At 68.1% G+C, this 55297-nt stretch carries 51 protein-coding genes and 1 tRNA gene (2 of these 52 cut by a window edge); 16 read left to right on the top strand and 36 right to left on the bottom strand.

The window, feature by feature from the left end; translation table 11 throughout:
• From ftsY to AC3QLZ_RS12055, 4 genes are all read left to right on the top strand, one after another.
• Positions 1-237, top strand: partial view of a signal recognition particle-docking protein FtsY gene (gene ftsY / locus AC3QLZ_RS12070; RefSeq protein WP_014236128.1) — the 3' end only. Its footprint begins 768 nt before the window's first position; 237 of the gene's 1005 nt are visible here — the last part of the coding sequence; the start codon falls outside the window, past its left edge; it ends in the stop codon at positions 235-237.
• Between the two features lie 13 nt (positions 238-250).
• Positions 251-931, top strand: coding sequence for a cell division ATP-binding protein FtsE (locus AC3QLZ_RS12065; RefSeq protein WP_014236127.1), 681 nt, complete (start codon positions 251-253; stop codon positions 929-931).
• Positions 928-1833, top strand: a complete 906-nt coding sequence (gene ftsX / locus AC3QLZ_RS12060; RefSeq protein WP_014236126.1) for a permease-like cell division protein FtsX — start codon at positions 928-930, stop codon at positions 1831-1833. Before AC3QLZ_RS12065 ends, ftsX begins: the two co-directional genes overlap by 4 nt.
• Before the next feature lie 208 nt (positions 1834-2041).
• Complete coding sequence (locus tag AC3QLZ_RS12055) at positions 2042-3376, top strand: FAD-dependent oxidoreductase (protein ID WP_014236125.1); 1335 nt, start codon at positions 2042-2044, stop codon at positions 3374-3376.
• Positions 3377-3475: 99 nt separating this feature from the next.
• On the opposite strand, the gene AC3QLZ_RS12050 is transcribed toward AC3QLZ_RS12055, so the two are convergent.
• The gene (locus AC3QLZ_RS12050) at positions 3476-3748 is read right to left on the bottom strand and encodes a hypothetical protein (protein WP_043797780.1); all 273 of its coding nucleotides are present in this window, start codon (positions 3746-3748) and stop codon (positions 3476-3478) included.
• 319 nt (positions 3749-4067) lie between these two features.
• Here AC3QLZ_RS12050 and AC3QLZ_RS12045 point away from each other — a divergent pair, with 319 nt between their 5' ends.
• Positions 4068-4973 (top strand): IS110 family transposase, encoded by a 906-nt coding sequence (locus tag AC3QLZ_RS12045; protein WP_238526334.1) that lies wholly within the window; start codon positions 4068-4070, stop codon positions 4971-4973.
• On the opposite strand, the gene AC3QLZ_RS12040 is transcribed toward AC3QLZ_RS12045, so the two are convergent.
• The 8 genes from AC3QLZ_RS12040 to thiS all read right to left on the bottom strand — a co-directional run bounded on the left by AC3QLZ_RS12040 (position 4944) and on the right by thiS (position 10367).
• On the bottom strand, positions 4944-5162 hold the full coding sequence (locus tag AC3QLZ_RS12040) for an SMI1/KNR4 family protein (protein WP_014236123.1): 219 nt from the start codon (positions 5160-5162) through the stop codon (positions 4944-4946). The genes AC3QLZ_RS12045 and AC3QLZ_RS12040 overlap by 30 nt on opposite strands.
• Positions 5163-5300: 138 nt before the next feature.
• Positions 5301-5591, bottom strand: coding sequence for an SAM domain-containing protein (locus AC3QLZ_RS12035; RefSeq protein ID WP_287874444.1), 291 nt, complete (start codon positions 5589-5591; stop codon positions 5301-5303).
• Positions 5592-5750: 159 nt separating this feature from the next.
• The gene (locus AC3QLZ_RS12030) at positions 5751-6158 is read right to left on the bottom strand and encodes a hypothetical protein (RefSeq protein WP_014236122.1); all 408 of its coding nucleotides are present in this window, start codon (positions 6156-6158) and stop codon (positions 5751-5753) included.
• 1 nt (position 6159) lies between these two features.
• Positions 6160-6792 (bottom strand): hypothetical protein, encoded by a 633-nt coding sequence (locus tag AC3QLZ_RS12025; RefSeq protein ID WP_157870581.1) that lies wholly within the window; start codon positions 6790-6792, stop codon positions 6160-6162.
• A gap of 487 nt (positions 6793-7279) precedes the next feature.
• Entirely contained in the window at positions 7280-8035 is a 756-nt protein-coding gene (gene trmB / locus AC3QLZ_RS12020; RefSeq protein ID WP_014236121.1) for a tRNA (guanosine(46)-N7)-methyltransferase TrmB, read from the bottom strand.
• A gap of 17 nt (positions 8036-8052) precedes the next feature.
• Positions 8053-9300 carry a hypothetical protein gene (locus tag AC3QLZ_RS12015; RefSeq protein ID WP_014236120.1) on the bottom strand — a complete coding sequence of 416 codons (1248 nt, stop codon included), beginning with the start codon at positions 9298-9300 and terminating at the stop codon, positions 8053-8055.
• Positions 9301-9302: 2 nt separating this feature from the next.
• Positions 9303-10088, bottom strand: a complete 786-nt coding sequence (locus tag AC3QLZ_RS12010) for a thiazole synthase (protein ID WP_014236119.1) — start codon at positions 10086-10088, stop codon at positions 9303-9305.
• A 69-nt stretch (positions 10089-10157) separates the two neighbouring features.
• Positions 10158-10367, bottom strand: coding sequence for a sulfur carrier protein ThiS (gene thiS, locus AC3QLZ_RS12005; RefSeq protein ID WP_014236118.1), 210 nt, complete (start codon positions 10365-10367; stop codon positions 10158-10160).
• Between the two features lie 87 nt (positions 10368-10454).
• Between thiS and AC3QLZ_RS12000 the strand changes: the two genes are divergently transcribed.
• Together AC3QLZ_RS12000 and AC3QLZ_RS11995 are read left to right on the top strand one after the other, a co-directional pair.
• Positions 10455-11624, top strand: a complete 1170-nt coding sequence (locus AC3QLZ_RS12000) for an ABC transporter substrate-binding protein (RefSeq protein ID WP_043798796.1) — start codon at positions 10455-10457, stop codon at positions 11622-11624.
• A gap of 135 nt (positions 11625-11759) precedes the next feature.
• Entirely contained in the window at positions 11760-15140 is a 3381-nt protein-coding gene (locus AC3QLZ_RS11995; RefSeq protein WP_014236116.1) for a bifunctional diguanylate cyclase/phosphodiesterase, read from the top strand.
• Between the two features lie 6 nt (positions 15141-15146).
• On the opposite strand, the gene AC3QLZ_RS11990 is transcribed toward AC3QLZ_RS11995, so the two are convergent.
• Positions 15147-16250, bottom strand: a complete 1104-nt coding sequence (locus tag AC3QLZ_RS11990) for an ABC transporter substrate-binding protein (protein WP_014236115.1) — start codon at positions 16248-16250, stop codon at positions 15147-15149.
• A gap of 141 nt (positions 16251-16391) precedes the next feature.
• Here AC3QLZ_RS11990 and AC3QLZ_RS11985 point away from each other — a divergent pair, with 141 nt between their 5' ends.
• The gene (locus AC3QLZ_RS11985) at positions 16392-20237 is read left to right on the top strand and encodes a PAS domain S-box protein (protein WP_014236114.1); all 3846 of its coding nucleotides are present in this window, start codon (positions 16392-16394) and stop codon (positions 20235-20237) included.
• Between the two features lie 121 nt (positions 20238-20358).
• Positions 20359-20886 carry a DUF2242 domain-containing protein gene (locus AC3QLZ_RS11980; protein ID WP_014236113.1) on the top strand — a complete coding sequence of 176 codons (528 nt, stop codon included), beginning with the start codon at positions 20359-20361 and terminating at the stop codon, positions 20884-20886.
• Positions 20887-20949: 63 nt separating this feature from the next.
• On the opposite strand, the gene AC3QLZ_RS11975 is transcribed toward AC3QLZ_RS11980, so the two are convergent.
• Entirely contained in the window at positions 20950-22164 is a 1215-nt protein-coding gene (locus AC3QLZ_RS11975; RefSeq protein WP_014236112.1) for an MFS transporter, read from the bottom strand.
• Between the two features lie 113 nt (positions 22165-22277).
• Here AC3QLZ_RS11975 and AC3QLZ_RS11970 point away from each other — a divergent pair, with 113 nt between their 5' ends.
• The gene (locus AC3QLZ_RS11970) at positions 22278-23198 is read left to right on the top strand and encodes a LysR family transcriptional regulator (protein ID WP_014236111.1); all 921 of its coding nucleotides are present in this window, start codon (positions 22278-22280) and stop codon (positions 23196-23198) included.
• Between the two features lie 40 nt (positions 23199-23238).
• Here AC3QLZ_RS11970 and AC3QLZ_RS11965 read toward each other — a convergent pair.
• Together AC3QLZ_RS11965 and AC3QLZ_RS11960 are read right to left on the bottom strand one after the other, a co-directional pair.
• Positions 23239-23312, bottom strand: a tRNA-Gly gene (locus AC3QLZ_RS11965).
• A gap of 88 nt (positions 23313-23400) precedes the next feature.
• The gene (locus AC3QLZ_RS11960; protein ID WP_014236110.1) at positions 23401-23952 is read right to left on the bottom strand and encodes a flavin reductase family protein; all 552 of its coding nucleotides are present in this window, start codon (positions 23950-23952) and stop codon (positions 23401-23403) included.
• A gap of 113 nt (positions 23953-24065) precedes the next feature.
• On the opposite strand from AC3QLZ_RS11960, the gene purT reads away from it, so the two are divergent.
• Both purT and AC3QLZ_RS11950 read left to right on the top strand, forming a co-directional pair.
• Positions 24066-25298, top strand: coding sequence for a formate-dependent phosphoribosylglycinamide formyltransferase (gene purT / locus AC3QLZ_RS11955; RefSeq protein WP_014236109.1), 1233 nt, complete (start codon positions 24066-24068; stop codon positions 25296-25298).
• A 15-nt stretch (positions 25299-25313) separates the two neighbouring features.
• A complete protein-coding gene (locus AC3QLZ_RS11950; RefSeq protein WP_014236108.1) occupies positions 25314-26228 on the top strand; it encodes an alpha/beta hydrolase in 915 nt (304 codons plus the stop codon).
• Here the strand turns inward: AC3QLZ_RS11950 and AC3QLZ_RS11945 are convergent.
• The 3 genes from AC3QLZ_RS11945 to AC3QLZ_RS11935 are packed head-to-tail and all read right to left on the bottom strand — an operon-like array spanning position 26225 to position 29825.
• Entirely contained in the window at positions 26225-27595 is a 1371-nt protein-coding gene (locus AC3QLZ_RS11945; protein ID WP_014236107.1) for a DUF4129 domain-containing protein, read from the bottom strand. The two genes, AC3QLZ_RS11950 and AC3QLZ_RS11945, sit on opposite strands and share 4 nt — an antisense overlap.
• Positions 27592-28905 carry a DUF58 domain-containing protein gene (locus AC3QLZ_RS11940; RefSeq protein WP_014236106.1) on the bottom strand — a complete coding sequence of 438 codons (1314 nt, stop codon included), beginning with the start codon at positions 28903-28905 and terminating at the stop codon, positions 27592-27594. Before AC3QLZ_RS11940 ends, AC3QLZ_RS11945 begins: the two co-directional genes overlap by 4 nt.
• Positions 28902-29825, bottom strand: a complete 924-nt coding sequence (locus tag AC3QLZ_RS11935; RefSeq protein ID WP_014236105.1) for an AAA family ATPase — start codon at positions 29823-29825, stop codon at positions 28902-28904. The genes AC3QLZ_RS11940 and AC3QLZ_RS11935 overlap by 4 nt, the downstream gene beginning before the upstream one ends.
• A gap of 125 nt (positions 29826-29950) precedes the next feature.
• On the opposite strand from AC3QLZ_RS11935, the gene mutY reads away from it, so the two are divergent.
• The 3 genes from mutY to AC3QLZ_RS11920 all read left to right on the top strand — a co-directional run bounded on the left by mutY (position 29951) and on the right by AC3QLZ_RS11920 (position 34288).
• Positions 29951-31012, top strand: coding sequence for an A/G-specific adenine glycosylase (gene mutY / locus AC3QLZ_RS11930; RefSeq protein ID WP_014236104.1), 1062 nt, complete (start codon positions 29951-29953; stop codon positions 31010-31012).
• A gap of 174 nt (positions 31013-31186) precedes the next feature.
• Positions 31187-33214, top strand: coding sequence for a methyl-accepting chemotaxis protein (locus tag AC3QLZ_RS11925; RefSeq protein WP_014236103.1), 2028 nt, complete (start codon positions 31187-31189; stop codon positions 33212-33214).
• A gap of 366 nt (positions 33215-33580) precedes the next feature.
• Positions 33581-34288, top strand: coding sequence for a transglycosylase SLT domain-containing protein (locus AC3QLZ_RS11920; RefSeq protein WP_014236102.1), 708 nt, complete (start codon positions 33581-33583; stop codon positions 34286-34288).
• Positions 34289-34363: 75 nt separating this feature from the next.
• Here AC3QLZ_RS11920 and AC3QLZ_RS11915 read toward each other — a convergent pair whose 3' ends face one another.
• From AC3QLZ_RS11915 to rapZ, 6 genes are read right to left on the bottom strand one after another with little or no spacing between them, the layout of a single operon-like run.
• On the bottom strand, positions 34364-35584 hold the full coding sequence (locus tag AC3QLZ_RS11915; RefSeq protein ID WP_014236101.1) for an MFS transporter: 1221 nt from the start codon (positions 35582-35584) through the stop codon (positions 34364-34366).
• Positions 35585-35602: 18 nt separating this feature from the next.
• Positions 35603-36244, bottom strand: coding sequence for an LON peptidase substrate-binding domain-containing protein (locus AC3QLZ_RS11910; RefSeq protein WP_014236100.1), 642 nt, complete (start codon positions 36242-36244; stop codon positions 35603-35605).
• The gene (locus tag AC3QLZ_RS11905; RefSeq protein ID WP_014236099.1) at positions 36244-36861 is read right to left on the bottom strand and encodes a flavin prenyltransferase UbiX; all 618 of its coding nucleotides are present in this window, start codon (positions 36859-36861) and stop codon (positions 36244-36246) included. The genes AC3QLZ_RS11910 and AC3QLZ_RS11905 overlap by 1 nt, the downstream gene beginning before the upstream one ends.
• Positions 36854-37429 (bottom strand): Gx transporter family protein, encoded by a 576-nt coding sequence (locus AC3QLZ_RS11900; RefSeq protein ID WP_014236098.1) that lies wholly within the window; start codon positions 37427-37429, stop codon positions 36854-36856. Before AC3QLZ_RS11900 ends, AC3QLZ_RS11905 begins: the two co-directional genes overlap by 8 nt.
• Positions 37410-37838 (bottom strand): NusG domain II-containing protein, encoded by a 429-nt coding sequence (locus AC3QLZ_RS11895; RefSeq protein ID WP_014236097.1) that lies wholly within the window; start codon positions 37836-37838, stop codon positions 37410-37412. Before AC3QLZ_RS11895 ends, AC3QLZ_RS11900 begins: the two co-directional genes overlap by 20 nt.
• Positions 37825-38697 (bottom strand): RNase adapter RapZ, encoded by an 873-nt coding sequence (gene rapZ / locus AC3QLZ_RS11890; RefSeq protein ID WP_014236096.1) that lies wholly within the window; start codon positions 38695-38697, stop codon positions 37825-37827. Before rapZ ends, AC3QLZ_RS11895 begins: the two co-directional genes overlap by 14 nt.
• A 156-nt stretch (positions 38698-38853) precedes the next feature.
• Between rapZ and AC3QLZ_RS11885 the strand changes: the two genes are divergently transcribed.
• Entirely contained in the window at positions 38854-40017 is a 1164-nt protein-coding gene (locus AC3QLZ_RS11885) for a M20 aminoacylase family protein (protein ID WP_014236095.1), read from the top strand.
• Here the strand turns inward: AC3QLZ_RS11885 and AC3QLZ_RS11880 are convergent.
• The 14 genes from AC3QLZ_RS11880 to AC3QLZ_RS11815 form a co-directional block, all read right to left on the bottom strand.
• Positions 40014-40862 (bottom strand): hypothetical protein, encoded by an 849-nt coding sequence (locus AC3QLZ_RS11880; RefSeq protein WP_014236094.1) that lies wholly within the window; start codon positions 40860-40862, stop codon positions 40014-40016. The two genes, AC3QLZ_RS11885 and AC3QLZ_RS11880, sit on opposite strands and share 4 nt — an antisense overlap.
• Positions 40863-40953: 91 nt before the next feature.
• The gene (locus AC3QLZ_RS11875; protein ID WP_014236093.1) at positions 40954-41889 is read right to left on the bottom strand and encodes an MBL fold metallo-hydrolase; all 936 of its coding nucleotides are present in this window, start codon (positions 41887-41889) and stop codon (positions 40954-40956) included.
• The gene (locus AC3QLZ_RS11870) at positions 41889-42083 is read right to left on the bottom strand and encodes a DUF1289 domain-containing protein (protein ID WP_014236092.1); all 195 of its coding nucleotides are present in this window, start codon (positions 42081-42083) and stop codon (positions 41889-41891) included. The genes AC3QLZ_RS11875 and AC3QLZ_RS11870 overlap by 1 nt, the downstream gene beginning before the upstream one ends.
• On the bottom strand, positions 42080-42295 hold the full coding sequence (locus AC3QLZ_RS11865; RefSeq protein ID WP_014236091.1) for a DUF1289 domain-containing protein: 216 nt from the start codon (positions 42293-42295) through the stop codon (positions 42080-42082). The genes AC3QLZ_RS11870 and AC3QLZ_RS11865 overlap by 4 nt, the downstream gene beginning before the upstream one ends.
• A 62-nt stretch (positions 42296-42357) precedes the next feature.
• On the bottom strand, positions 42358-43266 hold the full coding sequence (locus AC3QLZ_RS11860; protein WP_014236090.1) for a hydroxymethylglutaryl-CoA lyase: 909 nt from the start codon (positions 43264-43266) through the stop codon (positions 42358-42360).
• An 18-nt stretch (positions 43267-43284) separates the two neighbouring features.
• Positions 43285-45585: a putative bifunctional diguanylate cyclase/phosphodiesterase gene (locus tag AC3QLZ_RS11855; protein ID WP_014236089.1), complete on the bottom strand. Its 2301-nt coding sequence runs from the start codon at positions 45583-45585 to the stop codon at positions 43285-43287.
• Positions 45586-45773: 188 nt separating this feature from the next.
• Positions 45774-47777, bottom strand: coding sequence for an acetyl/propionyl/methylcrotonyl-CoA carboxylase subunit alpha (locus tag AC3QLZ_RS11850; protein ID WP_014236088.1), 2004 nt, complete (start codon positions 47775-47777; stop codon positions 45774-45776).
• A gap of 63 nt (positions 47778-47840) precedes the next feature.
• On the bottom strand, positions 47841-48632 hold the full coding sequence (locus tag AC3QLZ_RS11845; protein ID WP_014236087.1) for an enoyl-CoA hydratase/isomerase family protein: 792 nt from the start codon (positions 48630-48632) through the stop codon (positions 47841-47843).
• 20 nt (positions 48633-48652) lie between these two features.
• Entirely contained in the window at positions 48653-50260 is a 1608-nt protein-coding gene (locus AC3QLZ_RS11840; RefSeq protein ID WP_014236086.1) for a carboxyl transferase domain-containing protein, read from the bottom strand.
• 132 nt (positions 50261-50392) lie between these two features.
• Positions 50393-50977: an LOG family protein gene (locus AC3QLZ_RS11835; RefSeq protein WP_014236085.1), complete on the bottom strand. Its 585-nt coding sequence runs from the start codon at positions 50975-50977 to the stop codon at positions 50393-50395.
• A gap of 116 nt (positions 50978-51093) precedes the next feature.
• Complete coding sequence (locus AC3QLZ_RS11830) at positions 51094-51696, bottom strand: 2-hydroxychromene-2-carboxylate isomerase (RefSeq protein ID WP_014236084.1); 603 nt, start codon at positions 51694-51696, stop codon at positions 51094-51096.
• Between the two features lie 87 nt (positions 51697-51783).
• Positions 51784-52920 carry an acyl-CoA dehydrogenase gene (locus AC3QLZ_RS11825; protein ID WP_014236083.1) on the bottom strand — a complete coding sequence of 379 codons (1137 nt, stop codon included), beginning with the start codon at positions 52918-52920 and terminating at the stop codon, positions 51784-51786.
• Between the two features lie 85 nt (positions 52921-53005).
• Positions 53006-54187, bottom strand: a complete 1182-nt coding sequence (locus tag AC3QLZ_RS11820; RefSeq protein ID WP_014236082.1) for an acetyl-CoA C-acetyltransferase — start codon at positions 54185-54187, stop codon at positions 53006-53008.
• A gap of 70 nt (positions 54188-54257) precedes the next feature.
• Positions 54258-55297 carry the 3' portion of an isovaleryl-CoA dehydrogenase gene (locus tag AC3QLZ_RS11815; protein WP_014236081.1) on the bottom strand. Its footprint extends 133 nt past the window's final position, so 1040 of the gene's 1173 nt are visible here — the last part of the coding sequence; its start codon lies beyond the right edge, outside the window — the gene reads right to left on this strand; the stop codon is at positions 54258-54260.

Genomic DNA, 55297 nt, shown 5'->3' with positions numbered 1-55297 from the left:
GTGCTGGATGCCAACATCGGCCAGAACGCCCTGGCCCAGGTGAAGGCCTTCGACAAGTCCATCAACGTCACCGGCCTGGTGCTGACCAAACTGGACGGCACCGCCAAGGGCGGCGTCATCGCCGCCATCGCCCGCCAGTGTCCCAAGCCGGTGCGCTTCATCGGCGTCGGCGAAGGCATCGACGACCTGCGCCCCTTCGTCGCCCGGGACTTCGTGGACGCCCTCTTCGGCGAGTAAGCTCAGGACCGTCATGATCTCCTTCTCCGCGGTACACAAGCGCTACCCCACCGGCTACGAAGCCCTGCGGGGCGTGAGTTTCGACATCGAGGCGGGGGAGCTGGTGTTCATCACCGGCCACTCCGGCGCCGGCAAGACCACCCTGTGCAAGCTGGCCGCCGCCATCGAGCGCCCCACCTCGGGCAGCGTGGTGGTGAACGGGCAGAACCTGGCAGCCCTGCGCAAGAGCGCCATTCCCTACGTGCGGCGCAATTTCGGCCTGGTCTTCCAGGACCAGAAGCTGCTCTTCGACCGCACCGTGCTCGACAACGTGCTGCTGCCCCTGGCCATCGTCGGCCTCTCCCCCAAGGAAGCCGGCAAGCGGGCCCGGGCGGCCCTGGACAAGGTGGGTCTGCTGGAACGGGAGAAGGCCAACCCCATCGCCCTCTCCGGCGGCGAACAGCAACGCCTGGCCATCGCCCGGGCAGTGGTGAACCGGCCCGCCATCCTCCTCGCCGACGAGCCCACGGCCAACCTGGACACGGATTCCGCCGGCGAAGTGATGGAGCTGTTCAAGGCCTTCCACCAGGTCGGCGTCACCGTCATCCTCGCCACCCACGACACCCAGTGGGTGCGCCACCTGAATCCCCGGGTCCTGTGGGTCGAACACGGCCAGGTGCGGGCCCCCGGCGAACGCCCGGAAGGACAAGCATGAACGCCTGGCTCACCCAACACCTGTCGGCCCTCCAGGGCGCCTGGCAGCGGCTTGCCGCCTCGCCCCTCAACACCGTGCTGTCCCTGCTGGTGATCGGCATCGCCCTGACCCTGCCCGCCGCCGGCGTGGTGGTCCTGGACAACCTGCGCCAGGCCGCCGCCGGCGTCGCCAGCACCCAGCAGATCAGCGTCTTCCTCAGCCCCGAGGCCAGCCGCAAGGAGGCCACGGAGATGGAATCCCGCCTGCGCCAGGAGGTCTCCGGCAGCATCGTCTTCGTGCCCCGGGAAGACGCCCTGAAGCGCCTCCAGGGCACCGCCGGCATGGCCGAACTGGTGGCCAGCCTGCCGCGCAACCCCCTGCCCGACGCCTTCATCGTGGAACCGCGCAACGCCGCACCGGAACAGCTGGAAGCCCTGGCCAAGACCCTCTCGGCCTGGCCCAAGGTGGCCCATGTGCAGCTGGATTCGGCCTGGATCAAGCGTTTCGACGCCTTCCTGCGCCTCGGCCGGCTGGCCGTGCTGCTGCTGGCCGCCGCCTTCGCCGCTGCCCTGGTGGCCGTCACCTTCAACACCATCCGCCTGCAGATCCTGGCCCAGGCCGACGAAATCGAAGTGGCCAAGCTGATCGGCGCCACCGACGGTTTCATCCGCCGCCCCTACTACTACTTCGGTGCCCTCCAGGGCATCCTCGGCGGTCTCATCGCCATGCTCCTGGTCAGCGCCGCCGTGGCCGTCCTCTCCGGGCCGGTCAGCCAGCTGGCCAGCCTCTACGCCACCGCCTTCCGCCTGCACGGCCTGGGCCTCGACCACTCCCTGCTGCTGCTCGGCGTCGGCGCCCTCCTCGGCTGGCTCGGCGCCCAGCTCTCGGTAGGCCTCTACCTGCGGCAGATCGAACCGAAGTAAGAGGCGGGAGGGCACCGGCCACCGGCCGCCCTCCCCGCTTCGACCGCCGTCGGGCCAGCCCGTTTTCCCCTCCCCATTGCGACGCCGCCTCCCCGAGGCTATCCTCCGCCCCGGCGGTCGGTGTACCGCCACCATTTTTCAGCGGCCAGGCCGCTTTCAAGCTGCGGTGCCATCCCCATCGCGGCGGCTTTGTTTTGGGGAGTCTGTCATGTCCTTTTCCCGTCGTAACTTCCTGGCGACTGCCGGTGCCCTGGGCGCAGGTGTCGTCTCCCGGGCCCATGCCGGCAACCTGGTGTTGCCCTCCCTCGGCGCCGAACTGCTGCCGCCGCCCAAGGGCAAGCGCGTCGTCGTCTGCGGCGGCGGCTGGGGTGGCCTCACCGTGGCCCGCTACCTGCGCAAGCTGGACCCGTCCGTCGAAGTGGTGCTGATCGAACGCAACCCGGTGTTCTGGTCCTGTCCCATGAGCAACAAGTGGCTGGTGGACATCGTCGGCACCGACCTGCTGGTGCACGACTACCTGACCGTGGCGAAGAAATTCGGCTACCAGTTCCTGCAGTCCGAGATCGTCGGCATCGAGCGGGACAGGAAGAAGGTCATCACCGGCCAGGGCGCCATCGGCTACGACTACCTGGTGCTGGCCCCCGGCATCCGCTACCAGTACGAAGCCTGGTTCGGCGACGACCGCAAGACCATCAACTACACCAAGGCCAACTACCCGGCGGCCTACATCCCCAGCGCCGAGCACATCACCCTGAAGAAGAAGCTGCACAGCTTCAAGGGCGGCGACTTCGTCACCGTGCTGCCGCCCCCGCCCCACCGCTGCCCGCCCTCCCCCTACGAGCGGGTGTGCATGATGGCCTGGCACCTGAAGCAGCACAAGATTCCCGGCCGCATCGTCCTGCTCGACCCCAAGCCGGCCCCCACCCCCATCGGCATCGGCTTCAAGCAGGCCTTCGACGAACTGTACAAGGACCAGGTGCTGTACGTGCCCAACGCCACGGTGAAGGAGGTGGACCCCTACAACAAGCAGGTGAAGACCGCCGCCGGCGACTTCAAGTTCGAGGACGCCATCCTCATGGCGCCCCACCGGGCCGGCGACCTGGTATGGATGGCCGACCTCATCGGCCAGGACGACAAGGGCCAGGCCACCGGCTGGGCCGACCAGCACAACGTGGGCCTGCACAGCCAGAAGGACCCCAATGTGTGGATCATCGGCGATGCCGTGGGCAAGGCCTCGGAACTGTTCGGCTGGTACCCCAAGAGCGGCCACGTGGCCAACCGCCTCGGCCGCATCGCCGCCCGCCAGATCGTGAACCGCATGCAGGGCAAGGACTTCGACAAGCTGCTGCCGGACAACCTGTGCTACATGTTCGTCAACGGCAACCCCATCGAGGCCATCCTGGTGGACTTCCAGTACAAGTTCAACGCCGAGGGCAAGATCGTGCAGACGGTGAAGGAATACCACGAGCACGACGTCAACCTGGCCAAGGAAGACTTCGTCTGGTTCGAAGGCATGGCGGAGGATTTCCTGGACCGGGGCTGACGCTCAGCCTGTTCGCAGCAACAAAAAAGGCGCGGATATCCGCGCCTTTTTTGTTGGAGACTTTGGGCGTGTTCCAGTTGAGCACTCTAACGTTGTAAATCACCGGACGCAGGCAAGCGCAGCTTGCCGTAGGTCCGGTGGATTGGAATGTTGGGCATCGTGGACACTCTGACTGTGATCGTTGGGAAATACTGGCCGCTGCCAGAAGTAAGGCCAGTCGTCGAAGTGCATGACTTCGTTGCCATCAATGAGAAGCGTGTAACACGGCTCGACCGGGAAGTCGTTGATGCGAACTTGCCACGTTTGACCACTGACCGCTGCCTCGAATACGACGTTCTCTTCGCCGGTAGCGGTTTTCCAGCCAGCCTCCATACATAATTCAGGGTGTTGAGACCAACCGTTGGCTACGTCAAAAGGGACTCTGCGCATAGTGTTGCCTTGTATGTTCATTCCACCGATTCCATAAAAGAATCGGAGTAATCGCCGGGGTTTATGCCCCGGCGGGTTTTGGGGCGTGGCAGCTCGTTGAAGCCTGGGGTCGTGAACCCGTACGTTAGCGTTGAGCGCCACGCCTGCTTGTCTTTTAACCCGAACAGTTGCTGGGGCCATGAGCCCGGATTTGCAAGGTAGGGTGGCTGACATGATAAATGAATCATTTGTAGGAATCGACGTATCGAAAGCCTGACTCGATGTGGGCTTCCTTGCTACCGGCAGTGCTGAACGGCTGGCGCATGACGAGGTGGGGATAGCGGGCTTGTGCCAACGCCTGTGCGAACAGCCTCCCACCTTAGTGGTGATGGAAGCGACGGGTGGGCTTGAGACAGCCCTGGCCAGCGCACTGGCGGCGGCCGGTGTGCCGGTAGCCGTGGTCAATCCTCGGCAAGTACGGGACTACGCCAAGGCGTGTGGGCGACTGGCCAAGACCGACCGGATTGATGCCCTGATTCTGGCTGCTTTTGCGCAAGCGATCCGGCCGCAGGTGCGAATTCTGAAGGATGAAGAGACACAAGCCCTGGCTGCGCTGCTGGCACGGCGGCGCCAGCTCATCGACATGCGTGTGCAGGAAAAGCTGCGGCTGGATCGGGCGGAGGTAGTGCAGCGGACGAGTTTGAAGGAACACATTGCCTGGCTCGATGAACGCATTGCTGCACTGGATATTGATCTGACGCATCGCCTGCGGACGAGCGAGGTCTGGCGCGAGAAAGACGATCTGCTGCAAGCCATTCCAGGGGTAGGCAAAGTGACGCGCATGACTTTGCTGGCGGAATTGTCCGAACTCGGAAAGCTGAACCGTAAGGAAATTGCAGCACTGGCGGGGCTCGCACCGTTCAATCGTGACAGCGCCAAACATCGTGGCGAGCGTGTGATCTGGGGTGGCAGGGCGCAGGTACGTCAGATGCTCTACATGGCGGCTTTGTCAGCTACGCGCAGCAACCCGCCAATCCGGGAGTTTTATCAGCGCCTCTGTGCTCAAGGCAAACCGAAGAAGGTGGCGCTGACCGCCTGCATGCGCAAACTGCTGACTGTGATCAATGCCGTAGTCAAAAACAACACCCCCTGGTGCGCTTCAGGGCTTGACCTTCAACACAGTTGCTAACGTGACCGTCACTGGCTCTTGGGTGCCGCACACCACATGGCCTGCACTTAGCTGCAACGCTACGAACTCCGCGGGGAGCTTGATACACAGTTCATGCTCCACTCGTACGATGTCCTCCAAAGTAGGCTTCGGCAGTGGCTTCGGGACCAGCTCGTTTCTCTCCAGCAACTGAGCAATGACCGTTTGCATGTGACCTCTAACGTGGAAGTGAGCGGCCTGCGCGGCTTTTCGCGCAGCTCCGCTCGACTGCAGGGTTAGAGCGCATTGGCCTTGCAACACGCGGCACAGACACTGGAGTAAGCGATGCGGTCGATTGGGATGAAGAGGTCAAAGCGCAACCCGTTTCTTTAGGTTGGTGATGACAACCTGGACCGAACGACTCTTGCGATTCACTCGCGCCGAACTGATAACGATCGCGTCTTTGGGTTTGTCGGCAGCTATGTATAGCTCAAAGATTCTGTCATCACCATCGAAGAACGTTCCGAGCGTGAGATTCACTTCCCATTCCTTAGGGATCGGTTCGTATTCTTCAAGCGCTTGACGTGTGGCGACACGAGCAAGCTCCTTGAGTTCGTCGAGTTCTTTCGGGGCAGCGCAGGTGCTATCAGCGGACGGCATGGGTTTGCGCTCTAACGTGCTAGCTCAGGGGCGACCGGAGGCCGCAGGCCGGAGGGAACCTGCCGGCGTAGCCGGCAGGACGTCCTCTGGAGCGGCGGGTTAGAGCGCAGGGCGCACGGCGAGACAAGATTCCGCTCTAGGCTCATAGGGCACGGGGTCTCAAAGTTGAAACTCGCCAGCAAAGCCGATCGGCCAAACAACCACGAATTTTTCGCTGGCCTTTAGGCGTTTGACGATCAGCGCTTTGTCTAATACGCCACGCAACTTTAGGAACGCCTGAACTCGCTCAATCACTGGGCCCCAGGAACCGGTGGGGAAAATGAAGATGTTGAATTTTCCTTCTCCAATATCGTGTCCATCGACCTCGGCGAATCTGTTTTGGGAAAAAGCCTGAATCAGTGTCTCTTCGACTTGAATGAGAGAGTCGAAGTCCGACGACTCCGTAACGGGTAATTGAACGATGAGCTGGTTCCGGGACATGTTGCGCTCTAACGTCGAAGGTAAGGGGCGCTGCGCGGCTTTATCGCGCAGCGTCCAGCGACCAAAGGGAGCGAGGTTGAGCGCCATGTTAGAACGCCTTAGCTGCTAAAAAGGTTTGAAGGACTTGAGTGGCTTTCGCCATCACCTGTTTTCTACTCGGAGCATTGAAGTACTGTGGTTCGACCACCCCGGGTATCCAACACAAATATTGCTGTACGTCTGAATCAAATGCCACACGGGCAATTTGTCCATCCACTTCTATCTTCACAACTCCTTCTCCGATGAAACTGCCGTACAAGTCTGGAGTTCTCGATGAATATCGGAAATTTCGGTCGGACCGGGGCTTCGACGGGCAATGACCAGACATCTCCCACGAGCCGATGTACCAGTCAAAGGTGTGTCCGCGTTTGGTACGTAATAATTCGTTATGCAGAGCTGCATGCCTTGCAGAACCGGGATTAAGTATTTCGACCTTGGCAATAGAAAGCGCAGCTGTCAAAAAACTGGACACTGCCGCGTGCACCTTCCGATCCCCTAGCGAGGATGACATTGCATAGCGTTTAGGAATTCCTGATTGCACTGGATGGTCCCAGATGAAGTAGTAATCAAGAACGGAAGCGATTCGCTCTCGAACTTCTGTGTCTGTCAACTCGTCGTGAGCTGCGGCAATCTCCTCTAGCTCATCCAATAACTCACGATATCTCGCCGAAAAGGTGTCCATAAGCGTTCTAACTAGTAGTAGACGACAAGTACGTCCAATAAAACGTCGGGGTATCCAATAAGCTGGGATACCGGACAGGCGGAAAGCCAATAACCATGCGGCGCTCCATTCCCTTATTACTTATTCGCATAATTCTCCTCACGTACAAACCGGACATTCCTGACAACAAAATCATACGTCATGCTCCGGTCTTTCCCCAAGCCGCCCATGCTCCCCATTAGTACCGCAGATAGGCAGCACCAGATCGGTGATCTCACTCCTGGAACAGATACAGAAGAGACCATGTGGAAAATCGGGGCGTGACTGCCCCGTTTCGCCGCCTGACAGGCGGCTGCGTCTAATAGACGAGCACGAGGAGAAATGCTGAGAGGAGGACTAGGGGAGCGAGAAGGAGACGGCGACACTGCCAAAACGGGGTTTGCCCAGGCACGTCGTCACGTGGTGCAGCTCCCGCCTGCCGAGGACCGGCAGGCGGAGAAGAACGGGCTTACTTCCTGCGGAAGATCACATCCCACACGCCATGACCGAGACGGATGCCGCGCTGTTCGAACTTGGTCAGGGGGCGGTAGTCGGGGCGGGGGGCGAAGCCGCCGTGGCTGTTGTCCACGGTATTTTCGAGAAGGGGTTCGGCGGAGAGGACTTCCAGCATCTGCACGGCGTATTCCTCCCAGTCGGTGGCGCAGTGCAGGTAACCGCCGGGGGCCAGGCGGGAGGCGAGCAGGGCGATCAGGGGCGGCTGCACCAGGCGGCGCTTGTGGTGGCGCTTCTTCGGCCAGGGGTCGGGGAAGTAGATGTGGGCGCCGGCCAGGGAGTTCTCGGAGATCATGTCCCGCAGCACTTCCACGGCGTCGTGCTGGATGATGCGGATATTGCCGAGGTTGCCTTCGGCCACCAGCTTGCACAGGCTGCCGACGCCGGGGGTGTGCACTTCCACTTCGATGAAATTGGTGTCGGGGCGCACGGCGGCGATCTTGGCCGAGGTCTCGCCCATGCCGAAGCCGATCTCGAACACGGTGGGGGCCTCGCGGCCGAAGGTGGCGGCGAAGTCGAGAAGCTGGGGACGGTGCTCGATGCCGATCTTCGGCATCATGTCGTCCAGGTAGCGCAGCTGGGCGCTGGAGACCCGGCCCTGGCGCAGGACGAAGCTGCGGATGTGGCGCTGGGCCAGGGGATTGTCCTGGTCCGCGGCGGAGTCGGCCGGGAGGTCAGCGCCGTCGATGGCGTCACGTTGCGGGTCTTGCATGGTCATCCTTCAGTGGATCATTCAGCGTCAAATGCGTGGTTCAGGGCGTGGACCTTGCCCGGCAGGGCATCGGCCAGGCCGGGACAGGCCTCGGCGGCGCCGTAGGCGAGACGGCGGCCGACACCGCGGCGCAGCTCGTCCTGCCAGGTCTTCATCAGGGCTTCGCCGTCGGCGGGCTGGTCCGGCTGCTTGGGGTCCGGCAGGCTGGCCATGTCGGCCACCAGGCGCTGCCGGGCCTCGGCTTCGCTGGCGGCGTTGGCCTGTTCCCAGGCGGCGAGGGCGGCGTCGAGCCGTTCCACGGCCTCGGGAGCGGTCTGCTGGCGGCACTGGCTCACCAGTTCCCGGGTTTCCGTGGCCCGGCGCAGGCGCTCCACATCGCCCTTGAGCAGCCATTGGGCTTCCAGGTCGTAGCGGGGCTTGGCCAGGGCTTCGGGCAGGGTGGCGCAGGCGGCCTTCAGTTCGGGACCATCGGTGGACAGGCCCAGGTCGCTCTTCAGCTGCAGGGCCTGGATCAGGTCCAGGCGCCGCACTTCCTCGGCCGGCGGCGTGAAGTAGTAGCGGGCCAGCTCGTATTCGGCCTGCTCGATGCGCACCCGGTTCCTGGCTTCCCAGGCGCCGTAGGCTTCCCGGGCCAGTTCGCCCTCTTCCGGCAACAGGGAACAGGCCCGGGCCAGCAGGGAAATGCCGTGGGAGAGGCCGAACAGGGTTTGCTGGGCCAGGATGCGGGGATGGCCGAAGGCATAGCCCTGGCGCTCCGGGCGGAAGCGGGGCACCGCCGGGGCAGCTGCGACGGGGGCGGCCGGAGTCGCCGGGGCAGCGGCCTTGGCTGTGTCTTCCGGCGCCGCGGCGGGCGCCGTGGGAACGGCCGACGGCGCGCTGGCGGCCGGAGCCGGCAGCGGGGCCAGGGGCTGTTCCCTGAAGTCCGGCTCGCCCAGGGGCTGGGCCACGGTTTCCTCGCCGGCAGCGGCTTCCGGCAGGGCGGGCGGCGGCGCGGCGGCAGCCTCTTCCTCCGCCGGTGTCACCTTTTGCACCGGGCGTGGCTGGATCACCACGCCCCGGGGCGTGGTCCAGGGGTTGGCCGCATCCAGGCCGCCGTCCTCGCTCGGGGTGAACACCCGCTGCAGCAGCTCCAGCAGGGAAGGCTGGTTGGGGTCCGGCGGCGGCATGAGAATGCTGCTGCCTTCCTCGGCCCGGGCGGCCGGCAGAGCCAGCAGCAGGGCCAGGGAGAGCACCGCGAGGCGGGGACGGAAGGCAGGGGCGGCCATGCTCAGTTCTTGCCGATGAGCCCGGTGGTGGGGGAGCTGGGGTCGGCCGAGTAGAGCTTGCGCGGCATGCGGCCGGCGAGGAAGGCCTCGCGCCCGGCCTGCACCGCCTTGTTCATGGCGCTGGCCATGAGCACCGGATTGCCGGCGTGGGCGATGGCGGTGTTCATCAGCACCCCGTCGCAGCCCAGCTCCATGGCGATGGCGGCGTCGGAGGCGGTGCCCACGCCGGCGTCCACGATCACCGGCACCTTGGCGTTGTCGATGATGAGGCGCAGGTTCCAGGGATTGAGGATGCCCATGCCGGAGCCGATGAGAGAGGCCAGGGGCATCACCGCGGCACAGCCGATCTCTTCCAGCATCTTGGCCTGGATGGGGTCGTCGGCGCAGTACACCATGACCTGGAAGCCTTCCTTGACCAGCACTTCGGCGGCCTTGAGGGTTTCCGGCATGTTGGGGAACAGAGTGGTGGGATCGCCCAGCACTTCCAGCTTGACCAGGGCGTGGCCGTCCAGCAGCTCCCGGGCCAGGCGCAGGGTGCGCACGGCTTCGTCGGCGGTGTAGCAGCCGGCGGTGTTGGGCAGGATGGTGAACTGGCTGGGGGGCAGGGCATCCAGCAGGTTGGGCTGGTTCGGGTCCTGGCCGATGTTGGTGCGGCGGATGGCCACGGTCACCATTTCGGCGCCGGAGGCATCGATGGCCTGGCGGGTCTCGGCGAAATCCTTGTACTTGCCGGTGCCGACGATGAGGCGGGAGCGGTAGGTCTTGCCAGCGATGGTCAGTTGTTCCATGGGCTCGGTTCCAGGCGGGAAGGGGTTGGGCGAAGGATGACGGCGGGCAGCGCCGGCGGCGCGGCGGGCTTAGCCGCCGCCGACGGCGACGACGATCTCGATGCGGTCGCCGCCGGCCAGGGCGGTCTCGCCGTGCTGGCTGCGGGGCACGATGTCGCCGTTGCGCTCCACGGCGATACGCTTGCCGGCCAGGCCCAGTTCCGCCACCAGGGCGGCCACGGTGAAGGCGGCGTCGCGATCGGGAAATTGGCGGGTTTCGCCGTTGATGTGCAGTTCCATAAGGGGGCGGATTTTACCATGGCCGGCGGCCGCCTCCGGCACCGCTATAATCGGTCCTGCCACCCCATTTTCCCGGACCTGCCCGCCATGAAAGCCCGCCGCCCCGCCCCCTGCCGCCGCTTGCCGGCCGCCCTCCTGGCCGCCCTCTCCCTGATCGCCGGCCCGGCCCTGGCCCAGGTGAGGATCGGCGTCATCGCCTCCTCCACCGGCGTCACCGCCCAGGTGGGCATTCCCCAGAAGAACAGCGTGGCCCTGCTGCCGGCGGAAATCGGCGGGCAGAAGGTGGAATACTTCGTCCTCGACGACGCCTCCGACCCCACCAATGCGGTCACCGCGGTGAAGAAGCTGATCGGCGAGCACAAGGTGGATGCCCTGATCGGCCCCACCACCAGCCCCGCGGCCCTGGCCATGCTCGATTTCGTCGCCGAGGCCAAGACGCCCCTGGTCACCACCGTGGGTTCCTCGGCCATCGTCCAGCCCATGGACGAGAAGAAGATGTGGGTGTTCAAGACCACCCAGAACGACGACCTCATCGCCGAGGCGGTGATCGCCCACATGCAGGCCAGCGGCGTCAGGAGCGTGGGCTTCATCGGCTTCAACGACCCCTACGGCGAGAACTGGCACAAGGTCTTTGCCGCCCTGGCGGAGAAGGCGGGCATCCGCCTGGTGGCCAGCGAGCGCTTCGTGCGCACCGACCAGTCGGTGATCGGCCAGGCCTTGAAACTCATCAGCGCCAAACCGGATGCCATTTTCATCGCCGCCACCGGCGGCCCCGCCGTGCTGCCCCAGGCCACCCTGCTGGAGAAGGGCTACAAGGGCCGGCTCTACCAGACCCACGGCGTCGCCACCAACGACTTCATCAAGCTGGGCGGCAAGGCCGTGGAAGGCACCCTGATGGCCGGCGGTCCCCTGCTGGTGGCCGACGGCCTCAAGGACGGCAACCCGATCAAGGCCGTGGCCCAGGGCTACATCCGGGCCTACGAGGGCCGCTACGGCGCCGGCACCATGTCCACCTTCGGCGCCAATACCTACGATGCGGGCCTGCTGTTGCAGAAGGCCATTCCCCTGGCCCTGAAGAAGGGCCATCCGGGCACGGCGGAGTTCCGCACCGCCCTGCGCGACGCCCTGGAACAATCGAAGGAAGTGGTGGGCGCCCAGGGCGTCTTCAACATGACCCCGGCCAACCATAACGGCATGGACCAGCGGGCACGGCTGATGATGACGGTACAGAACGGCCGCTGGGTACCCCTGCACTAGAGACCTGGGGTATTCCCGGGGGGCCGGGGTAAATGGGCTTATATGTGACGAAAGTCATATATTGCCTGTGTAATCAGCGCTATAAACCCAGCATCGGGCCCAGTCGGGCATCAACCAGGGTGGAAGGGATAGTCAATGGCGAAAGTGAAGACGGGCGCGGCGTTCGGCGCCTCCTTTCGCCTGCTGGGAGCGGGCAGCTATGCCCTGCTGGCGGCAGTGCTGCTGGTGGGCAGCATCCTGGCCCTGCTCCTCGGCCAACTGGAGGTGGATCGCCGCACCAGCGAGGCCCGCACCCAGGCCACCGCCGAACTGGCCGCCGTGCGAGCCCGGCTGGAAGGCCAGATCATGGCCACCTTCAGCATCACTGAAGGCATCGTGCACCTGCTGCGCCACGACGGCAGCATCTCTCCCGAGCGCTTCGCCGGCATGGCCTCCCAGGCCATCGCCGCCGTACCCCACATCCGCAACATCGCCCTGGCACCGGATGACGTCATCCGCCAGGTCTATCCCCTGGCCGGCAACGAGCGGGCCCTGGGCTTCGCCTACAGCACCCGGCCGGAGCAGTTCGCCACGGTGCGCCGTGCCCGGGAACTGGGCGGCCCCCTCCTGGCCGGCCCGGTGGATCTGGTCCAGGGCGGCCGCGCCTTGATCCACCGGCGGCCGGTGTTCATCACCGACAAGGCCGGCGGCAGCCGCTATTGGGGCGTGGCCTCCATAGTGGCCGACGTGGATCGCCTGCTCAACGTCGGCGGCATCGGGCGGGAAGGCCCCCTCAACCTGGCCCTGCGCGGCCGGGACGGGGACGGCGCCGACGGCGGCATGATCTGGGGCGACAGTACGGTATTCGGCCAGCAGCCGGTGCTGATGAACGTCAGCGTGCCGGGCGGCACCTGGCAGCTGGCGGGCCTGCCCAAGGCGGGCTGGCCCAGCACCAATCTGCTGCACTCGCCCCTGTTCCTGGTGGCCCTGAGCAACACCCTGCTGCTGCTCTATTTCGTCGCCCAGCTGATGGGGCGCAACAGCTTCATCCGCGAGCGCAATGCGGAACTGTCCCGGGAAATTGCCGAGCGCAAGGAAATCCAGGCCTCCCTGGCCCAGAGCGAGGGGCGCTTCCGCACCCTCTTCGAACATTCCCCCGACCCCACCTGGATCGTCCGCCAGGGCTGCTTCTCCGAGGCCAATGCGGCGGCCCTGGAGATGTTCGGCTTCAAGGACTTTTCCCAGTTCCGGGGCATTTCCCCCATCGACCTGTCGCCGGCCCGGCAGCCCGACGGCCAGACCTCGGCGGAGAAGGCCAAGGCCATGATGGAAATCGCCGTGGCCCGGGGCCTGCACCGCTTCGAATGGACCCACCAGCGCTGCGACGGCAGCCTGTTCCCGGCGGAAGTGACCCTCAGCGCCATGCAGCTCAACGAGTTGCCGGTGCTCCATGCCGTGGTGCGCGACATCTCCGAGCGCAAGCAGGCCGAGGCAGAACTGGAGCGGCAGCGCAGCCTGCTCGGTGCCATCGTGGACCATGCCCCCTCCCTGATCTACATGTTCGACACGGAGGGCCGCCTGCGCCTGGGCAACCGCCTCTTCGAGAAGGTCATCGGCCGCCCCCGCGCCGCCGTGGAAGGACTGCTGCGGGAGAGCTTCATCTCCCCCGCCCTGGCCGTGCAGCACCGGCACAACGACGAACTGGTGATGCAGTCCGGCCAACCCATGCGCTTCGAAGAGCAGGCCTTCGACGGCGGCGTGCAACGCACCTACCTCACCACCAAATGCCCCCTACCGGGGCCGGACGGCAGCCTGCGGGGCGTCCTCGGCATTTCCACCGATATCACGGAAATCAAGCAGACCACGGAACAGCTGCGCCTGGCCGGAGTGGTCATGGAGAACACCGCCGACGGGGTCATGATCACCGACGCCCGGGGCGTCATCCTCTCGGTGAACAAGGCCTTCACCGACATCACCGGCTACACCGCCGCCGAAGCCCTGGGCCAGCTGCCCAGCCTGCTGCGTTCGGACCGCCAGGAACCGGAGTTCTACCGCCTGATGTGGGAGACCCTGGCCAGCACAGGCATCTGGCGCGGCGAGATCTGGAACCGGCGCAAGAACGGCGCCCTCTTCCCCGAGTGGCTGACCATCAATGCCGTGCTCGACCAGGAGGGCAAGCCGGTCAATTACGTCGGCGTCTTCTCCGACATTTCCGCCATCAAGCATTCCCAGGACGAACTGGAGCGGCTGGCCCATTTCGACCCCCTCACCGGCCTGCCCAACCGCACCCTCTTCCACGACCGCCTGCAGCACGCCCTGGAGCGGGCCCAGCGCTACGGCCAGGAGCTGGCGGTGCTGCTGCTGGACCTGGACGGCTTCAAGACGGTGAACGACAGCCTGGGCCACCCCACCGGCGACCTGCTGCTGCAGCAGGCGGCCCACCGCTTCAAGGAATGCGTGCGGGTGGAGGACACGGTGTCCCGCCTGGGAGGCGACGAGTTCGCCATCATCCTCAACAACCTGGCCCAGGGCACCGACGCCATCAGTGTGGTGAAGAAGCTGCTGCAGGCCCTGCAGGAACCCTTCGACCTGGACGGTACCGCCGCCCTGGTCACCACCAGCATCGGCATCGCCATCGCCCCTCTCGACGGCGACACGCCGGAAGCCCTGGTGCGCAATGCCGACACCGCCATGTACGGGGCCAAGGAAGGGGGCCGCAACAGCTACCGCTTCTACCAGGCCGACATGACCCGCCGCGCCCAGGAACGGCTGACTCAGGAACGCTCCCTGCGCCGGGCCCTGGAAGAAGGGGAATTCGAGGTCTGGTACCAGCCCAAGCTGGAACTGGCCGACGGCAGCCTGTGCGGCGCCGAGGCCCTGCTGCGCTGGCGCGACCCGGCCCGGGGTCTGGTGTCGCCGGCCGAGTTCATCCCCCTGGCCGAGCGCACCGGTCTGATCGTGCCCATCGGCGAACTGGTGCTCGACCAGGTCTGCCGCCAGGCCCGCCAGTGGGCGGACCGGGGCCTGCTGGCCGGGCGCATCGCCGTCAATGTGGCGGCCCTGCAGATCGAGCGCAGCGACTATGCGGCGACCCTGCGCCAGGCCCTGGAAAAGCACGGTCTGCCGGCCACTGCCCTGGAGGTGGAAGTGACCGAAAGCCTGATCATGGAAAGCCCCAACCATGCCCGGCAGGTGCTGTGCGACATCCAGACCCTGGGGGTGACCACGGCGGTGGACGACTTCGGCACCGGCTATTCCTCCCTGGCCTATCTCAAGGTGCTGCCCATCAACCACCTGAAGATCGACCGGGCCTTCGTCGCCGACCTGCCCCACAACGCCAACGACGTGGCCATCGCCCGCGCCATCATCGCCCTCGGCCACTCCCTGGGATTCCATATCACCGCCGAAGGCATCGAGACCCAGGAGCAGCTGGAATTCCTGCGCGGCGCCGGCTGCGACCAGGGCCAGGGCTATCTGTTCGGCCGGCCCATGCCGGCGGCGGACTTCACCGCCTGGATGCAGCAACGCCGCGCCTGAAGGGGATCAGCGCACCAGGACGAAGCGCCCCTGCTGGATCTCGGTGAAAAAGGCCTGCCGCGTGGTATCGCCGAAGGCGTCGAAACTGATCTGCTGCTGCAGGCCCTGGTAGGGGCCGTACTTGAGCACCGCCGCCTTGACGCTGTCGCCCCGCTGGCGCCGGCTGAGGGCGGTGAACAGCACCGTCGCCGCATCGTAGGCCGCCACCGCGCTGTAGCCCGGCAGGCGCTGGAAGCGCTGGGCAAAGGCGTCGCGGAAGGCCACGTAGCGGGGGGATTCGTCATAGCGGTTGTAGTTCTGCAGGATCAGCAGCCCTTCCACCAGGGAGCCCCCCAGTTCGGTCAGCTGCTCCGACGCCGCCCATTCCGAGGCGGCAATGGGCAGCCGGGGCGCCTGCCGGCGCGACTGCTGGGCCAGGCGGGCCACATCGATGGCGCCGGCGATGTAGAGCAGGCCGTCCGGGTCGTTCCTGAGCAGGCGCCGCACCACCTGGGCGAAATCCGTGTCGGGCTGGGAGTCGTAGGCCGCTTCGGCAACGATGGCGCCGCCACCGCTAGTGAAGGCGCGGCGGAACTCCTCCAGCCAGGATTCGGAAAAGACCCGGTTGCGGGTGTCGTAGGCCACGGCGACGCGGCGCTGGCCCCGCTGGTAAAGCATGCGAGCGTAGTCGCCGGCATTGTCCCGGGTGCTGCGGTTGATGCGCACCAGGTTGTCGTCCTTGGCGTAAAAGGCCATGGCGCTGAGGGTCGGACTGATCAGCAGGGTGTCGCTGCGGGCCAGCACCGGCACGGCCGCCGCCGCCATGGCCGAGGTGAAGGGGCCGATCACCGCCTCCACCCGCGCCTGGCCCAGCTCCGCCGCCGCCCGGGCAGCGGTCTCGGCCTTCTGGGCATCGTCCCGGGCAATCAGCTCGATGGGGCGGCCCTGGATGCCGCCTTCCCGGTTCCACTGCTCGACCGCCAGGATGACGCCGTTGCGCCCGGCATCCCCCACATCCGTGTTGCGGTCGGAAAGACCACCGAGAAAGCCGATGCGCACCGGCTCCGGTTCGCCGCAAGCAGCCAGCAGCAGGGTACCGAGGAGGATCAGGGCAGCCAGGGGCTTGCGCATGGGAAAGCTCCGCTTTGGTGGTTGGGACCATGCACTAATTCCACGCATGGTCGCCGAAAGATTCTGATAATACTAAGATAATAGACGGCAGATCATTCACCTAACCCCGGCGGCCGCCCGGCCGTCGCCCCGGTGCCCATCATGGCCTTGCACCCACACTTCCTTTCCCGCTGGCAGCGGGCCTGGCGCCGCTCCCTGCACATCCGCCTGGTGGTGCTGGGCCTGGTGCCCATGCTCGTCACCCTGCCGGTGATCATGGCCGTGCTGGTGGTGGGCGGCCAGCGTTTCGACGAACTGCTGGAGGCCAATGCCCACGCCCATCTGATCAGCACCCGCAACTATCTGGAGCAGATCCGCAACCGCTCCGGCCAGCAGGTGCTGCAGCAGGCCCTCTCCGAACGCCTGCCCCAGTTGCTCAAGGCCCACCGCGGCAACGACCCGACCCTGGGCAAGGTGCTCGACGTGTGGGCCGAATCGGCGGGCCTGGACTATCTCATCGTCGCCACCGAGGACGGCCAGATCATCGCCGCCAGCACCGACGCCGTGCCCGGCACCCGCCTGCCCCGCTCCTTTGTCGTGCGCCAGGTGCTGACCGGACTGCCGGTATCGGCCTACGAGCGCTTCGATGCGGAACAGCTGGCCCGCCTCGGCTCCCGCTTTCCCGCCCGGGCCCGGGTAGAGGTGGCGGGGGCGCCGAAGGGCGAGGCGGAGACCCGGGGCCTGCTCATCAACGCCGCCGCCCACCTGCCCCTCAGCGGCGATTACGGAGATGCCATCCTCTTCGGCGGCATCCTGCTCAACAACAACCTGGCCCTGATCGACAACATCCGGGAGGTGGTTTTCCCGGTGGGCACCCTGCCGGGCGGCGACAGCGGCACCGCCACCCTGTTCCTCGACGACATCCGCGTCGCCACCAACGTGCAGCTGGCCAACGGCCAGCGGGCCCTGGGCACCCGGGCCAGTGCCGAGGTCAATCAGGCGGTGCTGGAAGAAGGCGGCACCTGGGTGCGGCGGGCCCGGGTGGTGGACAGCTGGCAGATCGCCGGCTACCAGGCCCTGCTCGACGGCGAGGGGCGGCGCATCGGCATGATCTACTCCGGCTTTCCGGAAACCTACTACCAGAACGAGAAGCACCTGCTCCTGGGCGGCATTTCGCTGGTGCTGGGCCTGAGCATGCTGCTGCTCACCTATGTCTTCCTGAAGAAATCCCGCCGCCTCACCGACCGCCTGCAGCGCATCCGCGACGCCATGACCGACTTCGGCCAGGGCCGCACCCTGGCCCGGGTCGGGCGCATGGAGGAAGAGGACGAGATCGGCCAGCTGGCCGGCCATTTCGACGCCCTGCTCGATGCCCTGGACGCCAAGGAGAAAGCCCGGGCCCATACCGAATGGGTGCTGCGCAAACGCATGCAGGAACTGGCCTGCCTCTACGAAATATCCCGGGTCACGGAAGACCCGGCCCTGGGCCTGGGGGAAATCCTGGAACGGGTGGTGGGCCTCATTCCGCCGGGCTGGCGCTGGCCTCGGCAGACCTTCGCCTGCATCGAGTTCGGCGGTGCCCGTTACGCCACACCGGGTCACCCGGCCGCAACCGGCGGCCACCGGGTCACCTTCCGCACCCCGGGGGGCGACCAGGGCACCCTGACGGTGCTGTGCCAGCCCGACGGCGAGCACGACACGGCCCTGCTGCCGGAGGAGCGGACCCTGCAGGAAAGCATCGCCCAGCGCCTCGGCGACGCCATCAGCCGCCTGCAGACCCGCAGCGCCCTGCGCGAGCGGGAGGACATTTTCAGCGCCATCGCTGCCCAGGCGCCGGAGAGCATCTGCCTGATCGACGCCGAGAGCGGCCGCTTCATCGAATTCAACGACATGACCTGCGCCAGCCTGGGCTACACCCGGGAGGAACTGGCCGGCCTCTCCATCGCCGACCTGGAGGCGGAGATGGACCCGCAGCAGGTCCGCCAGGCCCTGGCCGCCGTCATCCGGGACGGTCAGCACAGCACGGAAACCCGCCTGCGGCGCAAGGACGGCCAGGTGCGGGACTTCTGGGTCAGCAACCGGCGGGTGGAAATGGACGGGCGCCTCGGCTGTGCCTCCGTCTGGCGCGACATCACCGAGCGCAAGGAGCAGGCCCGGGCCATGGCCAGCGAGGTTTCCATGCGCCGGGCCCTGTTCGAGCACAGCCGGGACGGCCTGGTGCTGCTCACCGAGGACGGCGCCGTGGCCGAAGCCAATCCGGCCATGGCGGCCATGCTCGGCTACACGCCGGAGGAAATGGAACGGCTCCACGTGTGGGACTGGGACGCGGCAATTCCCCGGGAACAGATCACCGCCATGTTGCGGGCCCTGAGCAAGGGCGGCGAGTTCTTCCAGACCGTGCACCGCCACAAGGACGGCCGCACCTTCAACGTGGAAGTGAGCGCCAGCCGTGTCGAGTGGGAGGGCCAGGCCTATGTGCTGTGTCTGCACCGGGACATCACCTTCCGCCTGCGCCTGGAACAGGAGCTGGAACAGCACCGCCACCACCTGGAGGAGCTGGTGCACGCCCGCACCATGGAGCTGGCCGAAGCCCGGGACGAGGCGGAGAGCGCCAGCCGGGCCAAGAGCGCCTTTCTGGCCAACATGAGCCACGAGATCCGCACCCCCATGAACGCCATCCTCGGCCTCTCCCACCTGCTGGGGCGGGAGGTGGGCGATGCCCGGGCCCGGGAGCGGGTGGACAAGATCCACGGTGCCGCCACCCATCTGCTCAACATCATCAACGACATCCTGGACCTGTCCAAGATCGAGGCCGAGAAGCTGCATCTGGACATGCAGGACTTCCTCCTGGCGCGCCTCTTCGACAATGCGGAAAACCTGCTGCGGCCCCAGCTGGAAGCCAAGGGCCTGCGCCTGGAGCGGCACCTCGACCCGGCCCTGCCCCCCGTCCTGCGGGGCGACGCCATGCACCTGCAGCAGATCCTGGTGAACTTCCTCAGCAATGCGGTGAAGTTCTCCGACCAGGGCCACATCACCCTGGGCGCCCGCCTGCTCAGCCGCAGCCAGAGCCAGGTGGAGCTGCGCCTGGAGGTGGCGGACCAGGGCATCGGCATCGCCCCGGAGCAGCAGGCCGCCCTGTTCCAGGCCTTCGAGCAGGCCGACAACTCCACCACCCGCAAGTACGGCGGCACGGGCCTGGGCCTGGCCATCAGCAAGCGCCTCATCCGGCTCATGGGCGGCGACATCGGGGTGGACAGCAAGCCGGGCCAGGGCAGCGTCTTCTGGATCAGCCTGCGCCTGGAGGTGGCGGACACCGCGGCCGGCACCACCGCCGCAACTGCGGAGCAGGAACTGCCGGCCCGCCTGCGCGCCCGCCACGGCGGCTGCCGCATCCTCCTGGCGGAAGACAACGCCCTCAACCAGGAGGTGGCCCAGGACCTGCTGCACGATGCCGGCCTGGCCGTCAGCGTGGCCGAGGACGGGCACCAGGCGGTGAGCCTGGCCCAGTCCGGCGGCTTCGACCTGGTGCTGATGGATGTGAACATGCCCCACCTGGACGGCCTGCAGGCCACCCGGGCCATCCGGGAGCTGCCCGGCTGCGCCGATCTGCCCATCTTGGCCATGACTGCCGGCGCCTTTGCCGAAGACCGGGCGCGTTGCCTGGAAGCCGGCATGAACGACTTCGTGGCCAAGCCGGTGGTCCCCGAGGTGCTCTACCAGGCCCTGCTGCGCTGGCTGCCGGCCCGCACCCCGGCGGCGGAGCCGACGCCCGGCAACGGCGCCAACGGGGAGCAGACCCAGCTGCTCAACCGGCTGCACACGCTGCTGGCCGGGGACGACATGCAGGCCAGCCTGCTCTGGCAGCAGTCCGCACACCTGCTGCTGCCCCTGCTCGGCGCCTGGGGCCCCCAGATCGACCAGGCCATCGAGTACTTCGATTTCGACCGGGCCCTGAGCCTGCTCGAGGCGGCCACCCCGGAGGCGGTCCAGCCGGCCGGCGCAGGCTAGGCGGGCCCGGCGCCAAAACATGTAAAGGAAGTTGTCGCAACGCCCCGAAACGGCCCGGATGATCTAAGATTCTGCCTTCGGCAACCGTTTCAGCAACCGTCTTTCCCGGCACCAGAACCCCATGCGTTTTTCTTTCCGCCCCCTTGTCTTACTCACCCTGAGCGGATTGCTGCTGGCGGGCTGCGCCTCCCGCCCCACGCCGGCCTACAAGCACGAGTCCTTCGACAGCAATTCCCCCTTCGAATACTGGAGCACCCGGGTTCCCGCCAACGCCTGCGAACTGGGGCGCCGGGCCCTGCTCAGCCAGGGCTACCAGGTGGAGGAAACCAAGCCCGAAAGCATCCGCGGCGAGAAGCTGTTCCAGCCCGAGGCCGATTACGGCATGCGCCTTTCCATCAGCCTGGTATGCCTGCCGAGCAACGTCGGCACCGTCATCTACGCCAACGCCCGCCAAACCCGCTTCGCCCTCAAGGCCGGCAGCAGCAGCGCCGGCCTCAGCGTCACCGGCATCGGCTCCATCTCCCTGCCCTGGGTGGCGGACAAGGATTCCCTGGTCAAGGTGGGCGAGGAAACCATCGCCGACCCGGACTTCTACAAACGCCTCTTCGCCCTCATCGACAGCCTGGACGGCGGCAGCAACAACAACTGAACGCGCCGCGCCAAAAGCAAAGGCCAGCCTCCCGGGCTGGCCTTTTTGCTTTGCGGCGGCGCCTCAGGCCGGCTGGGCCACGGGCTGCACCGGCTTTTCCCGGATCGGCAGGTTCACCAGGGCAGCGGCCGCAGCCAGGGCGATGTCGGCGTACCACATCCAGCCGTAGTCGCCGAAGCGGGTCAGGGTCAGGCCCCCCAGGTAGGCGCCGAGAAAGCCGCCGATCTGGTGCGAGAGCAGGGTCAGGCCGAACAGGGTGCCCAGGTAGCGCACGCCGAAAAGCTTGCCGACGATGGCCGCCGTCGGCGGCACCGTGGCCAGCCAGGTGAAGCCGAGGCCGGCGGCGAACAGGTAGTAGGTCCATTCCGTGCGCGGCATCATCAGGTACCAGATGATGAGCAGGGCGCGGGAGGCGTACATGGCCGCCAGGATGTACTTGCTGCGGTAGCGGGCCACACAGGAGCCGGCATAGAGACTGCCGAAGATGTTGGCCAGGCCGATGATGGCCAGGGACCAGCTGGCCACCGAGGGCGGCAGTCCGCACAGGTTCACCTCGCCGGGCAGGTGGGTGACGAGGAAGGCGATGTGGAAGCCGCAGGTGAAAAAGCCGGCATGCAGCAGCAGGTAGCTGCGGTCGCCCATGGCCTCCTTCACCGCCTGGCCAAGACCGCCGCCAGTAGCCGCTGTCGGGGCATGGGCCGGCGGAGCCCCCGCCAGACGGCCCACCAGGGGCAGGGCCGCCAGGGTGGCAATGGCCATGGCCCACAGGGCGCCCATCCAGCCGATGCTCTGGATCAGGCGCTGCAGGATGGGGGCGAAGACGAACTGGCCGAAGGAGCCGCCGGCGTTAATGACCCCGGAGGCGGCGCCCCGGGCCTCCACCGGCAGGCGCTGGGCGGCGGCGCCGATGAGCACGGAAAAGCTGCCGGCACCGGCCCCCATGGCCGACAGCAGGCCGATGGAAAAGATCAGGCCCAGGCCCGAATCCATGAAGGGCGTCAGGGCGCTGCCGACCGCGAGCACCAGCAGGCCGCCGATGAGCACCGCCCGGGCGCCGTAGCGGTCGGCCACGGCCCCCGCCACGGGCTGGATGGCGCCCCAGGTGAACTGGCCCACGGCCATGGCCAGGCTGATGCTGGCGATGCCCAGGCCGGTGTGGGTATTGAGGGGCGCGACGAAGAGGCCGAGGGACTGCCGGGCACCCATGGTCACCATGAGAATGCCGGCCGCCGCCAGGGTGGTCACCAGCACTTCCGGCCGGCTCAGGGTACGAAACATGGCAATCCTTCCCGGCCCGTACGGACCAAATCAATCGGATTCCACTCTAGTCAGCAAATCGGCGACGAAACAGCCCATAATCCCCGCATCAACGTCAACGGATCATTGACACCATGGCCTGGCTTCCCAGTTGGCACAGTTTCCTCAAGGTCGTCGAAAGCGGCAGCATGGCCGCCGCCGCCCGGCAGTTGGACTGCACCCGGGCCCAGGTGAGCAAGCAGATCGGCGACCTGGAACGATCCCTCGGCCAGCGCCTGTTCGAGCGGGCCACCCGCCGCCTCAGCCTGACCCCCGCCGGCGAAGTCTTCCTGCAGCACGCCCGCCGCGCCCTGGAAGCGGTGGACAGCGCCGAATTGGCCCTGCGCCACCTGGGCGAAACGCCCCAGGGCGTGCTGCGCATCAGCGCCACCCTGGCCTTCGGCCGCCGCTACATCGCCCCCCTGCTGCCGTCCATGGTCGAGAAATACCCGGGCCTGGAATGTGAGCTGGTACTCACCGACCAGCTAGTGGACCTGGTGGCCGACCGCATCGACCTGGCCCTGCGCCTGACCAAGGCCCCGCCCGAAGACGCCGTGGCCCGCCCCCTGCTGCAACTGGAACGCCACCTCTGCGCCGCCCCCGCCTACCTGGCCGCCCACGGCACGCCCCAGACGCCCCAGGATCTGCCCCTGCACCGCTGCTTCAGCTACCTGTTCACCGACGACGGCCACTGGCGCCTGACCGACCGGGAAGGAGCCGAGATCCGGGTGCCCATCCACAGCCCCCTGCGCTACAACAATCTGGAATGTCTGGAAGACGCCATCCTCGCCGGCCAGGGCATCGGCATCCTGCCCGACTTCCTGTGCGCCCCGGCCCTGGCCGACGGCCGCCTGATCCGGGTCCTGCCCGACCACGAACCCCAGGTCCGCTTCGGCCGCCACCTCTACGCCTGCTACACCCCCAGCCGCATCCGCCTACCCAAGGTCAAGGTCTTCCTGGCAGAACTGGAAGCGGCCCTGACGCCAGTGCCGCCGTGGCGGCAGGGGTGGAAATGAAAAAGGCCAGTCGCGGAGGACTGGCCTTTTGGGTATCCGGTGGAGCGGGCGATGGGAATCGAACCCACGGCTCTAGCTTGGGAAGCTAGGGTATTACCATTATACGACGCCCGCTCGGGCTGATTTGGCGGCTCCAGAGGCAGAACCGAGGTGGCATTCTACGCCGCCGCCTGCCGCAGGGGCAACCGGCGGGGTACGAAACTCAGTCGGCCAGGCGGCGGTAGCGGCCGCCCTGGAAGACGAGGGGGGGCCGGGCCGGGTCCTGGGCGAAGCGCTCGACCTGGCCGATGAAGATGAGGTGGTCGCCGCCGGCATGGCGGGCGACGTTGGCGCATTCGAAGCTGGCGCAGGTGCCGGCCAGCACCGGGGCGCCGCCCAGGCCGGGCTGCCAGGCCACGCCGTCGAACTTGTCTTCGAGGCGGGAGGCGAAGCGGTTGGAGACTTCTTCCTGGTTCGCTGCCAGCACGTTCACGGCAAAGTGGGAGGCGCTCTCGAAAATGCCCAGGCTGGGGGAGTTGGCGGAGAGGCTCCACAGCACCAGGGGCGGCTCCAGGGAGACGGAATTGAAGGAGCTGACGGTGAGGCCCACCGGGGTGCCGTCGGCGGCCATGGCGGTGACCACGGTGACGCCGGTGGCGAAGCCGCCCAGGGCATTGCGGAAGGCGCGGCAGTCGAAGGGGGCCGGGGTGGCGGCAGCGTCGCTGTCGCAGGTGTTGCAGGGCAGGTCGAGGGCGGAGTTTTGGCTGGAAGTCATGAAGTCGTCGGAGGCGGGCTGCGTGCTAACATGCGCGGACTTTTTGCCGTCCGGGGTGGCGCCGCTGTGGCGGTCTGCCCCTGCAATGCCCTTATTTTCAAGGAAGTGATGCTATGAGAATCGGAACGCCCCTCTCCCCTTCGGCCACCAAGGTGATGCTGCTGGGGGCGGGAGAACTGGGCAAGGAGGTGATTATCGCCTTGCAGCGCCTGGGTGTCGAGGTCATCGCCGTGGACCGCTACGCCGATGCGCCGGGCATGCAGGTGGCCCACCGTTCCCACGTCATTTCCATGACCGACGGGGCCGCCCTGCGCCGCCTCATCGAGCTGGAGAAGCCCCATCTGGTGGTGCCGGAGATCGAGGCCATCGCCACCGACACCCTGGTGGAGATCGAGGCCGAGGGCCTGGCCCAGGTCATTCCCACGGCCCTGGCCGCCAAGCTGACCATGAACCGGGAAGGCATCCGCCGCCTGGCCGCAGAGGAACTGGGCCTGCCCACCTCGCCCTACCGCTTCGCCGATTCCCTGGCCGAGCTGCAGGCCGCCATCGACGGCACGGGGGAAGAGAAGGGCATCGGCTACCCCTGCGTGGTCAAGCCGGTGATGTCCTCCTCCGGCAAGGGCCAGTCCCTGCTGAAGGGCCCCGCCGACGTGGAGAAGGCCTGGAACCATGCCCAGGCCGGCGGCCGGGTGCAGCAGTCCCGGGTCATTGTCGAGGGCTTCGTCAAGTTCGACTACGAGATCACCCAGCTCACCGTGCGCGCCGTGGGCAGCTCGGGCCAGGTGGAAACCTTCTTCTGCGAACCCATCGGCCACATCCAGGTGGATGGCGACTATGTGGAATCCTGGCAGCCCCAGCCCATGAGCGAGGCGGCCCGGGAGAAGTCCCGGGAGATCGCCGAAAAGGTCACCAGCAACCTGGGCGGCCGCGGCATCTTCGGCGTCGAGCTGTTCATCAAGGGCGACCAGGTGTGGTTCTCCGAAGTCAGCCCGCGCCCCCACGACACGGGCCTGGTGACCCTGACCAGCCAGCGCCTCTCCGAATTCGAACTGCACGCCCGGGCCATCCTGGGCCTGCCGGTGGATGCCAGCCTGCGCACTCCCGGCGCCTCCGCCGTCATCTACGGCGGCCTGGAGGAACAGGGCGTGGCCTACGAAGGCGTGGCCGAGGCCCTGCAGGTGCCCACCGCCGACCTGCGCCTGTTCGGCAAGCCCGAGAGCTTCAAGAAGCGCCGCATGGGCGTGGCCCTGGCCACCGGCGGCAGCATCGAACAGGCCCGGCAGCGGGCCAGCCTGGCCGCCAGCCGGGTGACGCCGGTTTCCGGCAAGCCCGCCACCAAGAAATAAGCGGGCCGCAACCCAATGGATACGGGCCAGTGGCTGCTCCCTTCCCTGGGGGCCGCACTGGCCCTTCTTCTTGGCCGTGCCGGCCTGCACTGGGCCATCCGGCGCGGCCTGCAGGTACCCATGGTTCCGGAACAAGGCAGCCCGGGCGATCTGGGCCTGCCCTTTCGTGAGTGCGCCATCGCCGGGCCCCGGGGCAAGCGCCTCTTCGCCTGGATGATTCCCGCCGCCACTGCCGCCGCCCCCACGGTGGCGGTGCTGCACGGCTGGGGCGGCAACGCGGAAATGATGCTGCCCCTGGCGGCGCCCCTGCACCGGGCCGGCTACGCCGTGCTGCTGCTCGACGCCCGCAGCCATGGCCGCAGCGAGGCCGACACTTTCGCCTCCCTGCCCCGCTTCGCCGAAGACCTGGAAGCGGCCCTGGACTGGCTGCCCGGCCAGCCGGAGGCGGACGGCCGGCGCCTGGCGGTGCTCGGCCATTCCGTCGGTGCCGGTGCCGCCCTGCTGGTAGCCTCCCGCCGCGACGGCCTGGCCGCCGCCGTCAGCGTCGCCGCCTTCGCCCACCCGGCGGCCATGATGCGGCGCTGGCTGCGGGCCCTGCACATCCCCTACCTGCCCCTGGGCTGGTACATCCTGCGTTATGTGGAGCGGACCATCGGCCACCGCTTCGACGCCATTGCCCCCATGCGCAGCATCGCCCGGGCCCGCTGCCCGGTGCTGCTGGTCCATGGCGACGCCGACGACACCGTGCCCCTGGCCGAAGCCCGGGCCATCCTCGCTGCCCGGGGCGACACCGCGGCCGAGCTGCTGGTGGTGCCCGGCAGCCACGACAGCTACGGCGAGGTGGAGGAGCAGATGCCCCGGCTGCTGGAATTCCTGGCCGCCCATCTCCATCCGGGCGAAGCGGGGCCGGCGACGCCCGGCGCCAGTTAGTCCATCAGCGTCCGGAAGATGCGCCGGTAGGCCTGGCGCATGGCTGCCAGGGCCTGGGGCCGGGGCTCCCGGCCGCTGTAGCTGACGATGTCGAAATAGCCCGTCAGCACATGCAGCTCCTCGGCCAGATCCGGGTAGCGGCGGTGCAGCTGGCGCCCGTATTCACGGGGGCCCTGGGCGGCGGCCCGGGGTTCGCCGTAGTAGGCGAAGAGCCGTTCGGCGGCATGGAAGTACTGGCGGATGCCGCGCCCCCCTGCCCCGTGGTGCCCGCCCAGGCCCAGGCGCAGATAATCGAGGCGGGTGCGCAGCCAGGCCAGCGGCCCCGTCTCCCGCGCCAGCAGCCAATAGGCCAGCACCAGGGCCAACAACAGCAACGCCAGCAGGGTCTGGACCACTTCCTGCAGGTGCTCCTGCATCCATTGCTTGAAGCGCTCCCACCAGTCTTCCACCGCCTCGCGGGCCGGGGCCGTGGCCTGCGTCAGCTGCTCCAGCCAATCCGCCAGATGGTTGATGGCGCTGGCCTGCCACTCGGGCATGCCGGGCCGGCGGGCGGCCAGGCGTATTTCCCCGGGACCGGGCCAGGCGGAACGGAGCGGACCGGCCTCCCCGGCGCCGCCCCCGCCACTGCCGCCGGCTGCCCCATGGCCACCGCTGCCGCCACCGGCGCCGCCGCCGGCCGGACTCTCGCCCAACTGCACCCCGCCGGGCAGGCCGTGCTTCCAGGAGAGATCGGCCCAGGAGACCTGGGGCGTGATGGCATAGAACAGGCCCGCCAGCCCCAGGATCACCAGGGCGGCGGTCACCGCCGCCAGGCCCTGGCCGGCAACGCGGCCGTCGCCCAGGGCCTGGGCCTGGACCTGGCGGGAGCGGCGATCCACCTGCTCCGCCACCAGACTCAGCACCACCGCCAGCACATAGGGCAGCAGATAGAAGAGCATGGTCCAGTCGGCCCGGTAGTGGGCGGCGGCAAACAGCACCAGCACCGCAGACACCAGCAGGCCCATGTAGAAATGGCGGCGGCTGACACTGATGCAGTTCTGCGCCGCCTGCATGCCGCACAGCAGGTAGAGGCCGCCCCGGGGCATGCCCCAGACGGGCAGGAGAATGAGGAAGAAGAGCACCCCGGCCATGACCAGCACCGCCTTCTGCCAGCCCCGGCCCAATTCGCTTGCCACGCCCTGCTGGCGCCAGCCGAGGAACAGGGTCAGGCCGAACAGCAGGGCCCACAGCGTCACCTCAAAGCCGAAATGGCCGTACTGGATGTCGAGGAAGCAGTTGCACATGACCCCCAGGGTCAGACAGGCGTACAGCCCCAGGTAGGCGGGGCCGTAGGTGAGGGGCGCGGGGGCGGCGGCAGGACGGGTCATGGATTGAACAGGGCCAGCAGATCATCGCCCCGGCGCACCGGCAGCACCCGGGCGCCCAGTTCCATGAGGCCGCCGGTCAGGCCGTCGCTGCCCCAGGCGGTGGCGCCGGTGAAGCTTTCGGGGACGAAGCGCAGGGCCAGCAGATGGGCGCCCCGCTGCCGCAGCTGGGCCAGGGCCCCCAACGTCGCCTGGCCGCCCCCGGGCACGGCCGGCTCGTTGTGGAAGCTGATCACGGTCTCCCCCGGCGTCAGGGCTGCGGCGGCCTGCTCCAGCATCTGGGCGTAGGGCGTGTCGCCGTCCGCCGCAACCACGGCGAGGGCATCCAGCATTTCCTGGAAGTGCAGTTCGCCGCAGCCGGCGCCGATCTCCAGGGGCTGCCGGCCGGCGCCCAGGAGCCGCACCGGCAGGCCGTTGCCGGTGGCGTAGCGGGCCAGGGAGGCGGCGATGCGCACCGCCACCTCGAAGCTGGAATCCCGGCCCCGGCCCAGTTCCGCGCCGGCCTGGCAATCCAGCACCAGGCACAGGCTGGCGGAGGCCAGGGGCTCGAACTCCCGCACCATCAGTTCGGCATTGCGGGCGCTGCTGGGCCAGTGGATGTGGCGCGGGTTGTCGCCCCGGCGGTATTCCCGCAGGCCGCAGAACTCGCTGCTGCCGGCCCCCTCCGGCAACTGCAGGGCGCCCCGGTGGATCAGGGTGGGCGTGCCGCGCAGGGGCAGGGCGACGATGGGGAAGATCCGGGGATAGATGACCAGGGAGGTGAGCCCGGCGTTGCGCCCCTGGCGGGCCTCGGCCAGCCCCAGGGGAAAGCTGGAGGCCAGGCCCACCGGGCCGAGCTGGTAGAGGCCCCGCTTTTCCGCCTGCAGGGTGACGCTGAACTGGCGCGTGCCGCCCCCCGGCACCCAGGCCACCTGGCCCAGCACCACCTCGGCCAGGGGCGCGCCAGCCGCCGCGCCGACGAAGGGCAGGCAGTCCACCAGCTCCACCATGAAGCGGGGCAGCAGGCCCCGGTTGTGCACCGTCACCGTCAGTTGCAACGGCTCGCCCTCGGCGGCCCGCACCGGGCCGCTGCGCTCCGCCGCCAGACGGCGCACCAGCCAGTGGGGCCAGACCACGCCGGCCGCCAGGGTGGCGAGGAACAGGGCGGCCACCGCCCACAGCAGGGCCTGCACCCGGTTGAGGGCGGCCGTGTAGGCCACCAGGGTGAGACCGGCCAGGATCAGGGCGCGCCGGTGCCGCCCCAGCCAGCCGGCCAGGGGCCGGCCGTCGAACGCCAGGGGCAGGGGCGTCTCCGGCGCCCGGGAGTCGCTCATACGGGGGCCGGCACCTGGTTCAGGATGTCCGCCAGCACCGTTTCCGCATGGCGTCCCTGGGCGGCGGCCTGGGGCCGCAGGATGAGGCGGTGGGCCAGCACCGGCCGGGCCACCGTCTTCACCAGCTCCGGGCTGACATAGTCGCGGCCCTGCAACAGGGCCAGACCCTGGGCCGCCCGGCACAGGGCCAGGGAGCCCCGGGGGCTGGCGCCCAGGCGCAGGTCCGGATGGGCCCGGGTGGCCGCCACCAGGCGGGCCACGTAGTCGGCCAGGGAATCCTCCACATGCACCTCGCTCACCGCCTGGCGCGCCGCCAGCAGTTCCGCCTCGCCGAGCACGGCCTGCAGCCGCTCGATGGGATGGCCATGGGCCTGGGCGCGCAGGATGCGGGCTTCCTCCGCCGCACTGGGATAGCCGGTGGACAGGCGCATGAAAAAACGGTCCAGCTGGGCCTCGGGCAGCACGTAGGTGCCGGCCATCTCGATGGGATTCTGGGTGGCCAGGACCATGAAAACCGGCGGCAGGGGGTAGGTGTGGCCGTCCACGCTGACGTGGAATTCCTCCATGCACTCCAGCAGGGCCGACTGGGCCCGGGGCGTGGCCCGGTTGATTTCGTCGGCCAGGAGGATGTTGGTGAACACCGGGCCGGGGCGGAACTCGAATTCCGTGGTCTTCTGGTTGAACACCGGCACCCCGGTGACATCGGAGGGCAGCAGGTCCGGCGTGCATTGCAAGCGCTTGCAGTCGAGGGCCACGGACTTGGCCAGGGCCCGGGCCAGCATGGTCTTGCCGGTGCCCGGCACGTCCTCCAGCAGCAGGTGGCCGCGGCAGAGCAGGGCGACCACGGCCAGTTCGATCACCGGGCGCTTGCCGATGATCACTTGTTCCACGTTGTCGATGAGGGTCTGGATGGTCTGCATGAGGCGGCAGCGTTCATGTCGTTGGAATGGGCCGCAGTGTAGCCCGCCGGCATGGCCCCGGGCAATCCGGCGGCGGGCGGTAGAATGGCGCCCTTGAACGCTTTCCCATCAGTCCCGAGCAGCCCGTGCCCAAGACCGCCCCCGATCCCGTCGCCGAATTCGCCCCCCGTCTGATCGCCTGGCAGAAGCGCCACGGCCGTCACGACCTGCCCTGGCAGCAGACCCGGGACGCCTATCCCATCTGGCTCTCGGAAATCATGCTGCAGCAGACCCAGGTGACCACGGTGATGCCCTACTACGCCCGCTTCCTGGCCGAGTTCCCGACCCTGGCGGACCTGGCGGCGGCGCCCGTGGAACGGGTGCTGGAGCTGTGGGCCGGCCTGGGCTACTACGCCCGGGCGCGCAACCTGCACGCCTGCGCCGTGCGGGTGATGGCGGAACACGGCGGCCGCTTCCCCCGGGAGCCGGAGCGCATCGCCGAACTGCCGGGCATCGGCCGCTCCACGGCGGCGGCCATCGCCGCCTTCGCCTACGGGGTACGGGCCGCCATCCTGGACGGCAACGTCAAGCGGGTGCTGTGCCGCTGTTTCGGCGTCAGCGGCTTTCCCGGCAGCCCCAAGGTGGAGAAGGGCCTGTGGCAGCTGGCCGAATCCCTGCTGCCCCACGGCACGGGCGAGATCGAGATCTACACCCAGGGCATCATGGACCTTGGGGCCAGCCTGTGCAGCCGGGGCAAGCCCACCTGCGCCATCTGCCCCATGCAGGAAATCTGCGTCGCCCGCCGCGAGGGGCGCCAGGAGGAACTGCCGGAGGCCCGGCCGGGCAAGGTCATCCCGGAGCGCCGGGTGACGGCGGTGATCTTCAGCGACGGCCCGCGCCTGCTGCTGCAGCGCCGCCCCCCCAGCGGCATCTGGGGCGGCCTGCTGGCCCTGCCCGAGCTGGCACCGGGGGAAAGCGCCGCCAGCCTGGCCCTCGGCCTGGGCCTGCAACTGCAGGCGGAGCAGGCCCTGCCGCCGATCCGCCACACCTTCACCCACTTCCGCCTGGAACTGACGCCCCTGCTGTGCCAGGTGGCACCGGTAGCCACGGCTGGGGAGCCGGGCTGGGAATGGCTGCCCTGGCAGGACATGGCCACGGCGGCCCTGCCGACGCCCCTGCGCAAGCTGCTGCAAGCACCGCTGTTCTAGTCTGGGCGCCGCTTCCCGGCCAGTTCCCGGTCAGCTTTCGTCAGTTCAATCTATTAACTAGTACATAACGGCGGGGCCTGGGGGCGTGTTAAAAAGCGCCCGGCTTCGCGGTGCAGGGAGGTGTTCATCCGCGAGGCTTTCCAATAACAAACAAGAAGCATCGCCGAGCCTTTCATGAAAAATTTCCCGTTATCCAGGCAGATCCTGGTGGCAGCCGCCATTGCCGTGGCCGTGATGGTTGCCGTATTGAGCAGCGTCGTCACCTACCTGGCCCGCGAGGCCGCCATCAAGCAGACCGAGCAGTCCCTGCAGGAGCAGACTGCCCTCATCGTCACCACCCTGGAGTTCGCCCAGGAGACCCTGAAACTGCGGGCCCTGGACAACCTGCGGGTATTCGAGCGCTCCCTGGACGGACACATCCGGGCCAGCGGCCGCAGCATCGCCACCGGCAAGGAACAGCTGCCGGAACTGCTGCTGGGCAATACGCCCATCAACGGCAATACCCCCCTGCTGGAGGCCTACCGCAAGGCCAACCCGGGCCGGGAGCCGTCCTTCGTCATCCGCAGCGGCGAGCGCTACTACCGGGGTGCCACCCTGCTCAAGAACGCGGCCGGCGAATCCCGCAACGGCGAGGCCCTCTCCGACAAGGAGGAGTACGTGGCCTATCTCAACCGGGGCGAGCCCTACGCCGGCACCATCCAGCGCAACGGCAAGATGTACGCCCTGGCCGCCATGCCGATCAAGGACGACAGCGGCAAGGTCCTGGGGGGCATCACCCTGCGCCTGGACGCGGAGGACAACATTGCCCTGCTGAAGAAGAAGCTCTTGGGCCTGACTGTGGGCAAGAGCGGCTACCCCTACATCATTTCCCAGCCCTACGGCGACCAGACGGAGAGCGTCTACATCATCCACCCCACCCTGGAAGGCAAGAAGACCGGCGAGGCCGGCCCCATGGCCAAGCACGTCACCGACCTGCTGAACGCCAAGCGCAACGGGGTGGTGGAATACAAGTGGAAGGACAAGGAGGGCCGGGAGCGGGACAAGATCGTGGTGGTCAAGGAACTGCCCGAGCTGCACTGGATCGCCGCCATCGGCTCCTGGACCGACGAATTCACCGAAGACACCCTGGCCCTGCGCAACCAGGTGCTGGTCCTGGCCCTGGTACTCGGCATCGCCCTCATGCTGGCCATCGCCCTCCTCGCCCAGCAGCGCCTGAAGCCGGTGACCGCCGTGGTGGAAGCCGCCAACCGCCTGGGCGACGGCGACCTGTCGGTGCAGCTCCGGGGCGCCGAGGCCAGCCGCAACGAGGTGGATGTGCTGTCCCGCGCCCTAGGCCAGGCGATCACCGCCATCCGTGGCCTGATCGCCAATCTGCAGAGCACCAGCCAGACCCTGAACGGCACCGCCGCCGAAATCTCCGACGCCTCGGGCGAACTCAACGGCGCCACCGCCAGCCAGAGCGAAGCGGCCGCCTCCATGTCGGCTTCCGCCGAGGAGCTTTCCGCCAGCATCCACCTGGTGGCCGAGAGCGCCCAGGCGGCCCTGGCCCTCACCGAAGAGGCACGCCAGGTGGCCGACTCCAGCCTGGGCACGGTCAGCCAGGCGATCAGCGCCATGGGCCAGACCGCCGATGCCGTGCGGCATTCGGCAGAGCAGGTAGGCGAGTTGGGGCGCCGCTCCCAGGAAATCGAGCACGCCCTCTCCGCCATCAAGGGCATCGCCGAACAGACCAACCTGCTGGCCCTCAACGCCGCCATCGAGGCGGCCCGGGCCGGCGAGGCGGGCCGCGGCTTCGCCGTGGTGGCCGACGAGGTGCGCAAACTGGCGGAGCAGTCCGGCCATACCGCCCAGGAAATCTCCAGCATCCTCTCCCAGGTGGGCGTGGGCGTGAACACGGTGCAGGACACCATCGCCCAGGCCGTGACCCGGGCTGCCGACTCGGTCCAGGCCTCCCGCCAGCTGGAGGAGGCCCTGACCCGGGTTTCCCAGCGCTCGGCCCAGGTCAGCAACGCCATCCAGGACATTGCCGGCGCCACCCGCGAACAGTCCGGTGCCGCCCAAAGCATCGCCCGGGAAATCGAGCAGGTGGCCAGCATGGCCGAAGAGACCGGCTATGCCGCCCAGGCCAATCTGGAGCGGGCCGCCAAGCTGGTGGCGGCCGCCGACAATCTGCAACGGGACACCCAGCGCTTCAGCCTCTGAGGCATGTCTGGGCTCCCGACCAAGCCCGGCTCCGGCCGGGCTTTTTTGTACCGGTCCCGGGAACGGCGGCCAACCGGCGGCGCCTGCAACGGCCCCGCCCGGCAAGGCCTGCATTGGTGCGGGATGCCGGCCATTCTTGACAAATCCCAATAGAATCAATATAGTGCGCACATCGCCGCTTCGCGGCGTTATTTTTTTCAGTCGGTCCCTTACCCGCCTCCCCTCTGCTGAGGCGACTGCCCTTCCCTCCAACCGGGCCGACTGCGGAGGCGCTTCTGCCGCCTCCCGATTTCTTGAACCCCACTGTCACCGTATTCGCGTCCCGAGGTTGTCGACGCGGTGGCCACAGGAAAGGAGAGAGAGCGCATGTCTTCCACCTTCTCGCTCAAGTACATGTCCCGGCGCGTCAGTTGCGCCTTCAACCTGCTGCAGGTCTGTCTGGTGGTGGCCGTCCTGGCCCTGCTGGTGACGGCCAGCCCCTTGTTCGCCGAAAACGCACTGAACGGCGCCGAAAACACGGCCGAAGCCGAAACCGAGGCCGGCGTTGCCGCCGCCGAAGTGATTCAGGCCCCGGCCCTGGCCGCCGTCGCTCCCGACCCCGCTGCCGACGAGCCCCTCAGCCCCCGCATGCGGGCGGCCCTGGGCTATGTGGCCCAGCGCTACCGGGTTTCCGCCGATGCCCTGCGTCCCATTTTCCACGCCGTGCAGAGCACCAGCCAGGAACTGAGCCTGGACCCCCTGCTGATCGTCGCCGTCATCGGCGTCGAATCCCGTTTCAATCCCTTCTCCCAGAGTGTCATGGGTGCCCAGGGCCTGATGCAGGTGATCCCCCGCTTCCACAAGGACAAGCTGCCGGCCAACGCCGGCAAGGCGCCCCTGCTGGACCCGGTGACCAATGTGCGGGTCGGTTCCCTGGCCCTGGAAGAGGCCATCCGCCGCAACGGCGGCCTCATGGAAGGCCTGCAGCAGTTTGCCGGCGCCACCCGGGACGAGGACCAGACCTACGCCACCAAGGTCCTCTCCGAGAAGCAGCGCCTTGAGGATGCGGCCAACCGCCGCCTCGGCCGCGGCTGAGGCCACGCCGTCCCCACCCCATCGGGCCTGACCTTGCGTCAGGCCTTTTGCATTGGGGCGTGCCTTTCTTCAGGCTCAGGTCGCCGCCGGCCCCTTTTTATCCACCAGGCCGATGCTGAGCCGGGCCAGGCCGATGCCCAGGGCCAGGGTGACGAAGCCGGCGCTCCAGCCGCCGACCCCGTGCCGGCCGAAGGCGTCCAGGGCCATGCCGAAGGCCACCGGGCCGACGAAGCCGCCGGCGAAGCCGATGCAGGCGTAGAGGGCCAGGGCCTTGCCGCGCCGGTCCGGCGGCGTTTCGGTGAGCAGGCCGGCGGTCATGGCGGCCGAATCCAGGTTCATGGTGGCGGCGTAGGCCAGCAGCAGCACCATGGCCCACCAGCCGTGGCCGCCCACATTGCCCATCAGCGCCACCAGCAGGGCCATGGCGGCGGACAGGTTCATCACCCGGCGCAACCAGACGGTGCGGCCCCAGCGATGGGCGCCCTCGTTGCCCAGGATGCTGGCCGGCACGGCGAGGAAGGTGGCCAGGGCGGCGACGATGCCCGGAGCCGCCGTCAAAGCCGAGGGCGTCTGCAGGTGGGACCAGGTGAGGTAGGCCACCAGCCAGGAGCGGAAGCCGAACAGCTCCCAGTTGTGGCCGCAGTAGGCGCCGCAGAAGGCCAGGATGCGCCGGTCCCGCAGCACGCTGCGCCAGCCGCCGTCGCCGCTGCCGGCGGCAGTGGCAGGCAGCTTGGGCGGCAGGGCGAAGGCGATCAGGGCCACGGCGGCAGCCACCGCAGCCGCCGCCAGGGCAAACAGCAGGGGCCAGGGCAGCAGGCGGCCCAGGCCTTCCAGCAGCAGGTAGGAAAGGCCGGCGCCGGTACCGAAGGAAGCGGTGTAGAAGGCCGTGCCCCGGGACTGGAAAGCCACCGGCAGGCGGTCGGTAAGGGCCCGCAGGCCCGGCATGTAGGTGCCGGCCAGGCCGAAGCCGGCCACCAGCCAGCACAGCAGGCCGGGCACGAAGCCCCGGGCGAAAAGGGCGAAGGCGGCCAGGGCCAGGGCGGAGAGGCTGGCCGCCAGGAGGTAGATGCGGCGGGCGTCGTAGCGGTCGGTGAGGCTCACCAGCAGGGGCACGGCGGTGATGTAGCCGAGGAAGAAGACGCCGCCGAGCCAGCCGCCCTCGGTGGCGGAGAGCCCCCATTCGGCGGTGAAGGTGGGCAGCAGGGTCGGCACCAGGGCGAAACCCAGCATGGTGAGTATCTCGGCACCGCAGCAGAGCAGCACCAGACGCCAGGGGAAAGCGGCAGGAACGGTCACGGCGACGACGGGGGCGCCCTAGGACACCAGGCCCTTGGGCGCCAGATACTTGTAGAGGATTTCCAGGCGGGACAGCGGGTCTTCCAGTTCCAGCAGCTTCTGCTGGGCCAGGGGCTGCACCGGCATGACCTCGGACAGGCGGTAGCCGACCCAGCTGGCGTCGTCGAAGGCGTGGGGCGGCGGCAGGCGCTCCGGCCCCAGGTCGGCGGCGATCTGTTCCAGCAGGGGCACCAGGGGCGCCAGCCCTTCCGGCACCGGAGTGAAGGGCGCCTCCTCCAGCACTTCCACCCGGGCCCGCAGCAGGCCGTCGGCCTGGGTTTCGCGTTCCAGGATGCGGAAGCGGTGGTCGCCGGCCACGGTGAGATGCAGGATGCCCAGCTGGGGCATGTCCCACTGGCGGATGAAGGCCAGGGTGCCGACCCCGTGGGGCGCCGCCGGGGCCCCCACTTCCTTGCCCTCGGCGATGAGGCAGACGCCGAAGGGCCGCTTGTTCTTCATGCAGTCGCTGGCCATGTCCAGGTAGCGCTGCTCGAACACCTTGAGGGGTAGCACGCCGCCGGGAAACAGCACCGTGTGCAGGGGAAAGAGGGGGATTTCCAGCACCTCGGGCGTCGCCTGGCCGGCGGGTTCCTTGCCCAGCAGTCGTTCCAGCCAGCCCATCAGCCCTCCTCCCCGGCTTCGCCCCAGCGGGCCATGAGCCGGTGCGGCACCGCCAGCTGGTCGAGGATGCGGGCGACGACGAAATCCACGATCTCCTGCACGCTCTGCGGGTGATGGTAGAAGCCCGGATTGGGCGGCAGGATCACCGCCCCGGCCTGGGACAGGCGCAGCATGTTCTCCAGGTGGATGGAGGAAAAGGGCGTCTCCCGGGGTACCAGCACCAGGAGGCGGCGCTCCTTCAGCACCACGTCGGCGGCCCGCTCGATGAGGTTGTCCGAGAGGCCCTGGGCGATGGCCGCCAGGGTGCCCATGGAACAGGGGCAGACCACCATGGCATCCGGCGGATTGGAGCCGGAGGCCACCGGGGCAAACCATTCCTCCCGCCCGTACACCTCCAGGCGCCCCGGCAGGTCGGCATGGCGCTGGCGGAAATAGGCCGCCACCTCCTGGGGCCGGGAGGGCAGCTCCAGGTCCATCTCCTGTTTGGCGACTATCTGGGCAGCCTGGGAGTAAAGCAGCTGGACGCGGCAGCCGGCGGCAAGCAGGCATTCCAGCAGGCGCACCCCGTAGGGCAGGCCGGAGGCGCCGGTGAAGGCGAGGCAGACGGTCTTAGACATGGGCGGACTCCGCGGCGGCCGCTTCGGCCGCCAGGGGGGTGGAGAGGAAACGGGCGGCGATGAGGCCGTTCACCGTGCCGAAGAAAAGCGCGGCGCAGGCGAACAGGGGCGCCAGGAGAAAGACCCCGTCATGGGGGATGAGCCAGGCCCGGGCCAGGAGGATCTGCCCGGCCATGTGGGCGAAGGCGGCAATCACCGACAGGCTGACCGGGCCGAACCAGCGCCCCGGCAGGTGCCGCGCTGCCCCCAGGGCCAGCAGGCTGAACAGGGCGCCGGTGGCGGAAAGGAAGAAGCCGGGAGCCAGGAACTGGCCCAGCAGCAGGCTGCCGGCCAGCACCCGCAGGCCCGTCACCCAGGCAGCAGCCCGCCAGCCGCAGCGGGCCAGGACGATGAGGGTGACGATGTTGGCCAGCCCCGGCTTGACCCCGGGCAGGGGCGTGGGAATGGCGGCGTCGATGAGGGAGAGGCCGATGGCCGCCGCCGCCAGGCGGGCGATGCGGTGGTCCTCGGCGCTGAGGGGAATGCGCAGCACCCGGCGGCAGTCCGCGTCAGTAGCTGAGGGAGTCATAGGCGGAGGTGCGGCCGGCGATCTGCAGGCTGACGTGGTTGGGGGCGCAGATGGCGATCTCGCCGGGACGGGCCAGCCAGCCCTGGCGCACGCAGTACTGGCGCGGCCCGGGGTCGGCGGCGACGCGGGCCCGGCCGGGCTCCACGGCAATGACGGTGCGGCCCAGGGGGCCGGGCACTTCCAGGGTGCGGCGCTGTTTCAAATCCACTTCGGCAAAGACCTGGCCGCCGCTGCGCACCACCGCCTTTTCCGCCACCCCGCCCTGCCAGGCCAGGGGAAAGAGGCCGGCGCAGAGCACGGCCCCCAGGCCCAGGGTCAGCCAGTCGCCGGGACGCAGCAGGTGGCGCCATTCCTGCCAGCGCTGGCCCAGGGAGGGAGCGGCCGCCGCCGCCGGCTCACTTGGCGGCATCGGACAACTGCCGGTGACGCAGCAACACCCGCAGGCCATCGTTGCCGCCTTCGTCTTCGCCGTCGCGGAACTGGCGGGCCAGCCACTCGGCCAGGTACACGGAGCGGTGCTGGCCACCGGTGCAGCCCACGGCCACCGTCAGATAGCTGCGGCTGTCGCGCACATAGCTGGGCAGCCACTGGGAAACGAAATGGAAAATGTCCGCCGCCATGCGGCCCACGTCCTCCTGGGCTTCCAGGTAGTCGATCACCGGCTGGTCGCGGCCGGTGAGGGGGCGCAGGTCCGGGTCGTAATGGGGATTGGGCAGGCAGCGCACGTCGAAGACCAGGTCCGCGTCCAGGGGAATGCCGTGCTTGAAGCCGAAGGACTGGAACAGCAGGGTCAGGCCGTGGCTGGCGTCGGCGGCGATGAACTGGCGCACCCAGTCGCGCAGGGTGGCGGCCTTGAGGTCGCTGGTGTCGATGTGGTGGCCGAGCAGGGCGATCTCTTCCAGCAGCTCCCGCTCCTCCCGGATGGCCTCCACCAGGGTGCGGGACTCGGTGGCCAGGGGATGGCGGCGGCGGGTCTCGGAGAAGCGCTTGAGCAGGGTCTCGTCCTTGGCGTCGAGGAAGAGGAAGCGCAGCTCCACCTTGGCCTTGAGGCTATCCAGCAGCCGCGGCAGCTCCCGGATGCCGGCGCCGCCGCGCACGTCCATGGCCACCCCGACCTTGCTGTAGCCCTGGGCGGAAAGGGAGTCGATGAGCTGGGGCAGCAGCTCCGATGGCAGGTTGTCCACGCAGTAGTAGCCGCCGTCTTCGAGGACGTTGAGGGCGATGGACTTGCCGGAGCCGGAGAGGCCGGAGATGAGGACCAGATGCATGGGGGCGGAGAGCAATCGGAAGGCGGAGGTATAAAGGGCGGGCCGGTGTGGGCCCGGTCCCCGGAGCATAGCGGCGGGGGCTTTCGCGATCAAGCCGGGGCGGCATACACTGTCGGGCCCCGGTTCGATCACCGACCGTCACGCAAGTTCATCGCCATGCACCTGCTCAGCATTCCCTTCCTGCCCGAACTGACCGCCCTGCGCCGGGACATTCACGCCCATCCGGAACTGGCTTTCGACGAGAGCCGCACCGCCGACATCGTGGCCCGGGAGCTGGAACGCTACGGTATCGAGGTGCACCGGGGCATCGCCAGAACCGGTGTGGTCGGCGTCCTCAGGAATGGCAGCTCCAAGCGCGCCATCGGCCTGCGCGCCGACATGGACGCCCTGCCCCTGGAGGAGAAAAACGAATTCCCCCACCGCTCCCGCCATGAAGGGAAGATGCACGCCTGCGGCCACGACGGCCACACCGCCCTGCTGCTGGGGGCGGCCCGCTGGCTGGCGGAGCAGCGCAACTTCGACGGCACCGTGGTCTTCATCTTCCAGCCCGCCGAGGAGTCGGAAGGCGGCGCCGCCGTCATGATCGAGGACGGCCTGTTCGAGAAATTCCCGGTGGACGCGGTGTACGGCCTGCACAACTGGCCCGGCATTCCCCTGGGGGAGATGGCCATCATGCCCGGCCCGGTGATGGCCGGCACCTGCGCCTTCGAGATCGCCATCCGCGGCCACGGCTGCCACGCCGCCATGCCCCACCAGGGGGTGGACCCCATCGTCGCCGGCAGCCAGCTGGTGCAGGCCCTGCAGACCGTGGTCAGCCGCACCCTGCATCCCTGCGAATCGGCGGTGGTCTCGGTCACCCAGTTCCACGCCGGCTCGGCCTGGAACATCATTCCCGACGACGCTATCCTGCGCGGCACCATCCGCACCTTCAAGCCGGAAGTGCAGGAAACGGTGGAGCGGGCCATCGAGCGTCTGGTCAGCGGCGTCGCCGCCGCCACCGGGGCCCAGATCGGCGTCACCTTCGACCACCGCTATCCGCCCACGGTCAATTCTGGCCCCGAAACCGAAGTCTGCCGCCACGCCGCCCGGGCCGTGCTGGGCCACGAGCGGGTCATCACCGACGCCCTGCCCTCCATGGGCGCCGAAGACTTCGCCTACATGCTGCGGGAAAAGCCCGGCTGCTACGTCTGGCTGGGCAACGGCCCTGGCACCGGCGGCTGCACCCTGCACAACCCCCACTACGACTTCAACGACGAGGCCCTGGCGGTGGGTATTTCCTACTGGGTCAGCCTGGCCGAGACCGCCCTCAAGCCGGTCTAGGCCGCTGTCCCTGCCTGGCCGGCCCGGAGGGCCACGTAACGTTCGCTGATGAACTGCTCGAGGGCCCGGGTCAGATCATTGCCGGACAGGCCGGATGCCAGTTCCCGGGCCCGGGCGACAAACTCATCCTGAGCGACGCCGGCCCCCTCGGCCAGTTGCAGCCACAGGGAACGCTGTGGCGTCACCGCCTCCGTCACTTCGGGCATTTCCAGTCCTTCCTGCTGCCAGCGGGTCTTCCAGCCAGCCATGGGGTCCCAGACCCGGGGCGTGTCGTCCCCGGCCGCCGGCTCCGCTTGCGGCTGATCCGCCATCAAGACACCCATGGCCCGGGAAATATCCAGTTCGCGCTGGGCGTCGGCTTCGGTCATGGGCGCCTTCCAACCATCGATCTGGACCTTCATCGACAGATTGAGCAGGCGGTTGAAGCGGGCCTGCTTTTCCGGGTCCGGATTGTTGTGCCCGATTTCCTTCATCTCCTGGCGGAACTGCTGCAACAGGGCCTCGTTCTCCGGCAGCAGGGGCAGGTTGGCGACGCTGTCCGGCAGATAACCACCGCCGGGGGCCGGCTGGCGCTGCTCCAGCCGGCCCCGGGCTTCGGCCATGATGTCCTCGGGAAAGTCCCGGCTCATCCAGTACTCCGCATCCGGCAGCTTCAGGCCCTGGCCGGTGTCATTTCTTGCCGCCTCCCGGGCGGCGCTGGAAATGGTGACGCTGGCACTGGGCGCCGCTGCCGCCGGGGTGGAGGCGGCCTCTGCGGTATCCCGCTGGCGGCCCAGGGCTGCGGCGGAAATGCGGCTAATGCCGGCATAGCCGCTGACTGCGGCAAGGGCAGAGGTGGTGCTCATCAATCGTCTCCTGGCGGCGCGGCAAAGTCTACCGCGGGGTGGCTTATGCCCGACTTCCACGCAGAAGTCATGCCAGAAACGTAAAGCCAGGTTAACGCGCCACCAGCCAGCCCTCTTCTTCCTGCAGCACGCCGGCCCGCAGCAGGTCGGCGGTGAGCCATTCCGCCGTTTCCTCCTCGTCCATGGCCAGGTAGCGGGCGGCCACGGAGCGGGGGAAGCTGAGGCTGGCGATGAGGCCCGGCAGTTCGCGGCGCTGCACCCGGCGCTTTTCCAGCAGGTAGAAGACCAGCATCACCTTGAGGGCGTGGCGGGCCAGGCGTTCGATGGAACTCTCGAAGCCGGCCAGGCGGGAATAGGCCCGCTCGAAGCTTTCGCCGATGTCGGCAAAGGGGGCACCGTGGCCGGGAATGACCGCCCGGATGGGCAGGGCGGCCAGCATGTCCAGGGTCTGGCGGGTGGTGCGCAGACCATCGCCTCCCAGCAGTTCGGCGAAGATGACGCCGAAGCCGTCCTGCCACAGTGCGTCGCCGGAGATGAGGATGCCCTGGTCGGCATTGAAATAGGCCAGGGCGTCCATGTCGTGGCCGGGCACGGCCAGGGCCTGCCATTCCAGGCCGCCCAGGGTCAGCCGGTCGCCGGCGGCCAGGGTGGCGTCGTGCTGGAAGCGGGCCGCCTGCTGCCCCAGGGGCGAGAGCAGCAGGGCCTCCTCGTCCCACTCGGCAATGGTCGCCGCCATGCCGGCAGGCACCAGCACCCGGCAGCCGGTGGCGTGCTTCAAGGCGGCATTGCCGCCGATGTGGTCGGAGTGGGAGTGGGTGTTGATGAGGCGGGTCAGGCGGCGGCCGTCCAGGGCCTTTTCCACCAGGGCCAGGGTCTGGGCGGCGTGGGTGACGTAGCCGCTGTCCACCAGGGCCGCTTCTTCATCCTCGATACAGAGAACGTTGTTGGAGGAGAGCCAGCCCCGCTCCAGCACCAGCAGGGAAGCGGGCAGCCGGGGCGGCGGCGCCACGGATCGGGAGGATGCCATCAGTCGCTGCCTGGGCCGAGTTCGGCCTGCACATTGGCCGGCAGGGGCGCCTCCGGCTCAGCCGACGGCAACGGCTGGGGGACCGGCAGCGGCTCCCCGTCGCCGAAAATCTCGGCCTCGCTGCGGCCGCAGCCGATGCAGTAGCCGTCCTCCATGGTGCAGATACCGATGCAGGGGTTGTCCTGTTCGCTCATGGCAGACTCACTGATGGCCGCTGCCGACGGCAGCAGCAGGGGGATTCCTGAGCCTGCCGGCGCTCTTCCACCGCGGCCAGCACGGCCAGGCGCGCTTCGTCCGCAGCGCCGGCCCAGGCGGCGATTTCCTCCAGGGTGCGCAGGCAGCCCCGGCACAGGCCGGAGGCGGCATCCATCTGGCAGATGTTGATGCAGGGTGAGGCAACGGCCATGACAGTCTCGTCCGACAAAAAAGGGGCCGGGGTAGACCCGGCCCGCTACGGGGGGTTCCGTTTCAGCCGGCGCACTTGGCCAGCAGGGCCCGGGCGGCCTTGGAGGCGGACTCCCGCCCCAGGTGGGCGGAAATGAAGGCGCCGGCTTCCACCAGCCGCTGCAGGTCGATGCCGGTGCTGATGCCCAGGCCCTCAAGCAGATAGACCACGTCTTCCGTGGCCACGTTCCCCGAGGCGCCCTTGGCGTAGGGGCAGCCGCCCAGGCCGGCGACGGAGGCGTCGAACACCGCCAGGCCCAGCTGCAGGGAAGCGTAGATATTGGCCACGGCCATGCCGTAGGTGTCGTGGTAGTGGCCGGCGAGCTTGGCCATGGGCACGTGGCGGGCGCAGGCCTCCAGCAGGCGGGAAACGCTGGCCGGATTGCCGACGCCGATGGTGTCGCCCAGGGAGACTTCGTAGCAGCCCATGTCGTAGAGGATCTTCGCCACTTCGGCGGCCTTCTCCGGCGCCACGGCGCCCTCGTAGGGACAGCCGACAACGCAGGAGACGTAGCCCCGCACCTTGATCTCCAGGGCCGAGGCGGCGGACACGATGGGCTCGAAGCGCTTCAGGCTTTCGGCGATGGAGCAGTTGATGTTCTTCTGGGAAAAGGCCTCGGAGGCGGCACCGAAGATGGCCACCTCGGTGGCTCCGGCCTCCACCGCCGAGTCGAAGCCCTTCAGGTTGGGCGTCAGCACCGGGTAGGCGACCCCGGGCTGCTGGCGGATGCCGCGCAGCACCTCGCTGTTGTCCCCCATCTGGGGCACCCACTTGGGGGAGACGAAGGAGGTGGCCTCCACCGCCGGCAGGCCGGCGGCGGCCAGGCGTTCGATCAGTTCGATCTTCACCGCCGTGGGCACCACCTGCTTTTCATTCTGCAGGCCGTCCCGGGGGCCGACCTCGACGATCTTGACGTGGGTGGGTAGGGGCATGGTCAGTCTCCGCTAGGGTCAGGCCGGCAGGGGCGACATGAGGGCCTCGCCGGGGGCGGGCCCCGGCTGCCGCTCCAGCAGGCCGCCGGCGGTGGTGGCCGGCAGGGGACGGTGGAAGTAATAGCCCTGGTAGGCGGTACAGCCCAGGGCGGTGAGGAAGTCGAGCTGCTCCCGGGTCTCCACCCCTTCGGCCACGGTGGCGCAGCCCAGCACCCGGGACAGGGACAGGATGGATTTGACGATCAGGGCCTTCTTCTCCTGGCCGGGCAGGTCGGCGATGAAGGAGCGGTCGATCTTGATGGCGGAGACGGGGAATTCGTTGAGCTTGGAGAGGGAGGAATAGCCGGTACCGAAGTCGTCGATGAGCAGGGCGAAGCCCCGCTCCCGCAGGGCCTGGGCATTCTCCACCGCCAGCCGTTCGTCGCGGATGAGGCCGGTCTCGGTGATCTCGATCTCCACCAGGGCCGGCGGAATGTGGTGCCGGGCCAGGGTCTCCCCCAGGCGGTGCACGATGTCGGGACGGACGATGTCCAGGGCCGACAGGTTGATGGCCACCGGCAGCAGGCGGCAGCCTTCGCCCTGCCAGCGCTGGAGCTGGCGGCACACCTGCTCCAGGACGAAATCGGTGAGGCGGTGCATGAGGCCGGTGCGCTCCGCCAGGGGAATGAACTCCGCCGGGCTCACCGCCCCCAGGCGCGGGTGCTGCCAGCGCAGCAGGGCCTCGAAGCCCAGCACCTTGCCGTCGGCCAGGCACTTGGGCTGGTACACCAGCTCCAGGCCGCTGTCGTCCAGTTCCCGCAGGGCCAGTTCCAGATCCAGCTGGCGGTGGTGGCGCTGCTCCATTTCCTGATCCAGCACCGCGACGCTGCCTTCGGGCAGGTTGCGCGCCAGCTCCAGGGCCGTCTGCACCCGCTGCAGGGCCTCGTCCGCGCCCTCATCCAGCCGCGCCGCGGTGACGCCCACGGCCACCGGCACCGGCACCGCCAGGCCGCTGTCGGGCAGGGCCAGCTCCCGGGGCAGTTGCTGCAGCAGGCCCCGGGCCCGGGCTTCGGGCGCCTCCCCCGGCTCCAGGGGCAGCAGCAGGGCGAAGGTCACCCCGGCGGTGCGGGCCAGGAAGGCGTCGGCCGGCAGGTGCTCCGCCAGGGCCTGGCCGTAGGCCCGCAGCAGGGCGTCGCCGATGGCCGGACCGAGGCGGTCGTTCACCGCCCGCAGATTGGTCAGGCGCAGGTTGAGCAGGGCCCAGGCCCGCTCCTCCCCCGCCTGGCCCAGTTCCTCGAAACGCTGGCGCAGGTATTGCCGGTTGGGCAGGCCGGTGAGGGTGTCGTGCAGTTCCAGGTAGGAGGCGTTGGCGGCGCTGCGGGCCAGGGCCAGCTTGGCTTCCCGCAGGGGGGTGTCGTCCCGCAGGATGACCAGGAAATTGCCGTCGTGCTCCAGACGCCGGGGCTGCACCGTGACCCAGCGCAGCTGGCCGTCGGGGCGCCGCACCTGGCGCTCGCCCCCCAGCTCCTCCGGCTTGCGGCCCCAGATGCCCAGGTAGCGCTGCATGTTCTGCCCCTCTTCCAGCTGCTCGCTGCTCACCCCCAGGAGCTGGGCCGCCTGGGTGTTGGCCTTGATGATGTGGCCGCCGCGGCCGCAGATGAGCAGGGCCATGCCGGAGTGGTCGAACATGTCGCGGAAGACGCTGTTGCTGCGGGACAGCCGCTGATTGCTCACCGCCAGCTGCACGCCGCGGAATTCCAGGGCCTGGAGGGCGCGGAAGACGGCCAGGGGCACGCACAGGTTAAAGAAGAGGAAGACCAGGGTCTGGATGTAGGCGTGGCTCTCGGGCAGGGTGATGGAGTACTGGGGTCCCAGGGGATTGAGCAGGGGCTGGTTGCGCAGCAGCACCGCGAAGAGCAGGGTGTTGAGCAGCATCATGAGCACGGCCGAGCGCATGCCGAAGAACAGGCGGGCCACCAGGGGCGCGCTGTAGGCGAAGATGATGCCGAGCTTGGCTATCTCGAAGACGTCGACGAAGAAGAGGATGTGCAGGCTGGCGGCGTAGATGGTGAGCAGCAGGAAGCCGGCACCCAGGCGCACGTTGCGCAGGGCGGCATAGATGGCCGCGGCCAGCAGCAGGTAGAAGCCGGTGACGATGACGGGGATGTGGTACAGCCCGAGGCCGATGGCCTGCCAGGAACTGTGGGCCGCCACCAGGAACTCGAGGCAGATGCCGGAGATGAGGATGATGCGCAGCGCGCTCTGTCGCCACACCGGCTCGCCCAGTTCGGGCGCTTCCGGCTCGTGGAGGAGGAACAGTCTGGCAAGTTTTTTCAGCATGGTGGCGGCATACCTGAGGAAACCTGAACGGCTCAAGGGGCGGGCGGACCAGGGCCCCGTTCCTGGGGTGCAAAACCGGCGAAGACTATCCGCCATCATAGCAGCCCCGGGACGCGCGCCAAGCCTTATTGTTGCGGCACTATCCCCGGAGAATGGCTACTGTCGCCGATCTCCGGGGTATGCTCCGTTCAGGCCGCCGCTTCCGGCGCGAAATCCACCAGCTCGGCCCCGTCGGCAACCTGCTCGCCAACGGCATAGCGGAAGCCCTTGAGATTGCCCTGCTTCGGCGCCGTGATGGTGTGCTCCATTTTCATGGCCTCCAGGATCAGCAGGGGCGTTCCCTTTGCCACCGGCCCCGGCTGGGCCAGCAGGGCCACCACCTTGCCCGGCATGGGGGCGGTGAGGCCGCCGCCCTGGGCGCCGCCGGCTTCCACCAGGTGCAGGGGATCGTGGCGCTCGATGACGTAGGTGCCGCTGTTGAGGAAGACGTGGCGTTTCTCAGCCACGGCCACCACGCTGGCCATCAAGCGCCGGTCTTCCAGCTCCACCGCCAGCCGGTCGTGGGCCAGCAGGCGGCCCCGGACCAGCAGGGTGTCGTTGCGCAGGGTCAGCTGCCAGTCCTCGCCGGCATAGGCCACGCCCACGTCCACCTGGGTCTCGCCGACCCGGAAGCTGACGGTGCGGCGGGCGGCAATGTTCATGCGCCAGCCGTCGCGCCGGTTCCACGGCGACCAGGGATCGCCGCTGCGCCGGCCCTGCTGGGCCGCCAGATCCCGCTCCCGCAGCAGCTCGGCCACGGTGGCGGTGAGGATGACGTCCCGCGGCACTTCCGGGCTCTCGGGAAAGAGGAAGTCCTGCTGCCGCTCGATCAGGCCCGTGTCCAGGTCGGCGCCGGCGAAGGCGGGGCAGGACACCAGACGGGAGAGGAAGTCGATGTTGGTGGTGACGCCCACCACCCGGTAGTCGGCCAGGGCCTGGCGCATGCGGGCCAGGGCGGCCTCCCGGTCCTCGTCCCAGACGATCAGCTTGGCGATCATGGGGTCGTAGTGGGGCGTGATCTCGTCGCCCTCCTCGACGCCGGTGTCCACCCGCACATTGAGGCCCTCGGCCGGCGGCACCAGGTGCAGCAGGCGACCGGTGGAGGGAAGGAAGCCCTTGCCCGCGTCCTCGGCGTAGATGCGGGCCTCCAGGGCATGGCCGCGGATCTGCAGCTGCTCCTGGCGCAGCGGCAGGGCTTCGCCGGCAGCGACCCGCAGCTGCCATTCCACCAGGTCCTGGCCGGTGATCATTTCGGTGACGGGGTGCTCCACCTGCAGGCGGGTGTTCATCTCCATGAAGTAGAAGGAGCCGTCCTGGTTGGCGATGAATTCCACGGTGCCGGCACCGACGTAGCCGACGGCCTTGGCAGCGGCCACGGCGGCCTCGCCCATCTGGCGACGGCGCTCCGGCGTCATGCCCGGCGCCGGGGCCTCTTCCAGCACCTTCTGGTGGCGGCGCTGCACCGAGCAGTCCCGCTCGAAGAGATAGACGCAGTTGCCCTGGCTGTCGCCGAAGACCTGGATTTCGATGTGGCGCGGCCGGGTGATGTACTTCTCCACCAGCACCTGGTCGTTGCCGAAGGAGGAACGGGCCTCCCGCTGGCAGGAGGCCAGGGCGGCGATGAAGTCCTCGCCCTTGTCCACCAGGCGCATGCCCTTGCCGCCACCGCCGGCAGCGGCCTTGATCAGCACCGGGTAGCCGATGGCGTCGGCCTGCTGCTTGAGGAATTCCGGCTCCTGGTTGTCGCCGTGGTAGCCCGGGGTGAGGGGCACGGCGGCTTTTTCCATGAGGGCCTTGGCGGCGCTCTTGGAGCCCATGGCGCGGATGGCGGAGGCGGGCGGGCCGATGAAGACGACGCCGGCGGCGGCGCAGGCCTCGGCAAAATCGGCGTTCTCGGAGAGGAAGCCGTAGCCCGGGTGGATGGCCTGGGCGCCGGTGCGCCGGGCGGCGTCGAGAATCTTCTCGGCCACCAGGTAGGATTCCCGCGCCGCGGCCGGGCCCAGCAGCACCGCCTCGTCGGCCAGGCGCACATGGCGGGCGTTGGCATCGGCCTCGGAGTAGACGGCCACGGTGCGGATGCCCAGACGGCGGGCGGTCTTGATGACGCGGCAAGCGATCTCGCCGCGGTTGGCAATCAGGATCTTGCTGAACATCTTGTCTCCTCCGGGCCCCCGTCTAGGCGCGGGGGCTTGGGCATGTTGGGGTGGGGTGCGGCTTCAGTCGGTGATCCAGTGGGGCTTGCGCTTCTCCAGGAAGGCGGCGATGCCTTCCCGGCCTTCCGCCGAGGCCCGCATGGCGGTGATGCGCCGGGCGGTGTCGGCGATCACGGCATCGTCGATGGGCTGGTTGGCCACGGCCCGGATCAGCTCCTTGCTCGCGGCCTGGGCAGCGGGGCCGTTCTTCAGCAGCTTGTCCACGATCTCGCCCACGGCCTCGTCCAGCTGCTCCTCGCTCGGCACGATCTCGTGCAGCAGCCCCAGGCGGTAGCCTTCGGCGGCGGAAAAACGCTCGGCGGTGAGGAAGTAGCGGCGGCACTGGCGCTCGCCCAGGGCGGCGATGACGTAGGGGCTGATGACGGCGGGAATGAGGCCCAGCTTCACTTCCGTCAGGGCGAACATGGCGTCGTAGCTGGCCACCGCCACGTCGCAGGCGGCCACCAGGCCGACCCCGCCGCCGTAGGCGGGGCCCTGGACCCGGGCCACGGTGGGCTTGGCCAGGGTGTTGAGGGTGCGCAGCAATTCCGCCAGGTTGCCGGCGTCGGCCAGGTTCTGCTCCGGGGTGTAGCCGGCGGCCCGCTTCATCCAGTTGAGGTCGGCCCCAGCGCAGAAGCTCTTGCCGGTGGCGGAGAGCACCACCACCCGCACCGCCGGGTCGGCTTCCAGCTGCTTCAAGCCGGCGGTGATTTCCGCCATCAGGGTCTCGTCGAAGGCGTTGTGGCGGTCCGGCTTGTTGAGGGTGAGGATGCCGACGGGGCCGTCCACTTCGATGAGGATGGAGCTGAAGGTCATGGTCTTGTTCTCCCTGTGCGTTACATGCGGAATACGCCGAACCGGGTCTCTTCCGCCGGCGCATTCATGGCCGCCGAGAGCCCCAGGCCCAGCACCCGACGGGTGTCCGCCGGATCGATGATTCCATCATCCCACAGGCGGGCGCTGGCGTAGTAGGGGTGGCCCTGGGTTTCGTACTGCTCCCGGATGGGGCGGCGGAATTCCTCCTCCTCCTCCGCGCTCCACTGCTTGCCCGCCGCTTCCAGACCGTCCCGCTTCACCGTGGCCAGCACGCTGGAAGCCTGCTCGCCGCCCATCACCGAGATGCGGGCGTTGGGCCACATCCAGAGGAAGCGGGGCGAGTAGGCCCGGCCGCACATGCCGTAGTTGCCGGCACCGAAGGAGCCGCCGATGACCACGGTGAACTTGGGCACCTTGGCAGTGGCCACGGCGGTCACCATCTTGGCCCCGTCCCGGGCGATGCCGCCGTTTTCGTACTTGCGCCCCACCATGAAGCCGGTGATGTTCTGCAGGAACACCAGGGGGATGTTGCGCTGGGCGCACAGCTCGATGAAGTGGGCGGCCTTGAGGGCCGATTCGGAAAAGAGGATGCCGTTGTTGGCGACGATGCCCACCGGGTAGCCCCAGATGCGGGCGAAGCCGCAGACGATGGTGGTGCCGTAGCGGGCCTTGAATTCGTCGAAGTCGGAACCGTCCACGATGCGGGCGATGATCTCGCGCACATCGAAGGGCTTCTTGGTGTCGGTGGGGATGACGCCGTACAGCTCCTCGGCGGCGTAGAGGGGCTCCACCGGCTCGCTGAGGCTGACCGAGGGCTGCTTCTGCCAGTTGAGGTTCTTGACGATGCGCCGGGCGATGGCCAGGGCGTGCTGGTCGTTCTCGGCGTAATGGTCGGCGACGCCGGAGACGCGGGTATGCACGTCGGCCCCGCCCAGGTCCTCCGCCGTCACCACCTCGCCGGTGGCGGCCTTCACCAGGGGCGGACCGCCGAGGAAGATGGTGCCCTGCTCCTTGACGATGATGGACTCGTCGGACATGGCCGGCACGTAGGCGCCGCCGGCGGTGCAGGAGCCCATCACGGCGGCGATCTGGGGAATGCCCTGGGCCGAGAGATTGGCCTGGTTGAAGAAGATGCGGCCGAAGTGCTCCTTGTCCGGGAAGACCTCGTCCTGCATGGGCAGGAAGGCGCCGCCCGAATCCACCAGGTAGATGCAGGGCAGGCGGTTCTCCAGGGCGATCTCCTGGGCCCGCAGGTGCTTCTTCACGGTCATGGGGTAGTAGGTGCCGCCCTTCACCGTGGCGTCGTTGGCGACGATCATGCACTCCACGCCATTGACCCGGCCGATGCCGGCGATCACCGAGGCAGCCGGCACGTCGCCGCCGTACATGCCGTGGGCCGCCAGCTGGCCGATCTCCAGGAAGGGAGTGCCCGGGTCCAGCAGGGCGCTGACCCGCTCCCGGGGCAGCAGCTTGCCCCGGGCGATGTGCTTCTGCCGCGCCGCCTCCGGCCCGCCCAGGGCGATGCGGGCCATCTGCTGGCGCAGATCCGCCACCAGCCCCGCCATGGCATCGGCGTTGTGCTGGAAGTCCTCGGACCGGGGATTGAGTTGGGTTTTTAGTATGGTCATGTCTCCTCGCTTCTTATAGTTCGGGGTGGATGCGGACAAGTTGCAGCCCCGGCCAGGAGACAGCCTCCGCTCCATTTCGGCACGGCCCCGACAAGGCGGCCGGCAGGGAAAGGGTGCGGGGCAGGCTCATGGCTAGAGCTGACCTTCCTTTTCCACCCACTTGATGACGCTGGGGGGTTCATAGGCGGCCATGCGCTTGAGCAGGGCGGCGGGATCGATATCGGCCAGCAGCAGGTTGCGATGCACTTCCCGCACGAAACCCTCGTCCCGGGCCCGGTCGCACAGGGCCAGCAGCGGCGCGTAATAGCCCACAACGTCGAGGATGGCGGCGGGCTTGCCGTGGAAGCCGAGCTGGGCCCAGGTGAGGATTTCCCACAACTCCTCGAAAGTGCCGAAGCCGCCGGGCAGGGCGATGAAGCCATCGGCCAGCTCGGCCATGCGGGCCTTGCGGGTGTGCATGGAATCCACCACCTCCAGGCGCGTCAGCCCCGGATGGCCGACCTCCTTGTCCATCAGGGACTGGGGAATGACGCCGGTGACGCTGCCGCCGGCAGCCATGCAGGCATCGGCCACGGCCCCCATGAGACCCACGTTGCCGCCGCCGTAGACCAGTTCAATACCCTCCCGGGCCAGCAGGGTGCCAAGGCCTTCGGCGGCCTGGCGGTATTCGGGACGGTTGCCGAAGCTGGAACCGCAAAAGACGCAAATTCGTTTCATGTACTTTCCACCTTGGATGAAGCCAAAGCGGACAAGCATAGCGCGAGGCGGCAGGGAGGGGCCATGGCGGATGCAGTTGCCCGGGGGTGGAAAGTCATGACGGACACGACAAACACTCAGAAGGTGCCGTGGGCCAGCCAGCGTTCGATCTGGGGCAGACGGTCGGCGCCCCAGAAGGGCTCGCCGTCGATGAAGATGAAGGGGGCGCCGAAGACGCCGCGGGCGATGGCGGCATCGCACTCCTGGCGCAGCCGGGCCTTCATTTCCTCGCTCTGGATGGCGGCAGCCAGGGCCGCCGGATCGGCGCCGGCCTGCACGGCCAGCTCGGTCACCACGGCCGTATCGGAGATGTCCCGGTCGTGCACGAAGAGGGCGCGGAAGACGGCATGGGCAAAGGCCCGGGCCTGGGCGCAGTCCTGCTGGTGCAACCAGTAGTAGGCCCGCGCCGCAGCCTGGGTAGGCAGGGGGAACTTGCTGGGAAAGCGGAAAGGCAGGCCGAGGTAGCGGGCCGAGCGGTCGAAGTCCCGCCGGGAATAGTCGCCCTTGAGGGGAATCTCGGTCAGGGGGGCGCTGCCGGTGGCCCTGAAGACCACACCGAGCAGAATGGGCCGCCATTTGACCTGGCGCCCGTACCGGGCAGCGAGAGCGTCGATCTGCTCGCTGGCCAGGTAGGCGTAGGGAGAGGAGAAGTCGAAGTAGAACTCCAAAGGCTCGGCCATGGCCATGCTCCTGTTGTTGCTCCGCGGGGTTGGGGTGCGGGGCGCCGTCGTTATTGTAGGCTGGCGCCCCGGTGTTGCCGGTACTGCTTACTCCTGGGCGATGCTGCGGCCGATCACCAGACGCTGGATGTCATTGGCGCCTTCGTAGATCTGGCTGATGCGCACGTCGCGGTAGATGCGCTCCACCGGGAAGTCGCTGGTGTAGCCGACGCCGCCGTGGATCTGGATGGCGTCGGAAGCGATCTTCTCGGCAGCCTCGGAGGCGAACATCTTGGCCATGGAGGCTTCCTTGAGGCAGGGCTTGCCCGCATCCTTCAACGCGGCGGCGCGCCACACCATGAGGCGGGCGGCGTCGAGCAGGGTGTTCATGTCGGCCAGGCGGAAATTGACGGCCTGGTGCTCGATGATGGGCTGGCCGAAGGTGACCCGCTCCTTGGCGTAGCGCACGGCGGCCTCGAAGGCGGCCCGGGCCATGCCGATGGACTGGGCGGCGATGCCGATGCGGCCGGCTTCCAGGTTGGAGAGGGCGATCTTGTAGCCCTCGCCTTCCTTGCCCAGCAGGGCGGAGGCGGGCACACGGCAATCCTCGAAAATGATCTGCACGGTGTCGGAGGCATGCTGGCCCATCTTCTCCTCGGTGCGGCCGACGATGAAGCCCTTGGTGTCGGTGGGCACCAGGAAGCAGGAGATGCCCTTCTTGCCGGCGGCCTTGTCGGTGACGGCGAAAACGATGGCCATGTGGGCGTGCTTGCCGGTGGTGATGAACTGCTTGACGCCGTTCAGCACGAAATGGTCGCCGTCCCGGTCGGCCCGGGTGGTGATGGCGGCCGCATCGGAGCCGGTGTGGGGTTCGGTCAGGCAGAAGCAGCCCAGCTTCTCGCCCCGGGCCAGGGGCTTGAGCCATTCTTCCTTCTGCTGGTCGGTGCCGTACTTCTGGGTGATACCGCAGGCCAGGGAGTTCTGCACCGAGACGATGGTGGAGGTGGCGCCGTCGCCGGCGGCGATTTCTTCCAGGGTCAGCACCAGGCTCATGTAGTCCATGCCGGCACCGCCCCACTCTTCGGGCACGCACATGCCCATGGCACCCAGCTCGCCCAGTTCCTTCAGGGCTTCGGCGGGGAAGGTGTGGTTCTTGTCCCATTCGGCGGCGAAGGGGGCCAGACGCTCCTGCGCGAAGGCGCGCATGGAGTCGCGGATCATTTCCTGTTCCTGCGTCAGAATCATTTGCTACTACTCCGTCTTGTCGTTTTCGGCGCGGCGCCCGTCCGGGGCGCCGCGGTTTGCATCAATGGGACAGGCTGGGCCCGTCTCAGAACATTTCCACGCCAACGGCCACGGCTTCGCCGCCGCCGATGCACAGGGAGGCGACGCCCTTCTTCTTGCCGTACTGCTTCAGGGCGCCGATCAGGGTCACCAGGATGCGGGCGCCGGAAGCACCGATGGGGTGGCCCAGGGCGCAGGCGCCGCCGTGCACGTTCACCTTGGCCGGGTCCAGCTTGAGGTCCTTGATGGCGGCCATGGTGACCACGGCGAAGGCTTCGTTGATTTCCCACAGGTCCACGTCGGCCACGTTCCAGCCGGTCTTCTGCATCAGCTTTTCCATGGCGAAGACGGGGGCGGTGGTGAACAGGTTGGGTTCCTGGGCGTGGGTGGTGTGACCGACGATCTTGGCGATGGGGGCAAGGCCCAGGACCTTGGCCTTGGATTCCTTCATCAGCACCAGGGCGGCGGCGCCGTCGGAGATGGAGGAGGAGTTGGCGGCGGTGACGGTGCCATCCTTCTTGAAGGCGGGCTTCAGGGCGGGGATCTTTTCGATCTGGGCCTTCAGGGGCTGCTCGTCCTGGTCCACCACCACATCGCCCTTCTTGCCGGCGATGGTGACGGGAGCGATTTCCCACTTGAACAGACCTTCCTTGATGGCCTTCTGGGCGCGCACGGTGGACTGGATGGCCCACTCGTCCTGGGCTTCGCGGGTGAAGCCGTAGGACTCGGCGCATTCCTCGGCGAAGGTGCCCATCAGGCGGCCCTTCTGGTAGGCATCCTCGAGGCCGTCGAAGAACATGTGGTCCAGCAGCTGGCCGTGGCCCAGGCGATAGCCGCCGCGGGCCTTGGGCAGCAGGTAGGGGGCGTTGGACATGGATTCCTGGCCGCCGGCGACGCCGATCTCGTAGGAGCCGGCCAGCAGGCTGTCGTGCACCATCATCACGGACTTGAGGGCGGAGCCGCACACCTTGTGGATGGTGGTGCAGCCGGCGGAGAGGGGCAGACCGGCGCCCAGGGCGGCCTGGCGGGCCGGGGCCTGGCCGACGCCGGCTTGCAGCACGTTGCCGAACACCACCTCTTCCACCTGTTCCGGCTTGATGCCGGCCCGTTCGACGGCGGCCTTGATGGCCGTGGCGCCGAGCTGGGGTGCGGTCAGGCTGTTGAAGTCGCCCTGGAAGCCACCCATGGGGGTGCGGGCAACGGAAACGATGACGATGGGGTCAGACATAGTGCTCTCCTAGGTTAAAGAATCTCCGACCGCCCGCCTGGCACCGCCAGGCCGACGGCCGGATTCAGTTTCATGCCGTTTCGGCAAATAGCTCCCGGCCGATCAGCATACGGCGGATTTCGCTGGTGCCGGCGCCGATCTCGTAGAGCTTGGCGTCGCGCCACAGGCGGCCGGTGGGGTATTCGTTGGTGTAACCGACGCCGCCCAGGGTCTGGATGGCGTCGCCGGCCATCCAGGTGGCCTTTTCGGCGGAATAGAGGATGGCGCCGGCGGCGTCCTTGCGCAGGCTGCGGGCATGGTCGGCCCGGTCGCAGGCCTGGCCCACGGCATAGACGTAGGCCCGGGTGGCCTGCCAGGTGGAATACATGTCGGCCAGCTTGCCCTGCATCAGCTGGAATTCGCCGATGGCAGTGCCGAACTGTTCCCGTTCGTGCAAGTAGGGCAGCACCACGTCCATGCAGGCCGCCATGATGCCCAGGGGGCCGCCGCAGAGCACGGCCCGCTCGTAGTCGAGGCCGCTCATCAGCACCTTGGCGCCGTTGCCGACGCCGCCGAGAACGTTCTCCTCCGGCACCTCGCAGTCGTCGAAGAACAGGGGGAAGGTGTTGGAGCCGCGCATGCCCAGCTTGTCCAGGTGGGTGCCGTGGCTGAAGCCCTTGAAGCCCTTTTCCACGATGAAGGCGGTCATGCCCTTGGCGCCGGCGTTGAGGTCGGTCTTGGCGTACACCACCAGGGTGTCGGCATCGCCGCCGTTGGTGATCCACATCTTGGAACCGTTGAGGACGTAGCGGTCGCCCTTCTTCTCCGCCTTGAGCTTCATGGAGACCACGTCGGAACCGGCATTGGGCTCGGACATGGCGAGGGCCCCGACCTGCGTGCCGGAGATCAGGCCGGGCAGGTACTTGGCCTTCTGGGCCGCAGTGCCGTTGCGGCGGATCTGGTTCACGCAGAGGTTGGAATGGGCGCCGTAGGAGAGGCCCACGGAGGCGGAGGCCCGGGAGATTTCCTCCATGGCCACGATGTGGGCCAGGTAGCCCATGGCAGTGCCGCCGTATTCCTCCTCGGCGGTCATGCCGAGCAGGCCCAGGTCGCCGAATTTCTGCCACAGGT

The organism is Azospira sp. MPR-LB4 (assembly GCF_058809525.1).
The sequence above is the reverse complement of the archived record's forward strand: the minus strand, read 5'-3'. Positions and strand labels throughout refer to the sequence as shown.

What these genes read in the sequence shown, in the direction of transcription:
- AC3QLZ_RS11855 (WP_014236089.1), bottom strand. Translation starts at nt 45,585, where the DNA reads ATGCTGAAAAAACTTGCCAGACTGTTCCTCCTCCACGAGCCGGAAGCG.
- AC3QLZ_RS11910 (WP_014236100.1), bottom strand. Translation starts at nt 36,244, where the DNA reads ATGGGCTGGCTGGAACGACTGCTGGGCAAGGAACCCGCCGGCCAGGCG.
- AC3QLZ_RS12010 (WP_014236119.1), bottom strand. Translation starts at nt 10,088, where the DNA reads ATGGAACAACTGACCATCGCTGGCAAGACCTACCGCTCCCGCCTCATC.
- AC3QLZ_RS11845 (WP_014236087.1), bottom strand. Translation starts at nt 48,632, where the DNA reads ATGACCTTCAGCTCCATCCTCATCGAAGTGGACGGCCCCGTCGGCATC.
- AC3QLZ_RS11885 (WP_014236095.1), top strand. Translation starts at nt 38,854, where the DNA reads ATGCACCTGCTCAGCATTCCCTTCCTGCCCGAACTGACCGCCCTGCGC.
- AC3QLZ_RS11945 (WP_014236107.1), bottom strand. Translation starts at nt 27,595, where the DNA reads ATGACCCGTCCTGCCGCCGCCCCCGCGCCCCTCACCTACGGCCCCGCC.
- AC3QLZ_RS12000 (WP_043798796.1), top strand. Translation starts at nt 10,455, where the DNA reads ATGAAAGCCCGCCGCCCCGCCCCCTGCCGCCGCTTGCCGGCCGCCCTC.
- AC3QLZ_RS11985 (WP_014236114.1), top strand. Translation starts at nt 16,392, where the DNA reads ATGGCCTTGCACCCACACTTCCTTTCCCGCTGGCAGCGGGCCTGGCGC.
- AC3QLZ_RS11940 (WP_014236106.1), bottom strand. Translation starts at nt 28,905, where the DNA reads ATGAGCGACTCCCGGGCGCCGGAGACGCCCCTGCCCCTGGCGTTCGAC.
- trmB (WP_014236121.1), bottom strand. Translation starts at nt 8,035, where the DNA reads ATGCAAGACCCGCAACGTGACGCCATCGACGGCGCTGACCTCCCGGCC.
- AC3QLZ_RS12015 (WP_014236120.1), bottom strand. Translation starts at nt 9,300, where the DNA reads ATGGCCGCCCCTGCCTTCCGTCCCCGCCTCGCGGTGCTCTCCCTGGCC.
- AC3QLZ_RS11995 (WP_014236116.1), top strand. Translation starts at nt 11,760, where the DNA reads ATGGCGAAAGTGAAGACGGGCGCGGCGTTCGGCGCCTCCTTTCGCCTG.
- AC3QLZ_RS11975 (WP_014236112.1), bottom strand. Translation starts at nt 22,164, where the DNA reads ATGTTTCGTACCCTGAGCCGGCCGGAAGTGCTGGTGACCACCCTGGCG.
- AC3QLZ_RS11865 (WP_014236091.1), bottom strand. Translation starts at nt 42,295, where the DNA reads ATGGCCGTTGCCTCACCCTGCATCAACATCTGCCAGATGGATGCCGCC.
- AC3QLZ_RS11830 (WP_014236084.1), bottom strand. Translation starts at nt 51,696, where the DNA reads ATGGCCGAGCCTTTGGAGTTCTACTTCGACTTCTCCTCTCCCTACGCC.
- rapZ (WP_014236096.1), bottom strand. Translation starts at nt 38,697, where the DNA reads ATGCATCTGGTCCTCATCTCCGGCCTCTCCGGCTCCGGCAAGTCCATC.
- AC3QLZ_RS11825 (WP_014236083.1), bottom strand. Translation starts at nt 52,920, where the DNA reads ATGATTCTGACGCAGGAACAGGAAATGATCCGCGACTCCATGCGCGCC.
- AC3QLZ_RS11875 (WP_014236093.1), bottom strand. Translation starts at nt 41,889, where the DNA reads ATGGCATCCTCCCGATCCGTGGCGCCGCCGCCCCGGCTGCCCGCTTCC.
- AC3QLZ_RS12065 (WP_014236127.1), top strand. Translation starts at nt 251, where the DNA reads ATGATCTCCTTCTCCGCGGTACACAAGCGCTACCCCACCGGCTACGAA.
- AC3QLZ_RS11950 (WP_014236108.1), top strand. Translation starts at nt 25,314, where the DNA reads ATGGATACGGGCCAGTGGCTGCTCCCTTCCCTGGGGGCCGCACTGGCC.
- AC3QLZ_RS11925 (WP_014236103.1), top strand. Translation starts at nt 31,187, where the DNA reads ATGAAAAATTTCCCGTTATCCAGGCAGATCCTGGTGGCAGCCGCCATT.
- AC3QLZ_RS11990 (WP_014236115.1), bottom strand. Translation starts at nt 16,250, where the DNA reads ATGCGCAAGCCCCTGGCTGCCCTGATCCTCCTCGGTACCCTGCTGCTG.
- AC3QLZ_RS12040 (WP_014236123.1), bottom strand. Translation starts at nt 5,162, where the DNA reads ATGCAAACGGTCATTGCTCAGTTGCTGGAGAGAAACGAGCTGGTCCCG.
- AC3QLZ_RS11935 (WP_014236105.1), bottom strand. Translation starts at nt 29,825, where the DNA reads ATGCAGACCATCCAGACCCTCATCGACAACGTGGAACAAGTGATCATC.
- AC3QLZ_RS12050 (WP_043797780.1), bottom strand. Translation starts at nt 3,748, where the DNA reads ATGGAGGCTGGCTGGAAAACCGCTACCGGCGAAGAGAACGTCGTATTC.
- thiS (WP_014236118.1), bottom strand. Translation starts at nt 10,367, where the DNA reads ATGGAACTGCACATCAACGGCGAAACCCGCCAATTTCCCGATCGCGAC.
- ftsX (WP_014236126.1), top strand. Translation starts at nt 928, where the DNA reads ATGAACGCCTGGCTCACCCAACACCTGTCGGCCCTCCAGGGCGCCTGG.
- AC3QLZ_RS11840 (WP_014236086.1), bottom strand. Translation starts at nt 50,260, where the DNA reads ATGACCATACTAAAAACCCAACTCAATCCCCGGTCCGAGGACTTCCAG.
- AC3QLZ_RS11980 (WP_014236113.1), top strand. Translation starts at nt 20,359, where the DNA reads ATGCGTTTTTCTTTCCGCCCCCTTGTCTTACTCACCCTGAGCGGATTG.
- AC3QLZ_RS11880 (WP_014236094.1), bottom strand. Translation starts at nt 40,862, where the DNA reads ATGAGCACCACCTCTGCCCTTGCCGCAGTCAGCGGCTATGCCGGCATT.
- AC3QLZ_RS11970 (WP_014236111.1), top strand. Translation starts at nt 22,278, where the DNA reads ATGGCCTGGCTTCCCAGTTGGCACAGTTTCCTCAAGGTCGTCGAAAGC.
- AC3QLZ_RS11895 (WP_014236097.1), bottom strand. Translation starts at nt 37,838, where the DNA reads ATGCCGCCAAGTGAGCCGGCGGCGGCGGCCGCTCCCTCCCTGGGCCAG.
- AC3QLZ_RS11900 (WP_014236098.1), bottom strand. Translation starts at nt 37,429, where the DNA reads ATGACTCCCTCAGCTACTGACGCGGACTGCCGCCGGGTGCTGCGCATT.
- AC3QLZ_RS11960 (WP_014236110.1), bottom strand. Translation starts at nt 23,952, where the DNA reads ATGACTTCCAGCCAAAACTCCGCCCTCGACCTGCCCTGCAACACCTGC.
- AC3QLZ_RS12035 (WP_287874444.1), bottom strand. Translation starts at nt 5,591, where the DNA reads ATGCCGTCCGCTGATAGCACCTGCGCTGCCCCGAAAGAACTCGACGAA.
- AC3QLZ_RS11920 (WP_014236102.1), top strand. Translation starts at nt 33,581, where the DNA reads ATGTCTTCCACCTTCTCGCTCAAGTACATGTCCCGGCGCGTCAGTTGC.
- AC3QLZ_RS12055 (WP_014236125.1), top strand. Translation starts at nt 2,042, where the DNA reads ATGTCCTTTTCCCGTCGTAACTTCCTGGCGACTGCCGGTGCCCTGGGC.
- AC3QLZ_RS12025 (WP_157870581.1), bottom strand. Translation starts at nt 6,792, where the DNA reads ATGGACACCTTTTCGGCGAGATATCGTGAGTTATTGGATGAGCTAGAG.
- AC3QLZ_RS11835 (WP_014236085.1), bottom strand. Translation starts at nt 50,977, where the DNA reads ATGAAACGAATTTGCGTCTTTTGCGGTTCCAGCTTCGGCAACCGTCCC.
- AC3QLZ_RS11850 (WP_014236088.1), bottom strand. Translation starts at nt 47,777, where the DNA reads ATGTTCAGCAAGATCCTGATTGCCAACCGCGGCGAGATCGCTTGCCGC.
- AC3QLZ_RS11870 (WP_014236092.1), bottom strand. Translation starts at nt 42,083, where the DNA reads ATGAGCGAACAGGACAACCCCTGCATCGGTATCTGCACCATGGAGGAC.
- AC3QLZ_RS12030 (WP_014236122.1), bottom strand. Translation starts at nt 6,158, where the DNA reads ATGGCGCTCAACCTCGCTCCCTTTGGTCGCTGGACGCTGCGCGATAAA.
- purT (WP_014236109.1), top strand. Translation starts at nt 24,066, where the DNA reads ATGAGAATCGGAACGCCCCTCTCCCCTTCGGCCACCAAGGTGATGCTG.
- AC3QLZ_RS11905 (WP_014236099.1), bottom strand. Translation starts at nt 36,861, where the DNA reads ATGTCTAAGACCGTCTGCCTCGCCTTCACCGGCGCCTCCGGCCTGCCC.
- AC3QLZ_RS11820 (WP_014236082.1), bottom strand. Translation starts at nt 54,187, where the DNA reads ATGTCTGACCCCATCGTCATCGTTTCCGTTGCCCGCACCCCCATGGGT.
- AC3QLZ_RS11860 (WP_014236090.1), bottom strand. Translation starts at nt 43,266, where the DNA reads ATGCCCCTACCCACCCACGTCAAGATCGTCGAGGTCGGCCCCCGGGAC.